We start from the raw sequence: 57,671 nt of genomic DNA on the forward strand, positions 1-57,671 counted from the left end.
AGATCGACAATCTCATATTCTACATCGGCATCGCCGCGTTTTTGTGCGAAATCATACATCCAATTCGTTACAGCTTCTGCATTGCGCCCTTCGCGGACACTTCCTAAGACAATCCCTATTTTCAACATCGTGTTCCCTCCTGGTGTTTTTCACTGAATCTATTATCTTTAATTCAGTATTTGTTTATGCAACGATGTAATAATAGCACCTCACAAATCGGCTTGCAATGTTTATGCTCATTTTATATTACTTGGTTACAAATAGTAATTTATTCTAGAAAAAATGCTGATGCGCTACTGTCTCACATCAGCTTTTTCCTCCGTTTAGCTCAAGAACATAATATACAACACGAAGATCACAAACAGTCCGTACATAATCGGGTGGATCTCCTTTGCTCTCCCTTTTACCAGCATGGTGATTGGGTAAAAGATAAACCCGATGGCAATTCCTGTGGCAATACTGTACGTCAGCGGCATCGCAAGGATCGTCAAAAATGCCGGGACCGCAATTTCAAATTGATCCCACTCGATGTTTTTCAAAGCGGAACACATCATGACGCCGACAATAATCAATGCCGGGGCTGTTACTTGCGCTGTCACCACAGATAATAATGGAGAGAAAAACAGTGCCAGCAGGAAGAACCCTGCCGCTACAACAGCCGTGAAACCGCTTCGGCCGCCAACACCGACACCAGCGGTAGATTCGATATAAGAGGTGGTAGTTGAAGTACCTGCAACCGCACCGACCACTGTAGCAGTGGAATCTGCAAACAAAGCTTTTCCTGCGCGCGGCAATTTATTGTTTTTCACCAGCCCTGCCTGTGTAGCAACAGCGACCAGGGTTCCAGCCGTGTCAAAGAAATCAACAAATAAAAAGGTCAAAATCACAACAAGCATTTCAATCGTAAAAATTTCCCCAAAATGCGCGAACGCCTGACCGAAAGTCGGTGCTAGGCTCGGAACCTCTCCGACAATGCCGCCGATCCCTGCTGGAGGTTCAATCAGGCCAACCAGCATACCGGCAACCGCAGTAATGATCATTCCGTAAAAAATTCCCGCCTTAAGACCCATAGTCAGCAGTACAACAGAAACCACCAATCCAAATAAGGCGAGCAAGACTGTTGGGGAGGTCATATCACCAAGCGCCAGCAGTGTATCTGGATTTCCTACCACGATACCTGCACTCTGCAGTCCAATAAAGGCGATATAAAGGCCAATCCCCGCACCAACTGCCAGTTTCAGATTACCCGGGATCGCATTAATAATTAATTCCCGAAGGCCGGTTAAGGTTAAAATAATAAATATAATTCCAGATACCAGCACGCCTGCCAATGCAGTTTCCCAGGGAATGCCATAGCCTAGGACCACGGTATAGGCGAAAAAGGCGTTAAGCCCCATTCCAGGTGCGAGAACAATTGGATATTTGGCAATTACCCCCATGAATAAGGAACCAACCGCTGCAGCAAGAGCAGTTGCTGTAAATACCGCCCCCTGGTCGATTCGCGTTACCCCTTCCGGCAGCTCCTCAACCGAGACAAGCGCAAGGGTTGCCGGGTTCACAAACAGGATATACGCCATCGCGAGGAATGTTGTCAACCCTGCTAAAAATTCGGTTCTGTAGTTTGTTCCCAGTTCTTCAAAGTTAAAATATTTCTTCATACCGCTTCCCCTTATCTTTTGGTTTTTTAAATAAATGCAAAAAACGCCCTGGCCGGAACCAGAGCGCTACCTTTACGAGACAAGAAAAAGCAAAAACGAAGAAACGGGCATCTATACGGACTTGTTCCCCGTTTTATCTGCTAATTCAGCCTGCGTAGTCAGACCATTTACGGCGGTCTGGTAGAAACTCTGGGCCATATTCCCGAAATTATACGCAAAAATATGAAGTTCTAAGTTTATCATACTATGATTGGTGAAAAAGTTCAACAAAAACGAACGATAAAAAGTTATTTTTATTTATTGTCCGTTTTTAATAGATATTAAGATCAATATTTATTAAACAGGAGCCTTGCAGTAACCTTAGCTTACAATTGCAGGGAGTGGCTGGACCCCTGCCTATTTTGGGATATTCTTATAGGCCAACTTCATAATAATATCCTTATGCTGCGGATATTTGTGTAAAAGATTGTCCTGTGTAAACAATTCAAAGTCCTTAAAGTCAAAACCTGGAGAAACCATACACCCAACTAAAGAGCATGTATCTTTCTCTGTAACTGACGAGCCAAAGATTGAATTTTTACGAACTAAAGCTTGAGGAACTTCTCCTTTTTCCAGATTACTCCCTAATTTCATTTCATGATATTGCCCATCTTCATTGATGACATGAATGGTTAAAGGACTTCCGCCGTGATAATACCATAATTCATCAGATTTTAAGCGATGAAAGTGGGATACATCATTAGACGTTAACAGGAAGTAAATACTCGAATAAAGTTTTCGCTGGCCGTCAAAATTCACATTTAATTCTCTGTCAGAAATCCGTTCTTCAGATTCAAATGTTTCTTTGTAATATCCCCCTTCTGGATGCGGAATTAGCCCAAGTTTTGATACCCAGTATTGTAATTCATTTATTTTCATGGTGAAATTCTTCCGCCCTTCCGTGGATAAAGTTAAGTCATTACTCCCACTCGATCGTAGCTGGCGGTTTGCTGGTGATATCATACACCACGCGGTTCACATGGGGCACATCGTTAACGATCTTTGTCGAGATTGTTTCCAGAACTTCCCACGGAATCCACGCCCAGTCAGAGGTCATGCCATCGATGGAAGTCACCGCCCGGATGCCGATCGTGTAATCATACGTGCGGGCATCCCCCATGACACCGACACTTTTAAAGTCAGGCAGCACGGTAAAGTATTGCCAAATATCCCGGTCAAGCCCTGCAGCAGCAATTTCTTCACGAAGGATCGCGTCCGATTCCCGAACGATCTCGAGTTTCGCATCCGTTACTTCCCCAAGCACCCGAATCGCCAGCCCCGGTCCCGGAAAAGGCTGCCGCCACACAATGCGCTCAGGCATACCCAGCTGTATTCCCAGTTCGCGGACCTCGTCTTTAAACAAGGTGTTCAGTGGCTCGATCAGATCAAACTGCATATTTTCCGGCAGACCGCCGACATTATGATGCGACTTAATTGTTTGTGCCGTTTCCGTACCGCTCTCAATAATGTCTGTATACAGCGTACCCTGTGCCAGAAAGTCAATCCCTTGCAGCTTGCTTGCTTCATCATCAAATACATAAATGAATTCATTGCCGATGATTTTTCGTTTTTTCTCCGGATCATCTACTCCTTCCAATTTGGAAAGAAAACGGTCCTTGGCATCAACTTTAATAATATTCATCTGAAAATCCTCGGCAAATACGTCCATCACGTCATCTGCTTCATTTTTGCGCAGCAGCCCGTGATCCACGAAGATACAGGTGAGCTGATTTCCGATTGCCTTGTGGATCAGAGCGGCTACGACGGAGGAGTCCACCCCGCCGCTTAAAGCACAAAGTACCTTGCGTTCGCCGACTTGTTCGCGGATCTTTTCCACTTCCAGTTCAATAAAGTTTTCAATCGTCCAGTCACCGGTGCAGTTGCACACCTCAAACACAAACTGTTTGAGTAAATGGTTGCCATATTCAGAATGGCGCACCTCTGGATGAAATTGGACACCGTAGAGCTGCTTCGCCGGATTGCTCATTGCGGCAATCGGCGTCGACGGACTGGTGGCATCCACTTGAAAAGAAGGCGGTGTTTCCATCACTTTATCACCATGGCTCATCCATACCGTATGGGTGCTTGGCGCGTCATGGAACAGCACCGGCTGATCATTTACGTCAATCAGCGCCTTCCCATATTCCCGGTTTTTCGCTTTTTCCACTTTGCCGCCATAATGCAGCGCCATCAGCTGCATGCCGTAGCAGATGCCAAGAACCGGGATATCCAAATCAAAAATAGCCTCATCACAGCGGAAGCTATTTGCATCATATACACTGTGCGGACCCCCGGACAGAATAATGCCTGCCGGATTCATTTGTTTAATTTCTTCTGCTGTCAGCTTATGGCTGTGCAGTTCGCTGTACACACCGAATTCGCGGATGCGCCGGGTGATCAGCTGATTATATTGACTGCCAAAATCCAGAACAAGTATCATTTCGTTTGTTTCCATGCTTCCACCTCTATTTTTGGGTTTGTCACTTGAGTATATCGTCTTGGGCTTAGGGAGATATTCGCGCGATTTGAAGTGTGGGCCGCGCGATTTGGTGTGGAGCTTGCGCGACTTCAGCGTGTGTTCGCACGATTTAATGTGGTTCTCGCTCGATTCTGGCCCACACTCGCTCGTTCTTGAGCATGACTCGCCCGACTTTAGATTATAGTCGCCCGATTCTGATGTGAACTCGCCCGATTTCGTTCTGCGCTCGCCCGATTCCAGCACAGCACCCCTCACTCACCCACATTCAACAAAAAAACCCGGACCCTTCCCTTCCCCAGCCGCATTCAAAAATCCATACAACTGAAAAAGGGCAGAATCCAGGCTAAACAATTACCGACCTGTAAACTTCTGCCCTTCATAGTCAGGGCATTTACGGTGCCCCGGTAGAGACTTTCGAACCTTATTATCGAGGATATACGAATGGCAAACCTATATTCTTCAAAATGAATAACCTTATTCTACTAACCTTAGCAAGGCTGGTCAACCCATTACCCGTTTAATTAAATCTTTCCATAATTGAGTTAGCTCGCTTGCTTGCTCGCTGTTCAATTCATCCCTGTAAAGAATGTGCTCAAAATGATTGGTCAGCCGTCCCATATTATCTGTGGCAAAGCGATCATCAATCCGCTTGGCATATTCCCTTAGTGTCTGATCGGGATCTTTTTTCAGTCCTTGATGTGCCAAGATTCGCATTAGGTGATGATAGGCATCCTGGTAAGTTTTGGCATCCGGCTTCGAGTTAAACCGTTTGGCCAGCAGATAAGCCTGCCAGCGAAACCTCGTTTTATACCCAACAAATCCAAGTAGCAGCACGACAGCCGTGATAATACTAATGTGAGTCCAATTCAACTCCAGATTAAAGCCGCCGGTCTGATTGTCTGCTGGAGCAGACGCCACTTCTTCTTCCGGTTCCTCTGTATCGGCTTCTGGCGGTTCTGGCGCTCGTTCCTCGGCTTCCAGAAGGTCGTCCTCATTCCAGTCCGAACTTTCTTCTATATCGGTATGAAAATCGGACAGGTTGGAAAATCCTTGAGTCGGCTCAAACGGGACCCAGCCTGTTTGCGGGAAATACACTTCCACCCAGGAGTGGGCATTGGCATTGGTTACCTGGTACACATCCGGTTCATCCCCTGTGCCGGTCACCATCACCTCTCCGCTGGTAAAGCCCTTGACCCATCTGGCTGGAATATCAAGCGTGCGCAGCATCACAACCATAGAAGAAGAGAAATTATCACAATAGCCCACTTTGGAATCAAACAAAAACTGGTCGACATAGTCCTCGTCCTCTTGAGGCACAGGGACATCGGTCGTCTGATAGGTGAACCCATTGCTCTGGCTGAAATAGTTTTCGATCGACTTTGCCATGTCATAACGGTTGTCATCCAACTCGGTTATTTCCTCGGCAAGTTCGCCGACCCGCTCCGGCAGTTCGTCAGGCAGCTGAGTAAACCGCTCCATGATCTCCTCGGGATCCTCGCCATTTTCCTCCCGCAAACTGTTTCGCTCATAGGATGGATGATCATAGCTGATAGAATAATTCGTCAGAACAGCTGGTTCGCCTTCTTGCTGAGTCTGAATCGCTTCCGCGTAATCATCCAGCAACAAATCCCCGCCGGCGCTGACTTGATCTACCCCATACGGATAAATCAACTTTTCAATCTCGGTATTTCCCTGAAAGGTGAGTGATGCCTCTAGTTCTTCTGTTTCTACCTGATCCGTGAACGTCTGCAGTGCAATCTCCCCGCCGTCTTGCAGTTCATAGTCCGGTTCTTCTGACATTTCCCAGCCTTTGCCGGTATACACATCTTTCGTTTCAATCCGCCAGTAATGCTCCTTTTCCACAGTGGCCTGGAACACCGGGGTATTATCCTGTACAAAGGAACCTCCGAGCTGGGAGTCATCTTCCCCGTAGCCCACTTTTTGCACGGTCCCTCCTCCTGCCGAGCCGCCGGCATTCTCCGCAGCACTTTGAATAAATGGCACAGGGTCCGGCCATTGCGGGTCAAATTTTGGCGCCGCAAATCCGAACAGGGAGGCTAACAGGACAATGGCCACCACCGGCAGCAGCCAGACACGCATCTGCCGCAGCCAGGAGAAATGGATCGATTCCTTGTCCAGTTCCTTCATTAAATTGGCAATCCCCAGAGCAAGAAAGGAGATAACAAACGTTCTTACTATCGCTACATCCCCGTCATAAACCGTGAATGTATCAAGAATAGCCAAATAGAAGAACGTAAGCAAAACGAATACAAAAATCTGCTTCATCATCACAAACCAGTAATGCAGCAGATAACTCATCAGCCAGATTAAAATTAAAAACAAGACACTGCGAAACATCGGTGTCAGATAATACCACTGCATGGAAAAAAGTGCATCCGCATTAAGTGCCATCTCCATAAGCAGTTCATCGAACCATGTGCCGCTCAGGAATCGCTCCGTGAAAAATAAAACGTTAACAAGAATCAGGAGTGCGCTCCCTTTCAATAAGAAACTGGCCCACCAAGGTATCTGCAAAAACGTAATTACAAAGCATAACACTGCAAACAAAATAAATACGGTAATACTGCTCGTATCCGTAATCTGTTCCAATGGATAAAGCCATTCCAAAAATAGAAAAAAACCGGCCATATACAAAATAGCGGAAAAGAACAGCGATGTTTTGTTTTGGTCTTTTTGCATGATATTCATCATATCCCGCCCACCTCCAGCGGATTTTTCATCAGTTGTTTTTCCGTCAGTACAGTGACCCGTACTCCTTCAAACCTTAACTGCTGCATCATCGCATGCTGCTTTTCCGTGATCATGCCCGCGGACTGGATAAAAACGATCGACACCCGCTTCGTTCGCTGCCTGAGCTTCTTGGCCGCCACCACCAGTTTCTCATCCAGATTGGTTGTAACTGCAATAACAATATTGCCGATGCCCAGTTTAAACATTTCTTCCTGCAAGCGGATGGCAAAAGGCTGGCCTCCAGACGGCTGAATCCGTGTCAAATGCTGCCTTACCCACTCCCGTTGCCCAGGACTGTGCTGCATCGGAGAATGAAAGATATCCTCACCGATTGTAACAAGTCCAACTTGTGTAAAGTTGCGGCGAATAGTCTCCATCAACGATATGGTAACTTCAATAGCAGCTTCAAAAGCAAGCCCGTTCATCTCTTTATACGGAACAGCATCCAAAACAAGCAGGATATTGCTGCTTTTCTCCTGCTCAAATTCCTTTGTCATCACTTCATTTTTTCTAGCGGTCTGTTTCCAGTCAATCCAGGTTACCTTGTCACCCGGCATGTATTCACGAATTCCAGTCGCCACATTCGTATTGGTCAAATTCAATGCCGAAGAAGCAACCGAACCCTGTTCATAGCTGCTGGAAACTTCCCCCATGCGCACCGGAAACTCATTAGGATAGGCAATCAGCTGATCATCCAGCTGAAAAACATGCTCTTTTTTGACAAAACCGAAGAAATCCCCTGTTTTTATCCGAACATACCGCAACTGGTGCTCCCCGCGGGGAATTTGCTCAATTCGATATGGCAGTTCGATCACACGGCGAAATGCAGGGAACACAACCTTTTTTATCTCCCTAAGGCGATACTGCCGCTCCGGTTCATTCATCCAGCGATATTTGTTCGAGCGGTCTTCCGCCTTTTTCAATGTGTCAGGAAAAATCTCTTCACAGATGCAGTAGTAAAGCGGAAAAGGAACACGGCGGCGGACCCGGATGGTTGCAGTCACACCATCTCCGGCGCGGACGACATGATGCGAGAGGAGCCGGGAGACCTCCCATTTGTGGATCGGGTAAAGCATAAGTCCGAAATGATAAAGAAAAATAGGCAGAAAACCGAAAAAGAGGAACCAGCTTGTAAAACCGCCCTGGAACATGGCAAATGAAAACAGTACGGCAAACAAGAAGAAAACCAGAGCAAAATTACCAACAGCACGCAGTTTTTCTTTCATCGGTTAAAATCCTTCCGAATCGGAATATGCGTGTTTTTCACAATCGACGCAACTACCTGTTCACTCTCCAAGCCGTCATATCTTGCCTCCGAGGTTAAAATAATACGGTGGGAAAGCACATAGGGAGCCAGGAATTTCACATCATCAGGCAGCACGTAGTCCCGCCCGCAAACATAGGCATATGCTTTTGCCGCCTGCATCAGAGCAATCGATCCCCTTGGACTGACACCAAGATAAATAGAAGAATTGGCGCGCGTATTGCTTACCAGATTGATAATGTAGTGCTGGACATTTTTATCAATATAGACTTTTTTCACTTCATCTTGTACATTACTCAACTCATCCCGGCTCATCACCGCAGCAATTGTATCAATCGGGTGGTTACGTGATGTCCGATCCAGCATTTCCAGCTCATCGGTAAATGATGGATAACCCATCTTCAGTTTAATAATAAAGCGGTCGAGCTGTGCTTCCGGCAGCGGGTAGGTCCCCTCATATTCGATCGGGTTTTGGGTTGCCATTACAAAGAAAGGTTTGCTGAGCGGGAGGGTTTTCCCATCAACGGTGACGCTCTTTTCTTCCATTCCTTCCAATAACGAGGATTGCGTCTTCGGTGAAGTCCGGTTAATTTCATCCGCCAGAATAATATTGCCAAGAATCGGGCCTGGACGAAACTCAAATTCCAGCTCTTTCGGGTTGTAAATCGAGATGCCAGTCACATCCGACGGCAACAAATCCGGTGTGAACTGGATCCGGCGAAAATCGCAATCCAGTGATTTGGCCAAAGTACGCACAAGCATGGTTTTGCCGACACCAGGAACGTCTTCCAAGAGCACATGCCCCTGCGCCAATAAAGCCACCAGACTGAGGGTTGCCACCTCTTCTTTGCCGATCATCACTTTATTTATATTCGATAAAACCTTTTCAATTTTTTCGTTATAAACGGTAACACCCTGCATTTTTTCGGCTCCTCTCCCGTGCCACATTTCTCGAGTATCTATCTAACTTTAATCATACTAAAAAAGGCTCATGAAGTAAAAGCGAATGATTGAATTTTTTGGAACTAGTTATGAGGAGGAATGAACTTTCAATAATTCGTTTTAAATATATGTACTTGTCTACTTGGTTGCGCAGGCCAAAATCTTCAGAGGAAAGCTGGGCTTATAGTTTTGTCAGGTGGGATAATACCAGTTATGTCACAAGTGGAGCTGAGGAACTGGACAAAAATCAGATTGGCGAGGAAATTGGCTCTGTTAAAACGTATTCAACGGATGATACAGGATACGATATGCTGGACCCGTATGAGGAGAATTTTTCCAATGAATTTCCTGTCGGGACTACCTACTATAAAATTAATGGGGTTGATACGAATGAAGCAATTGCCGTTGAAATTGGAGATGGAAGCTTTATCAAAGCAGTGAATTCGGAAATATGGATGGAAAATAATTCGTGAGTGCAAAATACTTGCCCCTATCAATAACATTCGATATAATTATAATGGCAAAAAGACAATCCTTAGCCGCAATTAAGAATTGTTGTTATTTTGCCGTCGGCGGGAGCGTGTGCTTCCGCCTTCTTTTATATGTATAAGCAAATAAAAACCCCCTTGAGCGAAAACTCAAGAGGGTCTTTTCAAATTCATTATGCTTTTACCCAATATGCTGCTTCATTACTGGAAGGGGATGGTGGGAGCGGCTCCCCTTGCTCCATGTCGATTGTCGTATTATCGTTACTTGCTGATCCACCATTCACCAGGCTGTCCACCTTGAATTTTCCATTTTCTGGTGCGTTTTCACCTGTTTTAAATTTGGTGTTTGCCATCGTTAATTCCTCCTTAGCCGCAATTAAGAATTGTTGTTATTGTTGTTACTTTGACGGGCACGTTCATTTCCGCCTTTTTGACCGATGTCCTGATAGAATTCTTTGTCATGACTGCGGGAAGTTGCCTTGCCGCCTTTTTGGCCAATGTCTTCATAGAAATCCTGGTCATGGGTGTCAGCTGTCGTTTCGCCGCCTTTTTGCCCGATGTCCTCGTAGAATTCTTTATCATGCGTGTCAGCGGTAGTTTCCCCGCCCTTTTGGCCAATGTCCTGATAGAATTCTTTGTCTTGATTTCGAGAAGTCGCTTTTCCGCCTTTTTGGCCGATCTCCTCATAGAATTCCTGATCGTGATTGCGTGCGGTTTTGTTACCGCCTTTTTGACCCGCTTCCTCCAGAGACATGTTGCGATTGTTGTTATTGTTCTTTGCCATTTGTGACATCTCCTTTCGAAAGAATTTGGTCTTATCCTTTACATAGTTTCTGTTTCCAAATGTTTCTTTTACTAAACCATTTTTTCCTTAAGAATTGTTATTGTTTTGCTGCTGGCGTTTTTTTCCGCCTTTTTGACCAATTTCTTCATAGAATTCCTGATCGTGGTTTCGGGATGTGGCTTTTCCACCCTTTTGCCCGATCTCTTCGTAGAATTCCTGATCATGATTTTTGGAAGTTGTTTGTCCGCCCTTTTGACCGATGTCCTCATAAAACTCCTGGTCATGGTTGCGTGCGGTTTGATTTCCGCCTTTTTGGCCTGCTTCTTCCACCGTCATCTTGTTGTTATTCCTGTTATTGTTCTTAGCCATTCAAACCATCTCCCTTCGTTTTATTTGGCGTTTATCATCGCCTATATTTATGAGATTCCACGGTCTATTTTGTTCTAAACGTGATAGTTATGATTTAATTGGTTTGAAAAGTTATGTAATATTAATTTGCGGATCCTGATTTTAAAGGGCTAAATATTACTGACAATGTATTTTCTCATGCCGAATCTGTGTTTATTTTTCCGGATGAATAAAAAAAGCCTGATCGCTCAGGCTTTACTTACAATAGTAAAAATTACTTTTCCTTGCCGTTCATCCGTTCAAATACTTTATTTACTAACTTTTCTTTCTCCGCTTTCTCCTTATCTTCCCGGTCAAAATCAAGCCGGTCCTGTTCAGACAGGTGAAAGTATTCCTCTTTCTTCTTCCGCTTGTCTTTTGTTAATGCCATACCCTCAAGCCTCCCTTTCCTATATTTAAAGCCTGGCATTGATCTCGGGATCTGCGTAATTTTTCCGTTTGACCCAGACAAAACCGTCTCCTTTTGTGATCACCGCGACATCAATCGGCGGCCCGACGGATTCCGTCTCCCGGCTGACTCGCCGCTTGAAGGAAGTAAGGTTAATCAGCGCTTCTGCCATTTCGGCGAGCTCCTCTTTCGGCAGGGAACGCACGATGCCGAGCAGCGGAGTGATGTAATTTTGCTGCTGGTATTCTTCCACTGCATCCTTGATGTATTCACTTATCTCATTACCCATATTTTCCAGCTGGCTAACCTGTTTCGGAGTAAATTCAATATCTGTTTTCTTCTCTATTTGCTCATGGTAGCTGGTTAACACTTTATCGATAATCCCGAAGATGGCATCCTCTATATTCGGTTCCATCCCGCCGATGAATGAATCTACCATCTCCCGTTGTGCAAATGGTGTAATGCTAGCCGTGCCATCCTTCTTGTCTGTTGTATAGCTGATTTTTCGTTCTTTGATTTTTTTATATTTCAGCCGGCCGAGCACAAATCCCTCCAGCCTGTAGTTGAGTAAATGCGGAAAAATTTCCTTCTCACCATAGCCGGCAATCACGAGGCCTGTTGAACCTAAGCTGAAATAATCTTTTCTAGTCACCTCAAATGCCAATTTGTACAGTTTTTCCTCTAGATCCTCATCAATTTCATAAGTAATGAATTCCTCAATAATGCTGTGCACTTCTTCCCCGAAATTAGCTTTGAATGTTTCATAATCCAATTCAAGAAACGTTTCCTCTTTCTCCTGATAGGAGGTGAACGCGCGATCAATACAGCCTGTCAGCCATTCGGTTACCTTTTCATTGGTAATATCTCTGCCCGAAGTTTCTTCAGAGCTAATGTTTTCCTCTGCCTCCCTTACAACACGTTTGAGCACATCGGAAAACATACGGTAAATAATAATATGTTCCAGATCTTCACGGCGAAATCGTTCATCCTTCCGCAAAAAGTCTAAGAGATCATCCATATAATAACTCAAATCAGCAAACTTCCGGTCACCTAAATATTCCCGGTATGATTTAATAATCACATCCCATGGCACTTCCATAAAGGAAGCTGCACCATGCACCATAATGCCGACCGGATGCTTTTCGGAAATTGAAAATAATTTATTTGCTGAATTATATACCTTCTGCACCCCCTCCCTGCCGCTGGTAATCGCACTGTCTGCGGCCATCGCCATGCCGAGTTTATTCATTATAGCTACTTCTGCCGTCATGTTATTCCCGCCTTTCTTTCTTACTATATTAGTTTCACGGGATGGGTGGGTTGAAACGTGGGGTGGGAATGAGGTGATTTGCGGGTGGCTGTGATTTCTCTATATCAGTGCATACTCATTCGATTATGGGTGGGAACCGTTTTCGTGGACATTTCGAGTACTCCCCCAGCCAACACCTTCAACCAAAAAAATACACTGCGCATTAAACGCAGTGCATTTTCCTTCCATCCAACTATTTAAGATGGATTATATTCCAGCGGTCCTCCAGGTCCCAATGGTATGCCGAGTAACATCCAGATAACCAGCATAATGCTCCAGGAGATCAGGAAGAAGATGGAATATGGCAGCATCGTGGAAACGAGGGTACCAATTCCCATTTTCTTATCATATTTTTGGGCAAAAGCGATGATAATCGCAAAGTAGGTCATCAACGGCGAAATAATGTTGGTTGATGAATCGGCTACACGATAAGCCATTTGCGTCAATTCCGGCGAATAGCCCAGCTGCATCATAATCGGAATAAATACTGGTGCCATCATGGCCCATTTTGCTGAAGCACTTCCGATAAAGATATTGATGAATGCAGTGATCAGAATGAAGAGCAGGATCAACGGGATACCTGTCAAATTAACACTCTGGAGGAAGTCCGCACCGTAAACGCCGAGTACGATTCCCATATTTGTTTCATTGAAATAAGCAACAAATTGACCTGCAGTGAATGATAGCACAATAAACATACCCATGGCAGCCATCGTGTCTGACATCTGTCCTGCCACATCTTTGTCATCGCGTATGTTTTTCGTGACAATCCCGTAGATAAGCCCAGGAATGAAGAACAGAATCGCAATAATCGGTACCAGCGAACTCATGAACGGCGACTGAATGATCTGATCCATGTAATTTCCTTCTGTACCACGCATTGGTGCATTTGGCGGCAGAACCAAGAGTGCGGTCAACACCAAACCAATACCCAATCCGACACCTGAGAAGATTAAACCTTTTTTCTCTACAGCAGTCAGCCCTTCTAAATCTTCCTCTGTGCCATCCCCTTTATATGTGCCAAGGCGAGGCTCAACTATTTTTTCTGTAACCCAAGTGCCAATAAAGGTAAGGAGGAACACAGATACAGCAATAAACCACCAGTTCATCGCAATGTTCATTGTCTCTGCATAGGCAGGGTCAATGATAGCTGCCGCAGCAATGGTCAGCTCACCAAGCAGCACATCTGTCCCGGAAAGCAAGAGGTTCGCACTAAAGCCCCCGGACACACCGGCAAAAGCCGCCGCCAAACCAGCAAGCGGATGTCTGCCTACTGCTGCAAAAATTAATGCCCCAAGCGGCGGAAGCACAACATATCCCGCGTCCGATGCTACACTGGACATAATCGCTGCAAATACCAGCCCCATCGTAATGAAGCGATTCGGTATTGACAAAACGAACCCGCGCAAGAGAGCGCTAATTAAGCCTGTCCGCTCTGCAACCCCGATCCCGAGCATCGTGACAAGCACCACGCCGAGCGGAGCGAATCCGATAAAGTTATCGGTCATGCTGGAAAAGATATACTGAATCCCTTCCGCATTCAACAAGTTGTTGATTTGCACCATTTCTCCTTCTTCTCCCGGATGCTCTACACTAATGCCCAATGGCTGCAGAGCAGCAGAAAGAAGCAAGACCAGTCCCGCTAATATTGCGAATAATGTAACAGGATGTGGTAATTTGTTACCAACTTTCTCAACAAAATCCAAAAAGCGCTGAAACACACCTTTTCTTTTTTCAGCCATGACTTGCACCTTCCTTCTGAAATTAATACGGTAAAATTCTGAAAATATAAGTGTCGTGGCGTAAAGACCATTATAAACATACTAGGTTGATAATTAAATACCTAAAAAACAAGTAAAAATACTAAAATATTTTTTAAAATTGTTTTATATTGGCAGTTACTGTCACATGAGCCTCCGGGGATACCACCCTAACAACGGCGATCCATGTTCAGCATGGGGTTCTGCTTGATATCGACCCACAGTTTGCTTTGTTCCAGCTGCCAGGCAATTTTCAGCAGTATTTGCTCGTTTCCTTTTCCGGCCATCATCTGTACCCCCAGCGGCAGACGTTCCTCTGATAAGTGAACCGGAACAGACATCGCCGGCTGGCCGGTTAGATTTGCCAGCTGGGTGAATGGCGTGTATGTAAGGCTGGGCAGGAACATATCATAAATTAATTGTTGCCGATCTCCCGGACCTGCTTCCTTCATCCGCTCACGCCATTTTCTTTGCTCGGTTTCCGAATAGGTCAGTTCACCGATTCTTGGAGCGGTAAATGCGGTTGCCGGACTAATATATAAATCATAAGTTTGGTGAAGCTCTGCCATCTTTGCTGCTGCCGTATCCCATGCCTTGAGACTAGTGGAAAACTCCGCCGCAGAGACTGTCTGTCCAGCTTCATGAAGCATCCATGTCTCCAGCTCCACATCTTCACTAGTAATCTCACGCCCAAACCCTGCCTCCAGTTGCCTGACAAGGGAGGAGATTTCTCCGCTGTTCATCAGATAATAATTGCGCATCAGCTCCAAGCCATCCACGGGGGTTGTCAGTGGTTCAACGATATGCCCGGCTTTTTCCAGCCAATGCAGTGTTTTATCGACAGCGGTTTTGGCTGTTTCCGAAACGGGGGTGCCTACTGGCGAATCCATTGAATAGGCAATGCGTAATGGCTTGTTAAACGGCTTTTCTATCTCCTCTTTATAACTTCCCGGAAATAACGGGGTCTGGAAAGCGGCTTCCGGTTGGATAATCTGCAGAAGATCAAGCATAGCGGCACTGTCGCGAACAGTCCGGCTCAGGACAAAATCAATGGAAGCTCCCTGCCACTGACGGCCAGTCCCAGGACCAACCGGTGTACGGCCGCGGGTTGGCTTCAGTCCGAATATACCGGTAAACGAGGCAGGAATGCGAATGGAACCTCCGCCATCACTAGCGCCAGCAAGCGGCACAACCCCTGCTGCCACTGCTGCCGCTGAGCCGCCGCTCGAGCCGCCTGGAGAATAGGCATTGTTCCACGGATTGCCTGTCTGCCCGGAGATCTCCGGCTCAGTAATATTTTTCAAGCCGAATTCCGGGGTGTTGGTATGCCCAAGTATCGAAAAGCCGGCTTCACGAAATTTTTTCACAAAATGGGAGTCCTGCCTGGCTATTGTGCCAGACAGCAGGCGTGAGCCAGAGGTCATCGGTTCTCCTTTAAGACTTTGCGAAATATTTTTAAGCAAAACCGGCACCCCGCCAAACGGGTGAGCAGCTGGATCCAAGCTGGCTGCTTCTTCCAGTGCTCTCTCCCTCCGGCTTGATGTAACAGCATTTAACGAGGGATTCACGTTTTCCAGTTGCCGAAAGCTCAACTCTACAAGCTCCCTTGGTGATATTTCCTTCATTTTCATTAATTCAGCTAAATCGGTTGCGTCTAATTTTACATATGTGCGAAGATCCACATTTTCACCTCTATACTCATTTCTCCCCAGTTTATCACGGGGGATGGGGCATACCAACTATGGAGTCTTGCCCGGCCGCTGTTTATCATGCTGCTTCACCTCGGCGCTTTTCCACGGCGGGTCTCCATATTTATGCAGTTTTTGGTTGATTTTATAGACCGTATACGGCACAAGGAACGCGAATAACGTACAAAACAGAATCATCTTTTCCGGTAATCGGCCTATAATGTTATCAAGCAAATTTCTCTGCCTCCTTTTTAGGTTGTCAGCATGGCAGTTAGCCTAAGCCAGGTTTGCTAAAGTCTGCTTTTAGCGACCAGAGACGCGAACCTTCTTCACCTTCGTACGGTACGTTAGTCTTTCACTTTATCAGCAGCTCCTATTGTACGAACAATCGAATTTGCTGTGATATCAACCGTAGTTTGATTAGAAAAAATGTTGGAGCCATAATCCCAGTTGTCCTTTATCTCTGTCCAGATTCCATAATGTTTCTGCTTGATTTTTTCTCCGAATCCGAAAAAATCCACTTGCAATTCTTCTTGTCCCTTTGTCAGTGCCTGATTCGCAAGTTCCTCCAAGCTTTTGTTAATATGCTGCTCGATTTCCCTTAAATAACTTTCATCCATTAGGGTCCTGCTGCCAAACATTTCGGAAATCCTGCCTTCTGTTTCAATGTTTACAGTTATCTCGATATTGTCCCTGTCACTTGGGTCTACCTTGATTTCGCTGCTCATGTTCTCCAGCTCATAAATCATTAACTGTCCATCGATCTCGAATTTAATGGTCCCCATGCTGTTTTTCCCTGTTATTAAATTTAGCCCTTTTGTTTCCGTACCTGTAAGTGCCCCCACCATCTTATTATTATGTCCCTGTATGACAGCAGCTCCCTTGGAATTAAGCTTGCTTCCTTCTGCTTGAACGTGTGGAAGCACATAGCTGTTTTTCTCGAGCAGATATTCATGAATTGACCCCATCCGGACAGGCTCAAGCAGTTCAATTGTCTTGTTATTATTCTCCATCAGCGAATAGATGTACCTGGCAGGAAGGGTAGCACCGGACGGTTCGATTTCCATGATCTTTTTAGCTTCACCTTCTGAAATGAGAACCCGGATTTCCCTCCGCATTTCCTGGTCCCTTACATATAAATCCATAATGCTGGCAAACAGCCCGGGCTCGCGTGCCACTTCTGCAGCCACCACTAATATCTTTAAATGTTCATGATACGGGGCGCGGCCTGCCAGTGCGGCCATCTCCCGGGTTATCTCCAAAATGCTTTCCCCAGTTGCGGTCACATTGGCGTATGGTTTCTGGCTGCCGCCTCCCCCGGAGGAACTTCCACCCGAAGAGGCAAAGCTTCTTAGAATAACAAATTGATTCGTCAGGTCCAGCGTATAATGATCAGTTGGCTGATCTTCAGCCAGATCAACCGCAGCTCCAATTACAAAACCGCGATCCTCGATGTCTATCTCATCCCAGCACCCCGCAAGCAAAAAACTCATGACACAGCAAACAAATAATCCTATTCGTTTTTTCACGGTTTCCCTCCTCTAATCTTGAGCATGACAGATAGCAGGATCAGCAGAAATACCGTAAGTCCCACCCCCGTGTAACTGATAATTTCACCAAACCGTGATACTTCCAACAAATTCTGGGGATACATGCTCACAAGGTAAGTCAGTGGGGTCACGATTAAGAGAATCTTGATTTTTGGTGTGTTTTTAAATAACGTGTGCAGCGCCAGTACCGCCACATCCAAAACCATGACGGTCGTGTTGAAAATCGCCATAATCCAGATGACAAAAAAGATGGATTCAAACCGCTCAAAAAAACCGACCGGCAAATCCACTGTTTTTGCCAGTTCAACCGTTGGATAAAGCAAATTCGCGGTTGCCGCGTTGCCAAACACGCCAACAATCATCACAAATAACAAAACATATAGAAGCATCGGCAGACTCATGCCGATTGCTGCAGCCCTCGGCGCTTTTTCCGGATCTTTCACTAAGCCAACATAAAACCATAAAATGCCAAATCCTATATAGGAGGTGACGCTGGAACCAGCGCCCCTCAACAGATCGGTAAAACCTGTTTGAAATATCGGCTGCAAATTTCCGAAATCAAACCATCCAAAGTTAAATAGCAGCACACCAACCGTAATCAGCAGGATGATCGGCAAAAACATGGTATTCAAACGAAACAGCCCTTCCCGGGAACCGGAGACGGCATAGACAACGACAAGCAAAAAAGTAAGTGAGATGACTTCCAGCGGTGTCCGGTCAAATAAATACTGTTTCGCCACATCGGCAATTTGCCGCACTTCAAAGGCAGTGTATTGCAGGCTGATCAAAGCAAGCAGAAAAGTCATTACGACAGCAACCGGTTTGCTTACTAAATGAGAAGCATAGTCCATAAAGCTCTGTTGCGGAAAACGGGAAGCCAATTTGGCAATTGCCCAGGCGAGGGCAATTGCTGTCATTCCACTGACAGCTAAGGAGATCCACCCATCTGATCCAATCGTGATGGATGCCAGGTCACTTGGCAGAGAAAGCACGCCCGCCCCAATCACAACCGATGGCATGGCAACCATGATTTCTCTGGAGCTGATTCTTTCATCACTATATTCAAAATCTCTCATGCATCGGTGTCTCCTTTTCCAGTCCTAGTACGATCATTTGTCTGCAAATATTTTGGACGCGTTGTCAAGAGCGGGACCGGCAGCCTGAGTACCAGATCGGTCCAGTCCCGGAAAAAGCTTGGGGCAAATGGTGCAGAATAAGGGACACCCACACTTTTTAAATTTACGATATGGATATTGACCATAATGTAGGCAAGAATGATGCCGTAAAGCCCTAAAAAGGCTGCGGCAATCATAAAGCCAAATAACAGAATCCGAAATGAGATGGCGACACTGTATTCCGGAATCGCGAAGGAAGCTATCGCATTCAGTGCCACAACAATTACCATAATCGGACTGACAATCCCAGCCGTTACGGCAGCTTCCCCGATGACCAGACCGCCGACAATCCCGATCGTCTGCCCGATGTTTCTCGGCAGCCGTGCCCCCGCCTCCCGCAAAAGCTCCATGGTAAGCGACATGAGTAATGCCTCAATAAAGGCAGGGAATGGCACACCCTGTCTGGATGCACCAATCGAGAAAGCCAAGTCAGATGGAATCATCCCCGGATGATACGAAGCGAGTGCAATGTACAGGCCAGGCAAAAAAATAGCGATAAAAGCCGCACCATACCGTAATGTCCGAAGTAATGTGCCAATGGTCCAGCGTTCATAATAATCATCCGGCGATTGCAGGGTGCTTCCCAGCGTCACCGGTGCTAAAAGTACAAATGGCGTCCCGTCCAGAATGATCGCGGCCTTTCCCTGAAGAAGGGCTGCCGCCACTTTATCCGGCCGTTCCGTATTGCTTATCTGCGGAAAAGGGGACAAAAAGCTGTCCTCAATCCATTGCTCGATATAGCCGGATTCCGGAGCAAAGTCCATATCAATCGATTGCAGCCTGCGATGGAGTTCTTTTACAATATCCGGGTGAATAACCCCGTCTACATAACTGAGCACGAGTTTTTTCTTTGACCGTCTTCCAACATAATAGGTTTTAAATCTCAGGTTTGGATCGCGGATCTGTCGGCGGACGAGCGTCATATTTGTGCGCAGGCTTTCTACAAATCCTTCTTTCGGACCACGCAATGCTGATTCAGTCGTAGGCTTCTCAATCGCTCTGGTTTCCCATCCCCTTGTGCCCATTATCAATACTTGGCGGGCACCATCGATATAGACTACCGTGCTTCCGGATAGCAGCGCATTTGCCGCATCGTCAAGCGTTTTTCCCTTTTGCACATCTGCAACCGTAATGGTTTCCTCGAAGATTTCCTCCAGAATTTTTCGGGAATCATCAGCATCTGTCTGGTACTCCTGCAGTTTGTTCAGGATATTTTTATGTACAAACGCTTTGTCAATCATTCCTTCAATGTAGACGACTGCGCTTCTGGTGTTTCCAATTGGTACTTCGCGGACAACCAGATCATTCGGCTCTTCCAGCATTTTTCTGAGATTTGCCAGATTCTTATCCAGATTTTTCTCTATATCAACGGTGAAATTTTCCTGGCCGCTGTCTTTGGATTTTTGTTTATTTTTCTTTTTAAAAATGGCACCCAATCTCATACTGATTCCCCTTGTAATCGAAAGACGTTGCCCTTTGTTTTCCCATTCTGGGGTTTATTATACGGTGGGAGGGCTGAGGTTCTTTCTCTCCTCGCTTCGGGCGGAAGTTTTCTCTCTCGACCGGAAGTTTCCATTCTCGGCCGGAAGTTTCCGCTCTTGACCGGAAGTTCTCGCTCTCGACCGGAAGTTCTCGCTCTCGACCGGAAGTTTCCGTTCTCGACCGGAAGTTCCTGCTCTCGGCCGGAAGTTTCCGCTCTCGACCGGAAGTTCCTCCTCTCGACCGGAAGTTCCTCCTCTCGACCGCGAAAGTTCCCGTTCTCGACCGGAAGTTTCCATTCTCAACCAGAAGTTTACAGTATAAATACATCCTTCCCAGCCAAACTAAACAAAAATAGTCAAATAGCGCACAGGAGGGAATTCTAATGGAAGGCCAGAATAAGCAGCAGCTGACCGCTGCAGAGCTTTCCCAAATATGGGGGAGCTACATGAATGCCAGTGCTAATATTGCCGTGTTTACTTATTTCACGGAAAAGGTGGAAGATGAAGAAATTAGGCCGGCTATAGAGGATGCCCTGAATTTATCGAAAAACCATATCACCAAACTTGAAGATTTTCTCACTGGAAATGAGCATCCAATTCCTCAAGGGTTCGGCGAAGAAGATGTAAATCCGGCCGCTCCAAGGCTATACACGGATGGCTATATGCTGCAGCATGCCACCCAGCTCGGGACACTTGGTTTAAACGCAGCAGCCACATCGATTTCTATGGCTACCAGAGAAGATGTCTATTCCTTTTTCTCCCAGCAGCTGCGTGATTATAATGCACTTCATCATAAAGGCATTTCCATTGCCAAAGCAAAAGGAACCTATGTCAGCCCGCCAATAATTCCGGTACCACAGGAAGTCGATTTCGTAAAAAAACAAAGCTTCCTCACCGGTTGGCTGGGTGAGCGCCGTCCATTGCTCACCTTGGAAATTGCCAATTTATTTTCCAATATAGAGCGGAATTCGGTGGGAAATGCGACATTGACAGGGTTCAGCCAGGTCGTGCAATCTGATGAAGTTCGCAAATATTTACTGCGCGGAATTGGTATTGCTAAGAAACATGTGAATGTACTCAGTGAGATTCTCGAGGGCAATGATGTCCCTGTGCCGATGGGGTCGGATGCCATGGTAACAAACTCCACTGACATCGCTCCCTTTTCCGATAAATTGATACTGTATCACACCACCGGGATGGTCACGGCCGGGATCGTATTTTATGGCATGAGTATCACAACCAATCTCAGACGGGATATTGCCAGCAAATATGTCCGGCTAAGCGGGGAAATTCTTTTGTACTCCGAGGATGGAGCCAATATTATGATCAACAATGGCTGGCTGGAAGAACCGCCACGCATGGTGGACAGGGACGAACTGGCAAAAACCAATAAACGAAAGGGGTGATGGAAATGGAAGAACAAGTAAAACTTTCCGTATCGGATATTTCCACACTTTGGACTGCTTATCAGAGTGATACCTTAGCTGTGTGCGGGATCAAACACTTTCTGCAGCACGTGGAGGATGAGGAGATTCAGGCAATTCTCCAGGAAACCTTGCAGTTATTGAAGAAGAATGTGGATGATTTAACCGGTTATTTTTTGAAGGAAGGACACGCGCTTCCTGGTGGATTTACCGATCAGGACGTCCATCTGGGAGCACCGCGCCTTTTTTCCGACCGGCTTTATCTGGAATACATTTTTAATATGACCGTTGCAAGTCTCGCCACCTACAGTGCAGCCCTGGCTGTTGTTGAAAGAAGATATGTTGTTGACTATTTCTCCAGTGCCCTGGCTTCGACCAAAAAACTTCATTTGAAGGCAAAGGAACTTTCTATAGAAAAAGGGGTATACGTGCGGATGCCGCAAATACCAAGACAGAAGCAAGTTGATTATGTTAAAAAGCAGAAGTTCTTAGCAGGATGGTTCACGGACCGTCGCCCGATGATAGGAACAGAAATAACCAACCTGGTTTTCAACGCGAGACGCAATGCCGTTGGCCACGCGGTCATTACCGGCTTCAGCCAGGTGGCAAAGACCAAAGAGGTCAGGCAATACTTTGAAAGAGGAAGGGATATTGCCAGGAAACATCTGGATATATTTTCCGATATTTTAAAAGAGGACAATTTGCCTGATGGATCGAGGCTGATGACCTCCGAGGTAACAGAGTCCAACATTGCCCCCTTTTCGGACAAGATGATGCTGGGAATGATTACCACACTGATCGCAACTGGCATGGGGCAATACGGCGCATCGATGTCCTTAAGTCCGAGGCGCGACCTGGGAGCCCATTATGCTCGCTTGTCCGCCGAAATCGCCACCTATGCTGATGACGGCGCGAATATAATGATTGCTCATGGATGGATGGAACAGCCGCCGATCGCCGCCGATCGAAAAAGGCTGGCCAAATAGGTGGCATATGGATAAGTCAATTGCCAAAAAAAGCAAAAAGCTGGAAGTGGTACTGTGGAGTATTGCGCTGCCCGGTTTTGGGCAATTATTAAACCGTAAATATTTAAAAGGGTTCCTGCTGGTCGGCCTGGAATTTCTGATCAACGTCCTGGGGAATTTTAATAACATAATCGTGCTAAGCTTTCTGGGCCACACACGGGAAGCGATTGAACAGACCAATTATCTGTGGCTGATGTTTTACCCTTGTTTGTATTTCTTCTCCATCTGGGATGCCTATCGGGATGCAGGTGGAGGGGAAAAACCCTTTGCCTACTTGCCTCTTGTTTTCTCAGCCTATTTTGTCACCGTAGGCTTAATTTTTTCTCCGGTATTTACAATTTTTGGAATAACGCCTGGCCCGATGTGGCTGCCTATTATGTTCTTGCCTGTTGGGTTGGGAATTGGGGCGATCATTAGAGGAATCCTGCTTAATGTATATGCAGAAGGAAGTACCTAAAAAACACACTTGAATCAAAGATTCAAGCGTGTTTTTGTGTTCGGCAGCAGCTTGCTGTCATGAAATACTGTGAAAAGCCCGATCCGGTACGTATGGTGCAAGGTCTGCTTCTGGCGCGATCCCTTTAGCAAGGGAAGCGGCCAGCTTGCCGACATACGGTCCCATTGTTAACCCGGAAGCACCGAGTCCTGTGGCAACAACCAGTCCCTCCACTTCATCAGTTGGTCCCAATAATGGCAGACCATCGGGGCTCATCGGCCGGAAACCAATCCGCATCTCTTTTAATGTGCCATCCGCCAAGCCGGGGGCTACATTTAGTGCTTCTCTGGTGACTTCAGCCAAACCTCCTGCCGTTGTGCGATAGTCAAATCCGGACCCGGTTTCCCGTGTTGCGCCCGCCACTACACGTGCATCATCGAAAGCCAGCATATAATGGCTGCTGGCAGGAAGGATCACCGGCCAGCTGGAGGTGTCCTCCTCCGGCAAATGAATATGGGCAATTTGTCCGCGCTGCGGTTCGACAGCCAGATCAATGCCCAGTGGTTTGAGCAAAGAGCGCGTCCATGCCCCGGCAGCCGCCAGCACCATACCAGTGACTTCCTCGCCGTTTATTTTCACTCCTTTTACTCCTGTGCTTGTAGAAATGAGTTCTGCCTTTCCCTTGGTGTATCTGGCACCGTGCTTTTGTGCGGCCAGCAGCAATGCCTGCTGCAGCAGCCTGCCATCTACTCTTGCTGCACCTGAAACAAACACAGATTCCAGGTCTTCCTTCAACAAAGGAAACTTGTCTTTCGTAGCTTCTGCAGTCAGCCTTTGAATTTCTCCCATTTCCGGTGCGTCCGCCTGCTTTGCCCTTGCTTCCTTTTCCACTTCATCGAGCCACTCATGATCTGTATGTACCGCCATCGCGCCGACTTGTTTATAACCAGTATTCTGCTCGCCGTCTTCCTTCAGCTGGGTGATAAGTTCTGTGTAAAATCGAGCACCTCTTAATGCAAGAGAATACCAAGCTTGATCCTTTCTACTGGTTATCCACGGGCATACGATCTCCGCCCCAGCAGCTGTAGCCTTGCCCTCGAACTCCCCGTCCACAACAACTACCTTTTGCCCGTCTTTGGCAAGCTGATAAGCAGCACTTGCTCCGACAATGCCGCTTCCCACTACAATTACTGTCATATTTTCCCGCCTCCCCGATTTTGCGAGCATATAAGCTCCCTGCCGTTTACTCAGCGTCCGTTTTATTAATCAAAAATCCAAGATCGTTTTCTATAATTCTAATATGATGTGCCTCATGAATGGCTAATAATTGAATCGCTTGAATAAGATTAGGATTGTGTGCTACTGGATCCAGAAAAATAATATGTCCGGCAAGGTCCTCATCAATATCTTCTACTATTTTTGCTACTTTTGAAGACTCTTTGGTCAGAATCTGGTTTAATTCGTTAAAATCCATTGTACTATGTATTTTTTTCGGTGGATCCAAAATAGCCTTCATCCCTTTCCCATGTTCTTCCTTGTAATCTTTATAAATATCATTTATCTCCGAATCAAATGGTTTGTTTCTCCTCATGCGGGCAAATACCTTTGTACAAGGAATCGTAATGACTGCTGCCACTCGCAGCATTTTTGTAATCAAATATAAGTGGTACATCGTTTCCCCGATTGACCATTTATTTTCTTGCGGTCTTTTCCATATTTGGGCCATTGATAAAGATTGGAGGGCCGGAAAAATCGCTTCTCTTTGTCGTTCGAGTGTAATGAAATGGTTCTGCATGCTTTGAGATTTCATCGTGCCCCTCCAATTATATTATATGTTTGACCTACCTGCTTTTGACCAGCAGTTTGACCGCCTCATTGATTAATTCCTCGCTATTTTCCCCGCTGTCCTCTTCATTACGGATACGCTGTTCAAGATTTTGGCTGACAATCACTGCAGATGTTCGCTCAAGGGCGCTTTTTGCTGCAGACAGCTGGCTGACAACATCTTTGCACTCTTTTTCCTCTTCCATCATTTTTAACACGCCTTTCACCTGGCCCTCGATCCGCTTCATACGATGGATGATTTTCTCGTCATATTTCAACGTTTTGCCTCCTATGGGAATATTATGATTACTATATACCCCAGCGTGTATGATGTCAATTCAGAGGGATCCTCGCCCATATTCATCGATCCGTTCGATCATGAACTTTTCTCATGTATTAACATACGCTAATGGTTGAAATGGGGGAGGATCATGGGCGTTATTCGAACGGACAAATGGATAACAGAAGAACAGCAGCCAAGCAGCCTGGCAAAAAAACTGGAATCCTGTTTTGATGGTGAGTCGGCCAAGGATATTTTTGTTTTTCTCCAGAAGCATGGAATGGCTCGTCTTCCATTCTCCGATGGGGAAAAACTGGTGGAGAAATTGCAGGAGATCAAGGCGTGGCATCTTGTACAAAGGGAAAAACGGGAACTCAGACAAGTCTGGAGCGGGCCGGAGGTTCCAATATTTATTCTTCCGGCAGATACAGGCAACCGAAGAATGATGCGGGAATTCCACGGCAAATCCGGTGTGGCTTTCCCTGACAAATTATTTTTGTTTCTGTCAGAAAATAACACAGCGGGGGAAATAAGGGCGCTCTTTACCCATGAATATAACCATGTCTGCCGGCTCTCCCGGATGCAGCAAGAAGATTCCGGGTTCAGTCTTCTGGACCGGGCCGTGCTGGAAGGAATGGCAGAGCATGCCGTTCGGGAACGTTTTGGTGATAAATTCACAGCGAAATGGACATCTTATTACACGGAAAAACAACTGGAACGGTTTTGGCTCAAACTCATGCTGCCCAATCGGGACCTATCTCCAGTTGAGCGAGGGTACGAGAAGATTTTGTATGGTTTAGGTATGCTTCCGGATATGGCCGGCTATGCTGTCGGTTATTTTCTGGTGGGTAATTATATGGAAAAGAATCAGGTCGCTGCTGCAGACCTGTTGACCGTGAAAACGGAGGAGATTGCCAATTCGTTTTTGCAGGAGGAATAACATTGATGTTGCCCAAAATTCATGAATTGGGGTAATGTCCCAGTCAAGAAGATCCTTTTCCGCATAGCGTAATATAAACAGCTAAAGAAATAAGAGTATAAAGCTTTACTGAAACAGGATACAGTAAATGATTTGTTTTAGCTGTTGTGTGTTTATCCTGTTAATTATGATCGGCTTCTGATCATGAGAGTGATAACAAGGAGCCGAAATCAAGATTAGGAGGGTTCTTATGTCGTTTGGATTTGGCGGATACGGTGGCTATGGCGGCTACGGCGGTGGCTGTGGCTACGGCGGCGGTTATGGTCAAGGTGGCGGCTTTGCGCTCATCGTCGTATTATTTATTCTGCTTATCATCGTAGGTGCTGCTTGGTTCTAAAATCTCATGCCACGTAAAAAGGGAATCATCCAGCGGAAGTGTTAATTTACCGCTGGGTAAAAGATTGAGCAGTTGGGGGCCCTCTGCTGCTCACATTCAGGCTGCCTGTAGTGGCAGCCTGTTTATTTTTGGTTGGATATTTGGGTGAAAGCAACAGCTAATCTTTATCTAGCTGTCTTTCTAATCCAACTCCTTTTCCAGCTCTTCCAACTCTTCTTTATCCAGCTTTGTCACTTCTATAATCAATGCATCGGACAAACCTTTTTTCAGCATTTCCAAAGCATTATTGCGTCTTTCCTCTACCTTCCTCAATCCCTCTTTCTTCCCAGCTATTAGGCAAGTGCAAAATTTCCTCCGCCTCTTCCATCTGCTTGATCTCTTCCATCAATTGCTTCTCCTCTTGTTTGTTCAGTTTTAAATATTGCTTAAAAACCCTTAATTAACCGGGCTCTGTCCGGATCTAATTCCATTCTTGTCATCATCCGGAGGAATTCCACCCGCACCTGGACGCGTTCCTCATCCGTATAATTCATCTTGCTTAGCAATGCAGCGGCGACGGGGTTGTCTGATTTTATATATTCCCACCAGTTCTTTTTTCGTAACTCGAGTGTGTAAAAGTTGAAGTCCAGCACACGAAGAAATGGAAATTCCATCGTGTAATGGCTTTGCTCGTGGCGCTTTTCATCATAGCTAAATATAATAGCTTTGCGGTTCGACATGAATGATAATCAGCGTATCCTCACCCTTGAGGTTCGCTTCGACAATGATGTCTGCGCGCCGACTCTCCCCTTCCAGCAAATCAGTGATGACTTCTTCCGACAATGGTTTAATCGCCAACCGAAAAGCCTATGTGCCCGTGTGCTTCCGGGAAAAACAATTTCAGAAACTCCTCAAAAAATGCGTGAATTAATTCCTTGGCAAGCTGATCGTGGTGAGTGTACGGTCTCATCCTCTCCCGTACGAGGGTTAATGTGGCATGGTTCCACATCCTTTGTTTGGCGTGAGGACTGGTCTGAGGTGTTTGTCTGAGATTAGTATAACAAATTTTTTAATCGAACAAGTGTTCTTTTATGTTTTTCAAATAAATTTATAGAACCGCTCCTCAACCACGCACCAAAAAGCATGCCAGCCAGGTATGACATGCTTTTTCCCTCAATCTATTAAAACGCACCGGATCCTCCACCGCCACCGCCGACTCCTGCACCCGCTCCTGGGGTCCCTCCCCCGCTGGATGCTGCGGCGACTGACGCTGTGGAGTTTGCCTTGTCAAACTGCTGGTTCAAGGCAAATGCTAAAACCACAAACATGACCAGATCAGAATTGGCAAATCCGGGTTGTTCAGCTAACTCATCGTTCTTCTTGCTTAATTGACTATCATTGATTCCAAAGCCGTAAATGAACGCACGTTTTCGCTCATCATCCATCCATTCATTCCACTCTTTTTCATGCTTATCTGGGTATAGCCTATGAAAATTCAGCCACTCTTTGTAAATCCGCGCACCCTTAACCGTTCTTGGCTGATAAAAGGCAGCAAACAGGATAAGAATCAGGAAAAACAGAATCGCCAACGTCATGCTGATAAACAGTTCATGGATCCCAAACAAAATCGCAAACGGAATTAGAAGGACACTGGTTAAAGCAATGACCGTCCGCTGTTTTGCTTTCTTTTCTGTGAGATTATTACTTTTGATTTCTTCACTAATTGCCTGTTTCCACGCCTGGAAATCTTCCTGATAGGCCTGATGGTTTGATTTATCATCCGTAAAAGCCGTCAAATCATCAAGACGAAAAACCCCATCTGTTCCTATCGTATCAAAGAGCCATTGCACCAGGAACTCTTCATGTTTATGTTCCGTATTTCGATCCACTGCAACAAACGTATCTTCATTTTCCCGCCTGACATATCCCTTTCGCACAAGGTCGAGCAATGCGGCGGTCATTGTCTCCGCACCCGCCATGCCCGGTTTCATATAGGAAATGGTTGCCGGCATACTCATTTCCTCTTTCGGTACAAAGTGTGCTTCAGCAAAACGGCGTTCCACTTCCAATTGTACTGCTCGCTTTTTCCTCCAGGCCCAGAAAAAGACTCCCAGCAAATAGATCACAAAAATACCAACAACATATGGAGCCATATTACCCAGTGTCTCTTTCCGGCTGGCAAAAGCAGCCTGTTTTTCTTCCAGCTCCGTTTTGGCATCGAGGATCTCCCCGCCTATTGGCTGATCCCCGGCTAAATCAGCACCGGGAAACAAATTGGCATCATAGGCGACGCGAATATCGCCATTCTGTCCGCTCTCCACGGTCCCCATGGCAAAATGCGCCACACCTTCATCTTCAACTGCCGCTGTTCCAGCTGCGGCATCATAGCCAAACGCAATGACATTCTCTGCTGGTTCAGGAGGGTGAATAAATATGTCCAACTGCTGATAATCCGACTCATTGCCCTTATCGAAGAACGGCCAATAAAACTGTGCCACATCCGGATAAACTTCCAGCCCTCCTGTGATCAGGTAGGACAGGTTCACCGTGATGGTTTCATCTTCCCCGCCGCGATAAATCCTGTATTCATTATCGTCCTGCTCCACTTCCAAAGCAGTTCCGTCCTCTGAGGCGCTGACATCGGTAATCGCCGTTTCTTCTTTGGGAATCAGCGTTCGCGTGATGCCATTAAATTCGCCTTCGAAGCTGTATGTATGCTGTTCTCTCACTTGCACATCGCCATTTTCCTGCAAATACGCATCAATCCGTGTTTGTTCTATCGTATAATCCACGGCAAGCGCTGACAGTGGGAACAAAAACATTCCCGCAAGGATAATAATCAAAACACTTATCTTTTTCATTACGGCCACCTCTTTCTGCTATGTAATACGAACGAGTGGCGTAAAAAGTTTCAAAAAATCAAAAGAAAGCATGCCAGCCAATCAGGCCGACATGCTTATCTGTTTTACCGGGAACGTCTCTTCCTGGAACTTGGTTTGTCTTTCTCCCTGACATTGTTCAACCAAGCCTTGTCTTCATCGATCATTTTCTTCGCGGCATAAATGAGCAAGAACTGTACGACAATAATCGGTATGCCCATAATACCCGAGACCACTTCAAGCGGAGCAAGCCCGCCGACTCTCAGTAAGAGCAGCGCAAACACGGTGATGATTCCCGCGACGATCAGACGAAGATGTCTCGACGGCTCCGACCTGGCCATGTTTTTCGTACCTGCGTAGGACGCAATCGTATACGTTGTCGAATCGAGTGTCGTAATCATGAAAATCAGCGCGATCACCACAAAAGAAACCAATGCGACAATAGCAAACGGCAGGGAATTGAGTATTGCCGGTATTGCTGCCATTGCATCATTTTGGACAATCTCCAGTACTGGCACCTCGCCTGTCAAATACCTGTGGACACCCAGCCCGCCTAAAACGGCGGTCGCACCCCAGGATATCAGCATTGGTGCCAATAAATAGGTCAGGATCATTTCCCGGATCGTTCTGCCATAGGAAATTTTTGCCGCAAATACACTATGCAGCATCGCCCAAGTCGCATTATAGGCAAACCAGAACACGGTATTACTTTGGATATGGTTCGATTCGCCCAAGTTTATCGCATCTGTGTATAGAGACATATCCACATAGTTCATTACCAGAAAGCCAACAGTGTCTGTAAAATAATTCAGGATAAACACACCAGGCCCGGCGATCATGATAAAGATGGCAAACGCCCCGGCGAGATACATGTTCAGTGTACTCAGCTTCTTAATCCCCCGCTCAATTCCCAGCCAAGCACTGAGGGAGAAAAAGATTACCCAGACAATCGTGACAATCAGCGTTAAGGTAAAGGTAATTTCGATATTAAATATCTCAGCTATGTTATAGGTAACAATTGGCGTACCCAGTCCAAGCGTAACCGCGGCACCGGAGAGAATACTAACAAGGAAAATAATATCCAATACTTTTCCCCCGGCACCATCCGTAAACTTGTCCCCAAAAATCACACGGCACGCCTCGGAAATCCGCATAAACGGCTTTCTACGCACATGCAGAATATAACCCATCGCCGGTGCTGCCAGGACGAAAATAGCAAAGGTCTGGAAACTCCAGAGAAACATACTGTAGGCATTCCCGTACATTAATGCCATTGCAGATTCGGCTTCCACACCAAAAGGCGGATCCACCGCAACATTTGCCCATTCGGTCATTCCTGTCCGCATGATCGTCGACCCAAGCCCCATGGCAATGAGGATCGAGGAATATTCAAACAAGTTAAATCTCGGTTTTTCCAACGGGTCCCCTAAAACGACATTTCCGTATTTGGAAAATGACAGAAAAAGACCCGCGACAACCATGGCAATTGCATACCACAGATAGCCCCAGTTAAATACCCGTACAATCTGGTTAAAAATACTGTTTAATACTGCTAACGCCTCATCTGGATATAACGCAAATGGAATACAAATTGCGAACATGATAAGTAGAGATGGAACAAAAATACTTTTTTCTATTAGTCCTTTTTTATTGGAATCTTTCTTCCCCATTAAACAACATACCTCCATTTTTCTCCATTTCCTGATTTTGTTCCATTTCACTTAGAAGCTTGTTTACTTCCTAAGATACCCTATACATTTACCACGTATGTATAAAACTAAACTTGATGCAAAGGGAATTTTCGACAGAAAACGTGCCATGCGGGTTGCAGATGGCATGTTTTTTAGGGGATGCGGATATACAGGTAAAATGGCGAGGGCTACTGGACATTTCTTCCTCTTATTCCCTGTGTCTTGTCCAATAGAAGTCGCCTATCGGACATTTGTCCCGCTGTTTCCATGAGTTTCGTCTAATAGAAACAGCTATTAGACATTTCCACCCCTCCCCCGCATTAAGTCCAACAGAACCAAGAATCAGCCAAGCCAAAAGGTATACATAACCTGCTTAAAGTCTTATAATATTAAAGTTGTTATTTAAGGAGATTGAGTTAAAATGTTAAAAGCATATTCTTGGCTGACTTTCTGTGTCATTGTATGGGGAAGCAATTTTGTTTTTGGAAAAATCCTGGTTCAGGATTTTTCACCAACCCTTTTAACATCTCTAAGGCTTTTCTTTATCGTGTTATTATTAACGGCTTTATCCTATTATAAAGGGCGTATGAAAAAGCTGGAAAAAACAGATTGGCTTGCGGTTTTCTCTTTAGGGATTATTGGTGTTTTTATTAATCAATGGTCTTTTTTTGTTGGGCTGCAAACAGCGGATCCAACAACCTCTGCTCTGGTTCTAGCCACCGCTCCAATCCTTACCGGGTTTTTAGCTGCCATCTTCCTGAAAGAAAAATTAACCATCCGAATGCTGGCAGGATCTGTGCTTGCAATCCTAGGGATCTTTTTAGTTGTAACGAAGGGCAGTTTATCCTCTGTATATATTGACAAAGGGCTGTGGTGGATCGTTCTGACGATGGTCACATTCGCCATCATGATCATTATCACAAGATCACTTTCCCAGCGGATGGACCCATTTATGATTACTCTCTACTCGAATATTGTAGGATTTATTGTTTCCGTTCCGTTTGTCCTCCTGCTGGACAACCCTTTAAAAGTCGGTAACACTTTTTCCGATTGGGCGCTGCTTATTGGGACGGCCGTTACCGTTCACGGTATCGCTGCACTTATTTGGAATAATTACATTCGTTATGTTGATGCTTCAAAAGCGTCTATCTTATCAAATCTGGAACCTTTCGTGGCGATGATCATGGGCCTCGTTTTACTTTACAAGCCAATCACCGGGGTAGAGATAGCGGGGTCGCTATTTATCGTGGGAGGCGTCATTTTTTCCACCTATCAGCGGAAAACACATCCTCTAAAGCGACGTTTGTAAGGTATAAACCTGACTCTCTGTTTGAGCTAAAATCGTTTGTGATATATTGCATATCATGTTATTTCCTGTATACTATACTCATACAAAACGAACGAAAGGCGGAGAGCCGATGCCAATACCAGCAGACAATAAGAAACCTGTTCGCCAATCTGCCAAGGAAAACGCGCTCAATCAAATACAGCAGTGGATTATTGATGGCACGTTGCTGCCAGGTGAAAAACTGAATGATTCCAAACTGGCCGAGGCCTTGGGAGTCAGCAGAACTCCGGTGCGCGAATCGCTGCAGTTTCTGGAAGTACAGGGATTTGTCGAGATGTATCCGGGTAAAGCAACACAGGTTACAGAAATAGAGCGGGAAGCGATTAAAGACCTTCTCCCGCCACTGGCAGCGCTGCAGTCTTTATCCGCCGAACTGGCTACCCGACATGTGACACAGGAACAACTCAGCCAGCTGGAAAATATCAACGAACGCTTTGCAAAAGCGATCTATTCTCATAACGGCTATGCAGCGCTTAAAGTCGATGAAGAATTTCACCAGCTGATTGTTGATATAACGAAAAACACGTACATTCAGGGTATTGCAGAATCATTGCAGGCCCATGTTCGCAGGCACTTTTTCCATAATTCTATCACCTTAACCGAACAATCCATTGAAGAACATAAGGCCATTATCACCGCCATGAAAAACGGCAACAAAGATAAAGCGGCGGCCATCATGAAGGAAAACTGGCTCAGAACATTACAGGATTTTGATTAAAAGAAAACCGGCTCCCTCGTGTAAAAGAGGAAGCCGGTTTTTTTCAGAAGATAAGAAGTATAAAATAGGAATGTTATTATTATCACTTTCAACAACGGCCACGTCCGGCGCCAGCGCCCAGCAACTAGCAAACTTCACACTCCTTCACTACGATAAGTCAACATCGGCTCGTTAGGTAAAGGAAGGCCGGCTAAGTTCGGCCTTTGCGGCCAACTCACGTCTACCCCTTTTGCAGGGGCATGTTTCCTTTATCTCATTGCGGAGAGGGGAAGTTCGATTAAAACCGCCGCTATGCGCGGCAACATCGAACCACCTGGCATGGCCAGGCGCAGTTTGTACGTTGCTACGAAGCACAGGACGTGCGAGTACAGGCGTTGCCACAGGATGTGGCGTTCTTAGCTTGTAAGGCCGCTTGCGCCTTTGTTCTTTAACTATGAAGCATGAACGGTAGCTGTCTTCTGAAAGCGACTAATAACACCGGTGATGGCAATAACGATGATAGCCGGCAGCACCCATCCAAGCCCCTGGCTGTATAGAGGCAAGGTTTGTTCATAGAAACCTATAATTGGCTGCATCCAGGCGAAATAATCGATTCCCAGTGATTCACAAAGCGCCTTAAGCCCATCAAAAATACTGATCAAAAACGTCACAGCAATGGTCGAGGCATAAACGAGCTGAGCGTGGTTGAACAATGGAGACAAAAATGTCAACAGCATCAGGACAATTGCCAGTGGATACAAGAACATCAGGACCGGCACAGAGTAGGTGATGATGTTTGCCAATCCGAAGTTCGCAATGACAAAGGTCAACGTTGCAAAGAAGATAACCAGCGTCTTATAGCTAATTTTCGGAAACAGTGTATGAAAATATTCCGCATTGGCTGTTGTCAGTCCGATCGCAGTCGTTAAACATGCCAATATAATCGCGATAGCAAGCAGTACAGATCCAAACAAGCCGAAGTAATGGGAAGCAGCACTGCTTAAGACCGGACCGCCGGTTTCAAAGATTCCGAAAACTTGTGTGCTTGTTGCCCCCAAATAGGCAATCCCGGCATAGATTACTCCAAGCAGCAATATAGCAATACTTCCTGATTTGATGGTTGTTTTGAGAATTTCATTTTTCGATGTGACACCCATTGCCCGGATCGCATTAATTACGATAATTCCAAATACCAGCGATGCAAGTGCGTCCATTGTATTATACCCTTCAAGGAAACCAGTTACAAAAGCCCCGCTTTGATAAGCTTCCTGAGGTGCTTCGATCGCTCCCAGCGGATTGATGATTGCCGTTATAAGAAGAACCGCAAGTACAATTACCAGTCCTGGCGCCAAAAATTTCCCAACATTATCAACAAGCTTGGCCGGTTTTAATGAAAATAAAAGTACTACTGCGAAAAACACTAATGTGAAAATAAATAATCCGATTTGTTGCGAAGACTCACTTACAAAAGGTGATACACCAATTTCAAACGCAACCGTTCCCGTACGGGGCGATGCGAAAAATGGCCCGATCGTCAGATAAAGCAGTGACGTGAAAAATACGGCGTATACCGGATGTATCCGGCTAGAAAGCTCCTGCAGATTACGGCTTCCCGAAAAACTCATAGCGATGATTCCTAAGAGCGGCAGCCCTACTCCTGTGATTAAAAATCCAAAAACCGCTGGCAATAAATTTGTTCCGGCATTTTGACCCAGTTGTGCCGGAAAAATCAGATTTCCAGCTCCAAAAAATAGTGCAAACAGCATGACACCAACTGCTGTATATTGCGAAAAAGACAGTTTTCCTTTCATGATGTGCCCTCCCTATGATAGTTATGACTTTATACCCATATGCAATATATCAATAAAATCTATCATACGCTCTTTCATTCCAAAATGCAATATATTACGTAATATTTTTTGACGATTTACGTAAATTAAAATTTAATACCGAGAGAATCTGACAAAAAGCTCAGCAGTGGTGCTGCCGGGACCCTTTTGTCCAATAGGAATGTTTAATGATGCAAAGTTGAAACATATCAGTGAGTATATCTTTTAAACAGATGATAAAGACAATGATTATAATTCGCCACCCGTGACAAACTAACCATACCTTTTACCGCAAATTAATGAATCCATGAGAGAAGTACCAGGAACAAACACTTGAAATAAAAGAACGATACAGAGCATTCAATAAATACAGTTCGTGCAGAAAATTTTACCTTTACCCTTGTTAATGTTATAAGAAAGAAGGGTATACAAAAGCAGCGGTGGAGAAATAGCACAAATCAAGAAGAGGTGCAAAGAGGCTAACCTCGACAAATGCTCGGGGAAGCCTTTTAAAATGCAACAGACATAAGGTTGGAGTATGTCAATGCCCGAAATAATTGACATGATGTCTGGGAATGTTACACTGTAAGAGTTTTGACCAAAAATTACTAGGGAGGTCTTATTATTAAATCCAAGACGATTACATCTGTTTTTTGGGTATCACTTGTCATCGTATCTGTATTTATCATTTGGGGAGCTTTTTTCCCTGCGAATGTAGAATATGTATTAGGCGTGATTGATGGGTTTATTTCAAATACATTTGGCTGGTTTTACTTGCTGGTTACGACAGGATTTGTTGTGCTTGCACTGTTTTTGATCTTCGGGCCATATGCAAAAATTAAACTTGGAAAGCCTGATGATAAGCCTGAGTATAGTTATTTTACCTGGTTTGCGTTTCTGTTCACCGCCGGCATGGGGGTCGGTCTCGTATTCTACGGGGTGACGGAACCTATCACCCATTATTATTCCCCTCCTTCTGCTGACCCTGAAACGGTAGCAGCTGCGGAAGAGTCCATGCAGTACACTTTATTCCACTGGGGATTCCATCCATGGGCAACATACGCGGTGCTTGCACTGGCATTGGCTTATTTCAAATTCCGCCACCGTGCTCCAGCTTTGATCAGTTCTGCTTTTGCACCGCTGATTGGCGATCGCACGAAAGGCCCTTTGGGGATCGCTATTGATACACTCGCCGTTTTTGCAACGGTATTTGGTATCGCAACATCGTTAGGACTTGGTGCAACACAGATTACAGCAGGCTTGAACTATACCTTTGAAGGAATCCCAAATACATTAACGACCAATCTGATTGTCATTTTCGTTATCACCGTATTATTTATGCTTTCTGCTTCTACAGGCATTAACCGGGGTATTCGTTATTTAAGCTGGACAAATATTGTTCTTGCCGTCGCATTGATGCTTTTTGTATTTATTCTCGGCAACTCTGTACGGATGGTCGAGGCATTTACAACAACGGTAGGTAATTATCTGCAAAACCTTCCAAGCATGACACTGGGCATGAATACCTTTACCGGTGACAGAAGTTTCCTTAATGATTGGACACTCTTTTATTGGGCCTGGTGGATCGGCTGGTCGCCTTTTGTTGGAACCTTTATTGCTCGGGTTTCACGAGGGAGGACGATTCGTGAATTTGTCTTAGGGGTAACTTTAGTCCCGGTCATATTCAGTGCCTTCTGGTTCTCTGTTTTCGGTATTGCCGGATTTGAAATGGATCAAGCCCAAGGCGGCATTATCCACCAGCTAATGAACGAGGCGGGCAATGAGGTCGCGTTATTTGCATTTCTTGAGTCACAACCAATGGCAGCCGTAGTTATGGGTATCGCAGTGCTCTTGATTGCATCCTTCTTCATTACTTCTGCCGATTCCGGTACATTTGTGCTTGGCATGCTGACAACTGGAGGCAAATTAAATCCAGGAACGGGCGTTAAGATTGTCTGGGGCGTTATCCTTGCCGGTACTGCAGCAGTACTATTATGGTCTGGCGGGCTGTCGGCACTCCAAATGGCCATGCTGATTGCAGCATTCCCGTTCGCAATATTAATGGTCTTTATGTGCATCTCGCTCCTCAAAGCGCTGAAAAGCGAACATGGCATATTGATGATGGAAAGAAAACAGCGCGAACATGACCCGCAGTTCCGAGAAGCGCAGAAGAAAGAACTCAGAAGAATGCGCGAAGGATTTGAAGAAACACTTCCTGATCCTGAGGATGAAAAAAATAATTAATGAAGAAAGCTGTCCAGAAAGGGGGTCTCCTCCAAACTCTGGACAGCTTTTTTGTATCGTACTTTAGCGAAATATCCAATAGACCGCTATTATCAGGCAAAAATCAGGAGAAAAGTGTGTATCATTCTCCCTCTTCCTCTGGCGCTTTTTGAAATAAAGCTTCCGGAATCATTTCAAACCCTTCAATCACCGTGTTTTCTTCCACTTCCATCATTAAGAAACGTTTCCCATTGAAATGGACTTGACGGACATGTCTTAAGTCTTGTGGGCTGATGGAGATATTCGCTATTTTCGTCTCAATTTTGATCGATTTTGATGTGTATTTTGGTACAATGCTGGTTGCTTTAAACTCGTAACGTTCGTCGTCAACCACCGTTTTAAAAGCGGACTCAACCTTTTCGGTGCTGACATCTTCTATTCCACTGCTTGTTAAAACATTTTCTACATCTTTGTAGTCTAATTTTGGTATGTCTTCCTCTTCATTCTCTTCTACGACACGATGAATCTCTTCATATACATTGGAAAGTGTGGACGTATTGATTTTTTGATCACCAGCTACGTTTTTCACTATTTCCTCAAAAACTATTTTATCCTGTGCAGCAGTCATGATCTCTTCCGCATTTAAAACTTCCTCTATAAAATGATAATCCAGCTCATTCTTCTTCCCTGCCGAGTAAAGAACATGGTTGACATCCGCAGCATTATCCGTAATAGAAGGAAATAAAAAGCCTGATATAGGAGCTTTCAAATTGATAATTGGATCAACCACAATATTATACTTAAACTCCTTTTCCACATAATCAAACAGTAATTCTTTTTTCGGGTCCTGCGTTTTATTCATGCTGCATAAAATAAAGGGATGGGAATAAACGGTATCCCGTTCACTTTCTTCCGCCTCGTCACTCACGCCTTTCATCGGTTTCATATATTCTCCCTTAATAAACGTTATAACAATATCCATTTCGTATTGTTTATCTTTCAGCATTTTTTCTACGAGCTTGAGCATATGCCCTTTCCATTCTTCCGTATCATTGCTTAAAAGGCCTTGATGAAGAATGAGCTGACTGTTGTTTTCCGCATCACGCTGGAACTTTAATTCAAATAACTTTTCATCCAATTGACCGGTAAGTACTTTTTTAAAGTTGTCCATAAACAACTCCTGCTGCTCCGTCTCCAGCATTTCAAATGGCGAACTCTGGTGGTGGTAAATATCACTTGATTCTTTCATGATATACACAGTAAAAATTTCATGTATTTTTAATAAATCGTTATCGACTTTAAATTGTTTGCGGATATCTGCTATGTCTTTTTTGTCCAAAGTTGCTCCACTCCTATGTTGATTATCTGTGTGTTTGTACACGCATTCTATCATTTTATCATAGAAGCGAACTGTTTTTCCGTTCTCCGTTGAAGTTTTCCCTTTGAAGTATGCAACAAAAAAATTATAAATAAAGTGGTTGATTTTTTCTCTACTTCTTCCACTTTATATAGTAAGCGTAAAAAAGAGGTGAAAAATAACCTTGTTCTAATGAGAACATGCTAGATTTCCCTGGTGAAACATGGATAGTATATACGCGAAACGGGGGATTTGGCCAATCCGGAAAGTGCGTGGTTGGAAGAGGTATGCGAGAAAAACCGTAAATCTCCCCAATTGACAGCCTCATAAAACGCTGATAAGATATAAATATAATACGAATTCGTAATGAATGAATTAAGCACTTGTTGATAGCTGGAGGTGAAAAATAAACATGAAAAAAAATCATCTTAAAGCATTTACCGTACTAAATAGAGCGACCCAATCTGTACAAAAAGCCGTCAGAAAAGATGTGGCCCGCTATGGGTTAAATCTAAATGAGTTTGCTGTTTTGGAATTGCTTTATCATAAAGGCGACCAGCCGATCCAATCTCTTGGAAAGAAAATCCTGGTTGCAAGCTCAAGTATTACGTATGTTGTCGATAAGCTTGAAAAAAAAGGGTATATTCACCGGAGACCTTGTGAAGATGATCGCCGTGTCATGTATGCAGCCATTACCGAATCAGGCAAAGAGTTTATGGAAGAGGCATTTCCGGAGCATGAAAAGAAAATCGAATCCATTTTTAATGAATGGTCTGATGAAGAAATGGAAGTGGCGATCGATTTGCTTAAACGACTCGGTTATCACCTGGAAAAAATGTAAAAGTGCTTGATTATTATTTTTTTGCTTTATAGTTCAAATTCGAGATATATAAAACAATAATATGCAAATTAAAAATTAACGTGGTTGATGGAAATTGTGACCTAGACTGCCGCTGCGGAAATACCCTGAGACTCCTGCGGGATGGTAAGCATAGGTGAGACCCCTCAAGCAGAGACAGCGCGAGGAGGCTCACCAGCGCTCAGCAGGTGCGAAGGGGATTTCCGCAACGGCGATTATAAAAACCCACTGATTTACGTCGTCGTTTATAAATTTTGTAATGAAAAAGCCAATAACAATAAGGAGTGATCTCATGGTAACTCTATATACAACACCAAGCTGCACATCCTGCAGGAAGGCAAAAAAATGGCTGCAGGAACAAGAAATACCGTTTACGGAGCGTAATTTGTTCAATGAGCCATTATCGGCGGACGAAATTAAGGGCATCTTACGTTTAACGGAAGATGGCACCGATGAGATTATTTCGAGGCGCTCGAAAGTCTTCCAAAATATAGACGTTAATATAGACCAATTACCAATAAGGAATCTTTTCCGATTGATCGAGGAGAATCCCGGCATCCTCAGAAGGCCCATCATCATGGACGAAAAGCGGCTGCAAGTAGGCTATAACGAAGACGAGATCCGCATGTTTCTGCCAAGAACCATTCGAAAGTTTCAAATGCAGGAATATCAGAAGCAAACATCATAAAGGAGCAAATCGAAATGAAAAAAACAGCAGGCATCCACCACATTACCGCAATTGTCGGTCACCCGCAGGAAAATGTGGACTTCTACGCAGGTGTCTTAGGACTAAGGATGGTGAAAAAGACCATTAACTTTGATGATCCGGGTACGTATCATCTTTACTTTGGCAATAATGGCGGGAAACCAGGTACCATTATCACCTTCTTCCCATGGGCCGGTGCATTCCAAGGTAAAATTGGCGGCGGCCAGGTCGGTGTCACCACCTACGTCATCCCGGTTGGTTCCATACCATTTTGGAAAAATAGATTAGAAAAACACAATATCGAATTTCGTAAGTCCGAACGATTTGGAGAAACGTATCTGGAATTTGCGGATACTCACGGACTGCAATTGGAACTTGTAGAAAGAGAAGATGGCGAACAAAACAATTGGACATCGGGGGATGTAACGCCAGAGACAGCGATTAAAGGTTTTGGCGGCGCAATCCTTCTGTCAACCAACCCTGAGAAGACGCAAAAAACCCTGCAGGAAGTGATGGGTCTTGAGAAAGTTGGAGAAGAAGATGATCTTGTTCGATTCCAATCCTACGGGGAAATTGGTAATATCATCGATGTGAAACAAACACCACTCGGGCGCGGGGAAATGGGCGTAGGAACCGTTCATCATATTGCATGGCGGGCAAAAGATGATGACGACCAACTGGATTGGCAGCAATATGTAGGAAACAAAGGTTATGGGGTTACTCCTGTTCAAGATAGAAATTATTTTAATGCAATTTATTTCAGAGAGCATGGAGAAATACTATTTGAAATTGCCACAGATCCACCAGGATTCGCCCATGATGAACCTTATGAAACAATGGGTCAGGAATTAAAACTGCCATCCCAATATGAACAGTACCGTGAACAGCTGAATCAACGGTTAATTCCAATCAAAGTAAAAAATACCGATAAATAAGGGGAATATTCATGCTTTCTTTTGATCCTGCAAATAATACAGAACGGGAAAACTATAAGTTGCTGATCGGCAGTATTGTTCCAAGGCCAATTGCGTTTGTTACAAGTGTCAGTGATGATGGAACAGTAAACGGAGCACCATTCAGCTATTTCAATGCTGTTTCGTCCAACCCGCCGATGCTATCTGTATCTGTCGGCCGCAGAAACGGGGATAGGAAAGATACAGCCCGAAACATTTTGGGAAATAAAGAATTTGTTGTTCACATCGTGGATGAACAAAATGTCGACAATATAAACATCACGGCAGCCTCCTTGCCGCCCGAGGTGAGTGAAATTGGTAAAGCGGATTTATCACTTGTGGAAAGTGAAACAGTGTCCGTACCGGGAATTAAAGAAGCTAAAGTCCGATTTGAATGCACCCTGGAGCATTCCCTGGAACTGGGAGAAAGCACAGACCTCTTAATCGGAAAGGTCGTTCGTTTTCATATAAATGAAGAAATATATGAAAACGGGCGGATCAACCATCAAACACTAGCAGCGGTCAGCCGATTAGCCGGCTCTGATTACTCGAAGATCGGTGATGTATTTTCTATCGAACGGCCAAAATAAATTATTCAATATTGGAGGATTTTATCATGGAAAATTTAAAAGGTGTACACCACATAACAGCCATTACAAGCAGCGCAGAGAAGATTTATGAGTTTTTCACGTATGTGTTAGGTGTGCGTTTAGTGAAAAAAACGGTAAATCAAGACGATATCCAGACCTATCATTTATTTTTCGCAGATGACGCGGGAAACCCAGGTACAGATATGACATTTTTTGATTTCCCAGGTATTCCAAAAGGTGTGCATGGCACGAATGAGATTGCCAAAACGTCTTTCCGTGTGCCGGATGACAAAGCTCTGGACTATTGGGTTAAACGTTTTGATCGCCTCGAAGTAAAACATAAAGGCATCCAAGAACAATTTGGCAAGAAGACCCTTTCCTTTGTTGATTTTGACGACCAGCAATATCAATTGATTTCGGATGAAAATAATACAGGTGTTGCTGCCGGGACCCCGTGGCAAAAAGGACCGATCCCTTTGGAATACGCGATTACCGGACTGGGACCAGTTTTTGTACGCGTTCAGAACGTTGATTTCTTTAAGGAAGTGCTGGAAAAAGTCTTCTTATTTAAAGAAATTGCCAAGGAAGATGCTTACCACTTGTTTGAAACAGGTGAAGGCGGAAATGGCGCACAAGTGATTGTTGAGTATAATGCCGTCCTCCCTCAAGCACGACAAGGATATGGAACGGTTCACCATGCGGCGTTCCGCACCACTGACAAAGCAGGGATCGAGGATTGGATCGAACGACTTCAAGCATTCCGCCTGCCGAACTCCGGATATGTGGAGCGCTTCTATTTCGGGTCATTGTATACGAATGTTGCCCCACAAATATTGTTTGAAATTGCCACCGATGGGCCTGGATTTACGGGCGATGAACCATATGAAACACTTGGAGAAAAATTAGCTCTGCCGCCAGCTTTTGAAGGCAAGCGCGAGCAAATTGAAAAGATGGTTCGGCCGATTGATACGGTGAGAAGTACGAAAGAGTTTAAGAAGGAATATGAGGATTAATCAATAATAAAAAAAGGAGAATGAATCATGAAGCATATTTTTCAAAAAGGAAATGATCCGGCAAAACCGACATTACTATTATTGCATGGGACTGGAGGTACGGAGCAGGACCTCCTCCCTCTTGCAGAAAAAATCGACCCGGATGCGAATGTTTTAAGTGTAAGAGGAAATGTCTCGGAAAACGGCATGCCGCGCTTTTTCAGGAGATTAGCTGAAGGTGTATTTGATGAGGAAGATTTGATTTTCCGCACAACAGAGCTGAACGAGTTTCTTGATGAAGCAGCTGAAAAGTATGATTTCGACCGCAACAATATTGTTGCTGTAGGGTATTCGAACGGGGCAAATATTGCAGCAAGTCTGCTGTTCCATTATCAGGATGCTTTAAAAGCTGCAATCCTCCACCATCCAATGGTCCCGAGAAGAGGAATTGATTTACCGGATTTGTCGGCTAAAGATGTATTTATCGGCGCAGGCACCAATGATCCGATTTGCTCGGCTGAAGAATCGGAGGAATTGAAGTCATTGCTTGAGGGTGCAGGGGCTGAATTTGAATTACATTGGGAAAATAGAGGACATCAGTTGACTTATAATGAAGTGGAAGCAGCTGGTGAATGGTATAAGGGGATATAAGATTTGTTAGCTCGCTGTTGACTGGGAGACCGGTTGATGGCGGGTTTTAATTTCTTCAGAAACCATATATTAGTATATTGACTGAGATTAAACTCGCAATAATTACGTTCTAAAAATAGGTTTTCAACACTTTCATTGAAACTGCGTTTGCGCATTGATATCCCTCTAATTCATTGATTAGCAGTATTATTGACTATTATAGATTCTAACCTAATGAAATACAGAAGGTTATATTCAAAGAAATATTCTTAAATAGTTTCATGGGTAAAACAATTCATTTACGGCGTTTTACTCCAAGCTTTACTCTCGTTTTTTAATCCATTTCTTATCCTTGCTGCCCCATGTGTTGAAAAACTCGTCTTCATCTAATAAACTTTCATATATCGGATACAAGAATGTATGAATATGATCCATTACCACCTCAAATGTTACATGACCTAAGCCCGTACGGTTCAAGAAAGCCTCCCATTGAGATATTCGAATTTGATCTTGAACAAAAGCATTTGTAAACAAGGCATGGCTCCGTTCAATAATGGTTCTTCTCCACCACCCTTTCTCCTTTTTATAAAGTCCTTTCCCCGATCGTAGAGTCAGTATGCATTTTCTCTGGTACCTTAAGAATGAAACTACCTGCCAAGAAGATGTTTATTAATGTAGCTTTGAAAGGAAATGGTATATGCGTCTCAAATAAAGAGTTGATCAAATGGCTGATCTAGAGAGCATAGCCAATAAATTCGGGGATATCCTGGGTGCAGAGGTCACCACGGAGAAAGGTATGGGGGCTGTAGAGAAGGAAAGAGATTTAGGTGTGACTGTTCAAGAGCGCACATTCAAAAGCGAATGAAGCATGGAAATTCATTTTGAAGCCTTAGAAAATGATGGCACTGCCCTCAACCATGCGGAAATTGTCCTTCTCCCCGAGGAGATCCCTGATTTCACAAGATCACTGGGCAAGAACGATCTGTCCATAACTGCCCTGCATAATCATTGGTTGTTTGCCGAGCCAAGTATTAAATATCTGCATGTCCAATCAGTGGAGAAGCCAGAAGAATTTGCCCGAAAATTAGCTGATTCCATTCAAGCGCTTAAAGTTTAAGGCAAAAGGAGGCTACCCCTGGCCAAACAACAGGGATAGCTTCTATTTGCATCTGACTCATAAATTGAGTGAGAATAAATTTTATTACATTTCCTTCCTTGAAAGAACCCATCACGAGAAAAAGGAGGTTTACTATAGTGCCAAAGATCCGTAATGACAAGAAGTATTATGATATTCAAATAGGTAAGTTCGAAGTTTTCTTTATGAAAAAGTATAAGTTTCTCTCCATCGCCAATGACATTGGATTGGGCATATGGTTTACAGTAGGGAGCATATTATTTTTATGGCATTCCACTCAGACAGCGGGAACCATTCTCTTCATCTTGGGTAGTGTGCAACTGTTAGGGCGTCCTATTTTAAAATTGATGCACGCATTCTTCGTGAGAAAAAACTCACAAAGGAGCCAGAGTGCTTTTCACTGAAATCGCTCAATGATAACCCCCCCCATATCCTTCACGATATGGGGCCATGCACCATTATTGGTTACTTCTTCTCCGAATATGCTGCTTCCCTGCTGGATGGTGTTTTCTTTGATAGAAGTAGAATTGACGACAGCCAGGTAGCCATAGTAGGCTTCCTCCTGTTCGGATAATATCTGCATCATCCAGCCAATTTGCTCCATGCCAAACTTCTTAGCTTCTCTGTATTTTCCGCCTGGCGAATGGCTGCAGTTGCCGCGCAACGAAATTGGTCAGCATGTTATCCGCATCCAGGTGATTTCACAAGTGGCAACAGCTTTTACATTTTCAACCTCATGCAGCTTGCCGCAATTTTTCTGACTATAAATAACCAGTCGTATCGTTTTGAACCTATATCAATAATATTTATATAACCTGCCTTGTTGGGGGAGGGGTCCCGCCGATTAAAAAGTTAAGAAGTGTGATGCTTTTGTACGTATTTTACTAGTACTCGTTAGTTTTTGCATCAGATATCTTTTTGAAAGTGAAAAATGACAATTAAGGAATGTTGACTGGAAATTAACTAAAAGTGTTTTTGACGAGAAGATTTGATTTTCTGCATTAAATATTAGTTTTGTTATTTTATTGCTTTTTTCTGTGTTTTACCTCAAACCTGAGCCCGTTACTTCTTACAGTTATGTGCTTTTTTTGCCAGTATTGGTCTTTTTGTTTTATGTAGGCTAAAACATCCTCTTTTTTTAAACCTTGCATTTTCGCTTCCCAAATCAGCTTCACCCATTCTTCATCAAACGCATACTTATTTTCCATTTCCCCTCCACCCTTCAATAATAGAAATTAATCATTTATATTTTCGAAGTAATTCTCTTATATAATCAAATTATCATGAGCAAATTGCACCGTATAGTAACTAAAGTTATAATTTTTCATTTTTATAGATACTTTTTAAAGGAAAAACATACATCAATGTCAAATATGTATAATGATGAATCAAATTGTTTTTTTGGAGGAAAGTGAATTGAAAAACAAGTTAGAAACATACATACCAGTAAGATTTATTAATATTTTTAACAGAGTTCTACATAACAAAATTACATGTATCCAGGCTCCCGCCGGATATGGAAAAACAACTCTCGTCAAGCATTGGAGTCAACTATCCAAAAGAACCTTTAGGTGGTTTGAAATAACGGACTCCTTCAATAATCCTAAAAATTTACTTTCTTATTTAACTAAAATTCCAAACGATTCAACAAAAGAAGATACAGTAATTATTATAGATAACGTGCATCTTCTGAGAAAACCGGAAGCATTGACAGAATTGAAAAAGTGGCTCATACAGGCTCCTTCATGTAAGACTTTTATATTATTATCACGTATGGATTTATCTGCAATAAAAAATGACTCCGATTTACAACAGGAAACATTTGTGATTGATACGGAGTATTTAAGGTTCACCAAGGAAGAAGTTGAATTCTGGTTATTTCAGCAATATATGGATCCACTTAATTTAACCGAAAATCAAAAAAGAAGCTTATATGAAGTAACGGAAGGTTGTCCTGTTTTACTTCAGCTTTCCTATCATCATCACCTTAGTCATGACGGTCCGTTACTTGATAATCGCGGGAGAGTTACTCCTATTCTGGAGTCTTATGTGCGTCATGAATGGCTGGAACAACTTACAGAAGATACTTTACGGCTATTACGACCGTTAGGTGTACCTCCTTTTTTATCCTTTGATTTTGCAAGAGAGCTATTACAAAAGGAAATGGATCCTCTATTCAATATTCTCGAAAAGCATTTATTAATAAATAAATTTCTAAATAAAAATCAGTGGTTTCACAGGTTCCACCCACTCCTGAGGGCGGTTATAAATGAGAGATTTACCTTTATTGACCACAAGAAGACAATGGATGGGGCAGTTTTATTTTTAGAAAAAGAGGGATTATATAAAGAAGCAGCTGAAATAGCTATCCAAGGACAAAATTCAAAAATGGCTATCAAATACATAAAGAAGATTGCACCAGATATTCTTTTATTACAGGATTATCAAACTATACAGGACTGGTTTGAACGCATTGACTCCAAGGAAATTTATAAAGACAAAGAAATCCTTTCGCTTTATCATTGGGTAATGTCTTTGTCAAAACTAACTAATGCTAAAGAACAAAGCGAATGCCATATGATTATAAATGTGAAAAAAGATCAATGGACGCCATTTATTCAACTCAACCATAGTAATATGCCTTTTATTCAAAGCCGTCTCAGTTTTGAAGGTAATATGAATAAAATAATAAGTAAATATCAAGTCTCTACTTCTCAAGACGACTCTTTGGCTTGCAATCATTTTCGTCAATTAGAGCTTGCAGAGGTATTATATGAACAAAACTATATAAGCGATTCAAGGCGGAATTTAGAAAAAATTTGGCTTGCAATAGAATCTAACCGTTTTCCTGGTATTTCAATTCCCGCACTATGGCTGGAGCTGCTTTGCCATCAATCGGAACATAACATTCAGCAAGTTCATTTTCTTGCAGAGGAGATTTACTATCGCTCCCTCCAGACATCAATTCCGGTTTGGCAACGAATTGGAAAAGCATCAAAAACATACGTTCAACTCCAAGAAGGCTATCACGACGAGGCTGAAGAGTGGGTACATGAACAAAAAAGATTATTGAACAGGTATTGGAATGAATGGACATCTTTTGAATATTTTATGCTCACTCGAGCTTTACTTGCCTTCCAAGACGAAGAAGAAGCTAGCTATTTACTGAATCGCATGATAACGTCGAAATCCTTAGGTAAAGATCACGGTACTCATCTAAAAAGAAGAATCCTTCAAACTATTACAGCAATCAAACTAGAGCAAGAATCAGATGCACGATTTTATCTAAAAGATGCGTTAGAAATCGGGTATAATTACGGTTTTACAAGGTCATTTATCGATGAAGATCCTACATTATTTCTGGCTTTTTCGGATGTTCAAAAAGACATTCCAGAACATCTATTGCAATATAGCAATAAATTATTACAATTAGTAAATAAAGAGGAGTTAAAAGAAATAAAAGTAAATCCTAAAATGAAAGAAGCATTAACTCTTCGTGAAATTGAAATCTTAAAGCACATTCAAAATGGTTTATCTAATCACTCTATAGGAGAGCGATTAAAAATAAAAGAAGGTACTGTAAAAAGCCATCTTAATAGGATATTCAAAAAATTAAACGTTAAAAATAGAGTAGAAGCTATCACAATCGCTAAAAAACAACTGCTGCTTTAGTCTTCGTGACTTACCTTTTTAATTAGCACACCTTTGACGTTGTTACATGGCTAACAGTATAACCGTTTTTGTGCGCACGTCAATCGATCTTACATAACTTTATTTGAAATATTTTCACTCACCCTTGCCACATTCATCACATACGCATCCCTTTTTTATTTTTTATCATAAGGATACGATCGGAAATAAGATGGAATACGTGCAAACTAGGACAAAAAGGAAAGACGGTGAAAACATTGGAATTGTTAGGTATCAGCGGTTTGTGCCTTATTGTTGGCATCTCAGAAAATACCGCAGCAAATTGGATCAAGGATTTTAATGTTTATATCCCGACATCAGACCAGCAGGATGATACATATTATCATCCTGAAGCGATTGAAGTACTGAAATTCATCAAGCAATGTAAAGACCAAAACTATGAAAAGCCACAGATTATGGAAATGTTGAAAAATAGAAGTTTTCCGATCACAGTCGATAGTTCCATAAAAGATGTACAAACAACATTGGAAAATGGAAATTACAAAGAAAATATTTTATCCGTGATGCAGACCATCGGCATGACTGTATCTAATGTAGCTAATCAAGAAAAATGGTTAAAAAACATCCAGGAAAAGCAGGACAGACAAAACAAGCGAATCGAACATGCGGAAAAACAAGCAAAAGAAATAGCCGATTTAAAGCGAGAGATTCAAACATTAAAACAGGAAATTACAAAATAAAAGAAAATGTAGGAAAAGTTTGCTGGTTTATTCAAACAAGCAAAGCGTTAAATCTGATATAAAGCAAACTGAAGGAGGAATCGCCATGTTTCAGCCGGATACGAAAAGAGCTAAACAAGGGGATGTCATCGAATTTATGAGGGAAGAAAAACTTCTAAAAGGAAAGGTATTGCGATCTCAATTAAGAAATAGCAGTGTTGTCGACATCTCCGTCTTCCAGGATTTGAAAGAACTGGAGGTCAACCACCCGAACACTGTTGTCGCACATGATAAATACAGGGTCTTACCATACCATCTTAGATGTAATTACTAAAACACGTATACCTCCCTTAATCTCCTTAGAAAACCGGGCAAAAAGCTGCCCGGTTTTTTCATTCCTATCGAGTAAATATTGTCATAAAGATGCTCACTATTTTTCCCATCCGAGTATTGTTCATATACCAGAGTTTGACAACGCCGTTAGAGCGACTGAAATGGCTGAGGAAAAAATTTTTTTGTTGGTTTCTTTGTTATTCAGTAAACAATCCATTTCATATGTCACCTTTTTTAAGCTACGCCAATCGTCGTCTGGCTGTCTCTTGTTTAAACTATACAATTGTAAAAACTCTATGTATGCCGACCCATTGATTCCATACTTTCCTGTAACTGGGTAAATGAATGATTCAAAGTCGTAATTATTTACGTAAGATAAATAGAATAAGCTGTTTAGCATTGGGGTATTATTTAGTTAACGAAGTGGAGGGTTAGCCCCTCCACTTTGCTTTAGGAATGAGGTTCGTATTCCATTCTAGCGTCAGGTTCTGGAATAAGCCTATTAGCTTAATATGGCAAGGAAGTTAGTTCGAAACTTAGACTTCTTCTAACTGTGAAAAGCACAATCATGCTTTCAACTAATTTCAGCAATATCATAAGCTATTTCACGATCCACTGTCATTTGGATAGAGATTAGGTCACACAGAAGATAAAACCACCAGAAATATCCATCTACATGTAGCAAACGAATTAAAAAAAGAGGCTTCTCAGAAGTTTGGACAACTTATGAGAAGCCTGCAATAATGTAGTAGATATTAGCCAAATGTTAGCATTTTGTTCTCATCTTAAACAAGAACTTTTATATATCAAGGTTTTGGCAGGGCAGCTTACATCATGCCGCCCATACCACCCATGCCACCCATATCAGGTGCACCGCCGCCTTCGTTTTCTTCAGGCTTGTCTGCGACTACAGCCTCAGTAGTCAAGAACATTGCTGCTACAGAACCTGCGTTTTGCAGGGCGGAGCGGGTTACTTTGGTTGGGTCTACGATACCGGCTTCAACCATGTTGACCCATTCGCCGGTTGCTGCGTTGTAGCCGACACCGATTGCTTCGCCTTTTAGACGCTCAACGATGATGGAACCTTCCAGCCCAGCATTGTGTGCGATCTGACGGACAGGCTCTTCCAGTGCACGCAGCACGATGCTTGCACCAGTTGCTTCATCGCCTTCCAGTGCTAATTCCTGCACGTTTTTGTAGACATTCACAAGTGCAGTACCACCACCGGATACGATGCCTTCTTCCACTGCTGCACGTGTGGAGTTTAGTGCATCTTCAATGCGGAGTTTGCGCTCTTTCAATTCGGTTTCCGTTGCTGCACCGACTTTGATGACAGCGACACCGCCAGCTAATTTCGCAAGGCGCTCCTGCAATTTTTCTTTATCAAATTCAGAAGTAGTTTCTTCTGCTTGTGCGCGGATTTGCGCTACGCGGGAAGAAATAGCTTCCGGATTTCCGGATCCTTCGACGATCGTTGTATTTTCTTTGGTTACGACAACTTTAGAAGCGCGTCCCAGCTGCTCCATTGTCGCGCTCTTCAGATCCAGTCCAAGATCTTCGGTGATCACTTCTGCACCAGTCAAAATACCGATGTCTTCAAGCATTGCTTTGCGGCGATCGCCGAAACCTGGTGCTTTAACAGCTACGGCGTTGAATGTGCCGCGCAGTTTGTTGACAACCAGTGTAGCCAGTGCTTCGCCTTCTACATCTTCCGCAATCATAAGAAGTGGCTTGCCTTGCTGTACTACTTGCTCGAGTACTGGTAATACTTCCTGGATGTTGCCGATTTTCTTATCCGTAATTAAAATATATGGATCTTCAAGTACTGCTTCCATTTTGTCCTGGTCTGTCACCATGTACGGGGAAGCATAGCCGCGGTCGAATTGCATCCCTTCAACCACTTCCAGCTCGGTGTTGAATCCTCTTGATTCCTCTACTGTAATGACACCATCATTTCCGACACGCTCCATTGCTTCGGAAATCAGGTTGCCGACTTCATTATCACCGGAGGATACAGCTGCTACCTGAGCAATGGACTCTCTAGAGTCAATAGGCTCGGAAATGGTTTGCAGTTCTTTGACAGCTGCTGCAACTGCTTTTTCAATTCCGCGGCGAATTCCTACAGGGTTTGCTCCGGAGGTTACGTTTTTCAAGCCTTCCTGGATCATTGCCTGGGCAAGAACCGTTGCGGTTGTCGTACCGTCACCGGCAACATCATTTGTTTTTGATGCTACTTCGGATACTAGCTGAGCACCCATGTTTTCAAAAGCGTCTTCCAGTTCGATTTCTTTTGCGATGGTCACCCCGTCATTGGTGATCAGCGGGGAGCCGAATTTTTTATCCAATACAACATTGCGACCTTTTGGCCCCAAGGTTACTTTTACTGCATCTGCTAATGTATCGACACCGCGGAGCATTGCCCGGCGCGCGTCTTCATTAAATTTCAGTTCTTTAGCCATGTAAAAAAGCCCTCCTTAAAATTAAATCAGCTTGTGAAGTTTTAAGTATATGGTTATTTAACCGATAACTGCCAGGATGTCGCTTTCCCGAAGAATTAAATACTCTGTGCCTTCATAATTCACTTCGGTGCCGGCGAATTTGGAGAAAACAATCCGGTCGCCTTCTGTTACTTCCAGGGCAACTTTTTCTCCGCTGTCGATTACTTTGCCGGATCCGACTGCCACGACTTTACCTTCTTGAGGTTTTTCTTTGGCAGAGTCTGGAAGTACGATACCGCTTGCAGTTTTTTCTTCCTGCTCAACAAGCTCGATTACAACACGATCTCCTAGTGGTTTAATCATGTAGAAAGCCTCCTTGATTCCATGTCTGGTTTTTGTTGTTAGCACTCTAACCATTCGAGTGCTAAACTCAATTCTTATAATAAATAATTCATTTAAAAAATGCAAGCGTAAGATGGTCTGTTTTTGCGGTTTTTGTGTGACGGGATTCGACAAAGGGGGTTTTGTAAAAAAATTGAGGCAGCGAGGATTCGTTCCATCTTAAAAAAGGAAGGCTGAAATGGATTGTCCATTTCAGCCTTCCTTATACAATCCGTCCTAACTTCCGAGTTTTTTTCATGCAGAATGATGCAATTTCTCAGCAAGCCGCTGGATTTTTGGCAGATTTCCAATATCCATATTCCCGCCGCTTACAATAACACCACAGTGACGCGATGCGATTTGCTTATGATGTGCAAAAAGTGCGCCTAATGCTGCAGCGCCTGCACCTTCCATTAATGTCTTATTCCGCTCAAGCATATAAACAATGGCAGAAGCGATCTCTTCATCTGTAACGGTTATGATATCATCAACCCATTCACGTATCAGCGGCAATGTGTTTTTGCCAGGCTGTTTGACGGCGATGCCTTCAGCGATCGTAGAAACAGATTTCAAGTTCCGCGCATCTTGATTATGATAGCTATCATGTATTGCGGATGCTCCGCTTGCTTGAACACCAATAATTTTTATATTAGGGTTTACGTGCTTAGCGGCAACTGCTGTACCACTAATAAGCCCTCCCCCGCCAATGGGTACCATAATCGTATCAAGAAGTGGCTCCTGATGCAGCATCTCCATGGCAATTGTGCCCTGACCTGCCATGACATCATAATCGTCAAACGGATGAATATAAACAGCTCCCGTCTGCAGCTGTCTTTTCATGGAGGCTTCATAGGCTTCCTGAAACGACTCTCCTATGAGCACAATATCAGCGCCATAGTTCCTTGTTGCATGAACTTTTGCAAGTGGCGTTTTTTCAGGCATGAATATCGTTGCACTCGCACCAAATTTTGCCGCAGCATGGGCAACACCTTGTGCGTGATTTCCTGCTGAAGCAGTTATAACGCCATTTTTTAATTGTTCATCCGTTAACTGCATTAATTTAAAACTGGCGCCTCTAAATTTAAATGCACCCGTTTTTTGTTGGTTTTCCATTTTAAAATAAACATTTTTCTCAAGTAATTCGTTGGTCGTCTTTGATGTTAGTAAAGGTGTACGATGGACAATGGGTGTTAAACTTTCCATTGCCGTATAAACCTTTTCACCTGTTAAACAATCCCCAATGGTTTCACTCTCCTCATTATTTTCCTAAAGCTTTTTCATATGCCTCTATTTTCTTCTCGAGCTTTAAGGTTAAGGCTATTTCATCCAACCCATTTAATAATTTTTCCTTATGAAAAGCTGGGATGTCAAAATGCACCTCATGTTCGTGCCCATCAACGATCCGCTGACCCTCTAGATCTACATCTAATACCAATGCAGACTCCTCAGCCTGGCGCATCCATTGCTTTAACAGTGATTCGTCCAGTTGAATGGGGATAATTCCATTTTTTAAAGCATTATTATAAAAAATATCTGCGAAGCTCGGAGCTATAATAACGCGGAAACCGTAATCCAACAATGCCCAGGGTGCATGCTCCCTGGAAGAGCCGCAGCCAAAGTTCTCCCCTGCTAATAAAATTGTGGCATCTTGGTATGCCGGCTTATTCAATCCAAAATCAGCCCGCTCATTCCCATCATCATCAAATCGCCAATGATAAAAAAGAAATTTGCCGAATCCAGTTCGTTCGATACGTTTTAAAAATTGTTTCGGTATAATCTGGTCGGTATCAACATTCGTTCGGTTTAAAGGGTAAACCAATCCCTTATGCTCCTGAATTGCTTCCATAACACACACCTCCTAGTTAGGTACACCTGCAAATTTGCGAACATCCACAAAATGACCTTCTATTGCAGCTGCAGCTGCCATTTCTGGACTTACTAAATGCGTACGAGCCCCGTTTCCCTGTCTTCCTTCAAAATTCCGGTTCGAGGTCGATGCACATCTTCCCGCCGGTGGGACAATATCATCGTTCATCCCTAAACACATACTGCAGCCGGATTCGCGCCACTCAAAGCCTGCCTGTTTAAAAATCGTATCCAGTCCCTCTTTTTCCGCTTCCAGTTTGACACCGAACGAACCTGGGACAACAATAGCCCTCACTTGTGGGTTTACTTGTTTTCCTTCAACTATTGCAGCTGCTTTTTTTAGATCACCAATGCGCGAATTGGTACATGAACCAATAAATACATGATCGATTGCGATGGATGTCATCGGCTGATTTTCTTTCAGCCCCATATACTCTAAGGCTCGCTTGACATCTTCCCTATGGTCAACATCGTCCAGGCTTGGAGTTGCTCCACTAACGGGCACACACATGCCCGGATTTGTTCCCCATGAGACCTGTGGCTCAATCTCTGCCGCATTGATGGTTACGGTCTTATCGTAGACAGCACCTTCGTCTGTTGCCAGATTAAGCCAGGAGTCAGCTAACTCCGTAAATGCCGCGCCCTCAGGCACATATTCTTTTCCTTCTAAATAATCAATTGTTTTCTGATCAGGGCTGATTAATCCGGCCCTTGCTCCAGCTTCAATGGACATATTGCATACCGTCATGCGACCTTCCATCGATAAATTCCGAATTGCATCACCTGTATATTCCATGACATAGCCTGTTCCGAATCGCACTCCAAATTTAGCAATGATTGCCAGAATTAAATCCTTTGCCGTTACTCCTGGGCCCAGATCGCCTTCTACATGCACATTCAATGTTTTAGGCTGTTCCTGCTGCAACGTCTGGGTTGCCAGCACATGCTCCACTTCACTTGTGCCGATCCCAAAAGCTAACGCGCCAAATGCACCATGTGTGGAGGTGTGACTATCGCCGCAGACAATTGTTTTTCCCGGTTGGGTTAATCCAAGCTGCGGGCCGATCACATGAACAATGCCCTGATCCGGATGCGCCATGTCTGCTAATGGGATATCGTGATCTTTACAATTTTGCCTTAATGTTTCCATTTGCTTATTGGCAATTTGGTCTTTAACCACATCCCGATCTTTGGTGGGAACATTGTGATCCATTGTGGCATAGGTTAAATCCGGCCTGCGCACTTTTCTATTGTTCAGACTCAAGGATTCAAAAGCCTGAGGAGAGGTTACCTCATGCACTAAATGCAGATCAATATACATTAAATCCGGTTTTCCTGCCTCTTGATGCACGACATGTTTATTCCAAATTTTACTGACAATAGTTTCAGGTCTTGCCATTTGCTAAACCTCCTCTGCTTATTAGGCATACATATTACTAATGCTATTGCAAACACTTTTCGTCGTCAGGTTTTCCAGTACCATTTCTGTCATTTTTTTTGTACCAACTTGCTTGCCATCCTTCATCTGCAAATCAGGGGTATGATATCCCTGTTCCAGACATTCGCTGACAGCTTCTTCAACCTCTGCCGCTTCCTGTTCCATTCCGAATGAGTGCCGGAGCATGAGTGCGCTTGAGAGAATCATTCCTAATGGATTCGCTACCTCCTTACCAGCAATGTCAGGCGCTGAACCATGAACAGGTTCATATAGTCCGAGGCCATCGGAACGTATACTGGCAGATGGCAGCATTCCCAGTGAGCCTGTTAAGACGGATGCTTCATCACTTAAAATATCACCAAATAAATTTTCCGTAACGATGGTATCAAAGCGATCCGGCTGTGTGATCAATTTCATTGCTGCAGCATCAACGAGCAGATGCTCTACCGTTACATCCGGGTAATCCTTGCTTTTCTCCTCCACAATTTCCCGCCACATGCGGCTGGATTCCAGGACATTCGCTTTATCAACAGATGTTAAATGATTGTTTCTTAGACGCGCGCTTTGAAAAGCTTTATCAATAATCCGTTCCATTTCGCTCCGCTTGTAATAAAGGGTATCAACAACCGCTTCCCCCTCTTCACGCCTTTCACTTGGCTTGCCGAAATAAAGCCCACCTGTCAGCTCCCGAATGATTAAGATATCACTGCCGCTAATCACACCTTTTTTTAATGGAGAAGCATCGAGTAATGGAGCAAAGCCTTTCACAGGACGAAGGTTAGCAAATAATCCCAACGTCTTTCGAATTCCCAGCAATCCTTTTTCAGGTCTCAGATGCGCTGGAAAAGCGTCCCATTTTTCTCCCCCAACTGCTCCCAGTAAAATCGCATCCGCCTCTTGACAGGCCTTCATCGTGTTTTCCGGCAGTGGCACCCCATAATGGTCAATCGCGTCTCCACCGATCTTATGCTGATGAAATGTAAAGGTATGGCCAAATTCACTGGCAATCGTGTTTAATACAACTTCCGCAGCTTCCATAATTTCTTTTCCAACACCATCGCCCGGAAGCAGAATAATTTGTTTATTCATAATAAGGTCTCCCTCCTCTTATTTATGAAAGGAAACCGGCTATTTTACCGATTTCCATCAATCCGACCTCTGCCCTCTACTTAACTGCTTCTTTTGTCTGCGCCTGATTCTGCCCTACAATATAACGGTTCACACCATTTAAAAATGCAGCTGCAGAAGCTTCTATTACGTCTTGGGCAGCACCTCTGCCATTAACTTTTTTTCCATTGACCTCAAGCTGTACATGCGATTCGGCGAGTGCGTCTTTTCCACCGCCAACGGAGTTCAGCTGGTAATCTACCAATCGCAATTCCTCTGCAATTAAGGCATCCAGGGTTTTATACAATGCCTCTACACTCCCCTTACCTGTACAAGCTGTTTCAATCGCATTTCCTTCTGGCGTTTTCAATCTTACTGTAGCTGTCGGGATATTCGCTGTTCCATATTGAACCTGGAACATCTCGAGCTGGTATTTATTCACAGATGCTATGTCTGTTTGGATTTCCATTAACATGGTAAATATGTCATCATCAGTTACCTCTTTTTTATGGTCGGTTAATTGTTTAAATTTAACGAATGCCTCTTTTACTTTTTCATCAGGCAGATCAACACCAAGTTCTTTGACCTTATCCTTAAAAGCATGACGCCCGGAATGTTTTCCAAGGAATAGGGTATTCGCGTTTACTCCAACCATCTCCGGTGTGATAATTTCATAGGTTTCTTTATTTTTCAGTACGCCATCCTGATGGATACCAGCCTCGTGCGCAAATGCGTTACGCCCGATTACTGCTTTATTTGCCTGCACATACATACCAGTTAATTTTGCTACAAGATCACTTGTGCGTTTGGTTTCATTCAGTTTAAGATTGGTATGATAGGGATAGTAATCTGAACGTATCTTCAGGGCTACACCTACCTCTTCCAGACTAGCGTTTCCTGCTCTTTCTCCAATGCCGTTTATCGTTCCCTCTACCTGTGTGGCGCCGTTTTCCACTGCTGCAATGGAATTTGCGACAGCCATTCCCAGGTCATTATGACAGTGGCAGGAAAGGTCGACACGATCAATATTCGGAACTGTCTCTTTTATAAACCGAAACATTTCCCCGTACTCTTTCGGGGTGGTGTAGCCAACCGTGTCCGGCATGTTAATCACCGTGGCTCCGGCATCAATGACACGCTCAATAATTTGTGCTAAGAAATTCCAATCCGATCTCGATGCATCTTCCGGGGAAAATTGCACCTGCGGGAATTTCTGTTTCGCATAAGCAACCATGTTTACTGCAGTATTCATGACTTCTTCCGGCGTTTGCTTCAGTTTATACGTCATATGGATGGGAGATGTTGCCAAGAATAAATGCACCCGTGGCTCATCAGCACCCTTAAGTGCCTCCCAAGCAATGTCGACATCCTCTTTAACAGTTCTTGCCAGCCCCGTTACAG

General features: G+C 44.0%; 57 protein-coding genes, 2 pseudogenes and 2 riboswitches (2 of these 61 cut by a window edge). Of the genes and pseudogenes, 21 read left to right on the top strand and 38 right to left on the bottom strand.

Features of this window, described 5'->3' with window-relative positions:
• From CEG13_RS14120 to CEG13_RS14150, 7 genes are all read right to left on the bottom strand, one after another.
• Positions 1-128 carry the 5' end (the start) of an NADPH-dependent FMN reductase gene (locus CEG13_RS14120; protein ID WP_100012541.1) on the bottom strand. Its footprint begins 454 nt before the window's first position, so the window shows 128 of its 582 coding nt (coding positions 1-128); the start codon lies at positions 126-128; its stop codon lies off the left edge, out of view.
• Positions 129-323: 195 nt separating this feature from the next.
• Positions 324-1,658 (bottom strand): NCS2 family permease, encoded by a 1,335-nt coding sequence (locus CEG13_RS14125; protein WP_100012542.1) that lies wholly within the window; start codon positions 1,656-1,658, stop codon positions 324-326.
• 135 nt (positions 1,659-1,793) lie between these two features.
• Positions 1,794-1,894, bottom strand: a riboswitch (purine riboswitch).
• 160 nt (positions 1,895-2,054) lie between these two features.
• Positions 2,055-2,576 (bottom strand): cupin domain-containing protein, encoded by a 522-nt coding sequence (locus CEG13_RS14130; RefSeq protein ID WP_100012543.1) that lies wholly within the window; start codon positions 2,574-2,576, stop codon positions 2,055-2,057.
• A gap of 40 nt (positions 2,577-2,616) precedes the next feature.
• A complete protein-coding gene (gene guaA / locus CEG13_RS14135) occupies positions 2,617-4,152 on the bottom strand; it encodes a glutamine-hydrolyzing GMP synthase (protein WP_100012544.1) in 1,536 nt (511 codons plus the stop codon).
• A gap of 383 nt (positions 4,153-4,535) precedes the next feature.
• Positions 4,536-4,637: riboswitch (purine riboswitch) on the bottom strand.
• A gap of 40 nt (positions 4,638-4,677) precedes the next feature.
• Entirely contained in the window at positions 4,678-6,888 is a 2,211-nt protein-coding gene (locus CEG13_RS14140; protein WP_100012545.1) for a transglutaminase TgpA family protein, read from the bottom strand.
• Positions 6,885-8,153: a DUF58 domain-containing protein gene (locus CEG13_RS14145; RefSeq protein WP_100012546.1), complete on the bottom strand. Its 1,269-nt coding sequence runs from the start codon at positions 8,151-8,153 to the stop codon at positions 6,885-6,887. The genes CEG13_RS14140 and CEG13_RS14145 overlap by 4 nt, the downstream gene beginning before the upstream one ends.
• Entirely contained in the window at positions 8,150-9,112 is a 963-nt protein-coding gene (locus CEG13_RS14150) for an AAA family ATPase (RefSeq protein WP_100012547.1), read from the bottom strand. The genes CEG13_RS14145 and CEG13_RS14150 overlap by 4 nt, the downstream gene beginning before the upstream one ends.
• A 110-nt stretch (positions 9,113-9,222) precedes the next feature.
• Here CEG13_RS14150 and CEG13_RS14155 point away from each other — a divergent pair, with 110 nt between their 5' ends.
• On the top strand, positions 9,223-9,606 hold the full coding sequence (locus CEG13_RS14155) for a hypothetical protein (protein ID WP_204758494.1): 384 nt from the start codon (positions 9,223-9,225) through the stop codon (positions 9,604-9,606).
• Between the two features lie 188 nt (positions 9,607-9,794).
• Here the strand turns inward: CEG13_RS14155 and CEG13_RS14160 are convergent, their stop codons facing one another.
• The 11 genes and pseudogenes from CEG13_RS14160 to CEG13_RS14205 all read right to left on the bottom strand — a co-directional run bounded on the left by CEG13_RS14160 (position 9,795) and on the right by CEG13_RS14205 (position 20,125).
• Positions 9,795-9,974, bottom strand: coding sequence for a YjzC family protein (locus tag CEG13_RS14160; RefSeq protein WP_100012549.1), 180 nt, complete (start codon positions 9,972-9,974; stop codon positions 9,795-9,797).
• A gap of 23 nt (positions 9,975-9,997) precedes the next feature.
• Complete coding sequence (locus tag CEG13_RS14165) at positions 9,998-10,405, bottom strand: KGG domain-containing protein (protein ID WP_100012550.1); 408 nt, start codon at positions 10,403-10,405, stop codon at positions 9,998-10,000.
• A gap of 99 nt (positions 10,406-10,504) precedes the next feature.
• A pseudogene (locus CEG13_RS14170) lies at positions 10,505-10,774 on the bottom strand (KGG domain-containing protein); the annotation flags it as partial.
• 253 nt (positions 10,775-11,027) lie between these two features.
• Positions 11,028-11,183, bottom strand: coding sequence for a hypothetical protein (locus CEG13_RS18820; RefSeq protein ID WP_158234704.1), 156 nt, complete (start codon positions 11,181-11,183; stop codon positions 11,028-11,030).
• A 25-nt stretch (positions 11,184-11,208) separates the two neighbouring features.
• Positions 11,209-12,471 (bottom strand): hypothetical protein, encoded by a 1,263-nt coding sequence (locus tag CEG13_RS14175; RefSeq protein WP_100012552.1) that lies wholly within the window; start codon positions 12,469-12,471, stop codon positions 11,209-11,211.
• A 236-nt stretch (positions 12,472-12,707) separates the two neighbouring features.
• Complete coding sequence (locus CEG13_RS14180; protein ID WP_100012553.1) at positions 12,708-14,252, bottom strand: AbgT family transporter; 1,545 nt, start codon at positions 14,250-14,252, stop codon at positions 12,708-12,710.
• Between the two features lie 188 nt (positions 14,253-14,440).
• Complete coding sequence (locus CEG13_RS14185; protein WP_100012554.1) at positions 14,441-15,952, bottom strand: amidase; 1,512 nt, start codon at positions 15,950-15,952, stop codon at positions 14,441-14,443.
• A 57-nt stretch (positions 15,953-16,009) separates the two neighbouring features.
• Positions 16,010-16,192 carry a hypothetical protein gene (locus tag CEG13_RS14190; RefSeq protein ID WP_100012555.1) on the bottom strand — a complete coding sequence of 61 codons (183 nt, stop codon included), beginning with the start codon at positions 16,190-16,192 and terminating at the stop codon, positions 16,010-16,012.
• Positions 16,193-16,305: 113 nt separating this feature from the next.
• Positions 16,306-17,487 (bottom strand): Ger(x)C family spore germination protein, encoded by a 1,182-nt coding sequence (locus CEG13_RS14195; RefSeq protein ID WP_100012556.1) that lies wholly within the window; start codon positions 17,485-17,487, stop codon positions 16,306-16,308.
• Positions 17,484-18,584 carry a GerAB/ArcD/ProY family transporter gene (locus CEG13_RS14200; protein ID WP_100012557.1) on the bottom strand — a complete coding sequence of 367 codons (1,101 nt, stop codon included), beginning with the start codon at positions 18,582-18,584 and terminating at the stop codon, positions 17,484-17,486. Before CEG13_RS14200 ends, CEG13_RS14195 begins: the two co-directional genes overlap by 4 nt.
• Positions 18,581-20,125, bottom strand: coding sequence for a spore germination protein (locus CEG13_RS14205; protein WP_100012558.1), 1,545 nt, complete (start codon positions 20,123-20,125; stop codon positions 18,581-18,583). Before CEG13_RS14205 ends, CEG13_RS14200 begins: the two co-directional genes overlap by 4 nt.
• Positions 20,126-20,547: 422 nt before the next feature.
• Here CEG13_RS14205 and CEG13_RS14210 point away from each other — a divergent pair, with 422 nt between their 5' ends.
• From CEG13_RS14210 to CEG13_RS14220, 3 genes are read left to right on the top strand one after another with little or no spacing between them, the layout of a single operon-like run.
• Positions 20,548-21,570 carry a DUF3231 family protein gene (locus tag CEG13_RS14210; protein WP_100012559.1) on the top strand — a complete coding sequence of 341 codons (1,023 nt, stop codon included), beginning with the start codon at positions 20,548-20,550 and terminating at the stop codon, positions 21,568-21,570.
• Positions 21,571-21,575: 5 nt separating this feature from the next.
• On the top strand, positions 21,576-22,574 hold the full coding sequence (locus CEG13_RS14215; protein ID WP_158234705.1) for a DUF3231 family protein: 999 nt from the start codon (positions 21,576-21,578) through the stop codon (positions 22,572-22,574).
• 7 nt (positions 22,575-22,581) lie between these two features.
• A complete protein-coding gene (locus CEG13_RS14220; protein ID WP_100012561.1) occupies positions 22,582-23,070 on the top strand; it encodes a hypothetical protein in 489 nt (162 codons plus the stop codon).
• Positions 23,071-23,127: 57 nt separating this feature from the next.
• On the opposite strand, the gene CEG13_RS14225 is transcribed toward CEG13_RS14220, so the two are convergent.
• The 3 genes from CEG13_RS14225 to CEG13_RS14235 are packed head-to-tail and all read right to left on the bottom strand — an operon-like array spanning position 23,128 to position 25,151.
• On the bottom strand, positions 23,128-24,246 hold the full coding sequence (locus CEG13_RS14225) for an NAD(P)/FAD-dependent oxidoreductase (RefSeq protein WP_100012562.1): 1,119 nt from the start codon (positions 24,244-24,246) through the stop codon (positions 23,128-23,130).
• A gap of 46 nt (positions 24,247-24,292) precedes the next feature.
• Positions 24,293-24,859, bottom strand: coding sequence for a DinB family protein (locus CEG13_RS14230; RefSeq protein ID WP_100012563.1), 567 nt, complete (start codon positions 24,857-24,859; stop codon positions 24,293-24,295).
• Positions 24,860-24,890: 31 nt separating this feature from the next.
• The gene (locus CEG13_RS14235) at positions 24,891-25,151 is read right to left on the bottom strand and encodes a metal-sensitive transcriptional regulator (protein WP_100012564.1); all 261 of its coding nucleotides are present in this window, start codon (positions 25,149-25,151) and stop codon (positions 24,891-24,893) included.
• A 153-nt stretch (positions 25,152-25,304) separates the two neighbouring features.
• On the opposite strand from CEG13_RS14235, the gene CEG13_RS14240 reads away from it, so the two are divergent.
• Positions 25,305-26,093 carry a DUF2268 domain-containing putative Zn-dependent protease gene (locus tag CEG13_RS14240; RefSeq protein WP_100012565.1) on the top strand — a complete coding sequence of 263 codons (789 nt, stop codon included), beginning with the start codon at positions 25,305-25,307 and terminating at the stop codon, positions 26,091-26,093.
• Between the two features lie 292 nt (positions 26,094-26,385).
• A pseudogene (locus CEG13_RS19395) lies at positions 26,386-26,469 on the top strand (YjcZ family sporulation protein); the annotation flags it as partial.
• A 180-nt stretch (positions 26,470-26,649) separates the two neighbouring features.
• Here CEG13_RS19395 and CEG13_RS19300 read toward each other — a convergent pair.
• From CEG13_RS19300 to CEG13_RS14260, 5 genes are all read right to left on the bottom strand, one after another.
• The gene (locus CEG13_RS19300; protein WP_338033017.1) at positions 26,650-26,781 is read right to left on the bottom strand and encodes a hypothetical protein; all 132 of its coding nucleotides are present in this window, start codon (positions 26,779-26,781) and stop codon (positions 26,650-26,652) included.
• Positions 26,782-26,894: 113 nt separating this feature from the next.
• Complete coding sequence (locus tag CEG13_RS19305) at positions 26,895-27,188, bottom strand: hypothetical protein (protein ID WP_338033018.1); 294 nt, start codon at positions 27,186-27,188, stop codon at positions 26,895-26,897.
• Positions 27,160-27,291, bottom strand: a complete 132-nt coding sequence (locus CEG13_RS19310; protein ID WP_338033019.1) for a hypothetical protein — start codon at positions 27,289-27,291, stop codon at positions 27,160-27,162. Before CEG13_RS19310 ends, CEG13_RS19305 begins: the two co-directional genes overlap by 29 nt.
• A 338-nt stretch (positions 27,292-27,629) precedes the next feature.
• On the bottom strand, positions 27,630-29,309 hold the full coding sequence (locus CEG13_RS14255; RefSeq protein WP_100012567.1) for a DUF2207 domain-containing protein: 1,680 nt from the start codon (positions 29,307-29,309) through the stop codon (positions 27,630-27,632).
• A 104-nt stretch (positions 29,310-29,413) separates the two neighbouring features.
• Complete coding sequence (locus CEG13_RS14260; protein ID WP_100012568.1) at positions 29,414-30,997, bottom strand: BCCT family transporter; 1,584 nt, start codon at positions 30,995-30,997, stop codon at positions 29,414-29,416.
• 442 nt (positions 30,998-31,439) lie between these two features.
• Between CEG13_RS14260 and CEG13_RS14265 the strand changes: the two genes are divergently transcribed.
• The gene (locus CEG13_RS14265) at positions 31,440-32,327 is read left to right on the top strand and encodes a DMT family transporter (protein ID WP_100012569.1); all 888 of its coding nucleotides are present in this window, start codon (positions 31,440-31,442) and stop codon (positions 32,325-32,327) included.
• A gap of 109 nt (positions 32,328-32,436) precedes the next feature.
• Positions 32,437-33,084: a GntR family transcriptional regulator gene (locus CEG13_RS14270; protein ID WP_100012570.1), complete on the top strand. Its 648-nt coding sequence runs from the start codon at positions 32,437-32,439 to the stop codon at positions 33,082-33,084.
• Between the two features lie 431 nt (positions 33,085-33,515).
• Here CEG13_RS14270 and brnQ read toward each other — a convergent pair whose 3' ends face one another.
• Complete coding sequence (brnQ, locus tag CEG13_RS14275) at positions 33,516-34,874, bottom strand: branched-chain amino acid transport system II carrier protein (RefSeq protein ID WP_100012571.1); 1,359 nt, start codon at positions 34,872-34,874, stop codon at positions 33,516-33,518.
• Positions 34,875-35,513: 639 nt separating this feature from the next.
• Here brnQ and CEG13_RS14280 point away from each other — a divergent pair.
• A complete protein-coding gene (locus CEG13_RS14280) occupies positions 35,514-37,136 on the top strand; it encodes a BCCT family transporter (RefSeq protein WP_100012572.1) in 1,623 nt (540 codons plus the stop codon).
• 121 nt (positions 37,137-37,257) lie between these two features.
• Here the strand turns inward: CEG13_RS14280 and CEG13_RS14285 are convergent, their stop codons facing one another.
• Positions 37,258-38,454, bottom strand: coding sequence for a DUF4317 domain-containing protein (locus tag CEG13_RS14285; RefSeq protein WP_100012573.1), 1,197 nt, complete (start codon positions 38,452-38,454; stop codon positions 37,258-37,260).
• 430 nt (positions 38,455-38,884) lie between these two features.
• Here CEG13_RS14285 and CEG13_RS14290 point away from each other — a divergent pair, with 430 nt between their 5' ends.
• From CEG13_RS14290 to CEG13_RS14315, 6 genes are all read left to right on the top strand, one after another.
• Positions 38,885-39,313, top strand: coding sequence for a MarR family winged helix-turn-helix transcriptional regulator (locus CEG13_RS14290; RefSeq protein WP_100012574.1), 429 nt, complete (start codon positions 38,885-38,887; stop codon positions 39,311-39,313).
• Positions 39,314-39,623: 310 nt separating this feature from the next.
• Positions 39,624-40,019 carry a transcriptional regulator SpxA gene (gene spxA / locus CEG13_RS14295; protein ID WP_100012575.1) on the top strand — a complete coding sequence of 132 codons (396 nt, stop codon included), beginning with the start codon at positions 39,624-39,626 and terminating at the stop codon, positions 40,017-40,019.
• A 14-nt stretch (positions 40,020-40,033) separates the two neighbouring features.
• A complete protein-coding gene (locus CEG13_RS14300; protein ID WP_100012576.1) occupies positions 40,034-40,972 on the top strand; it encodes a ring-cleaving dioxygenase in 939 nt (312 codons plus the stop codon).
• A gap of 11 nt (positions 40,973-40,983) precedes the next feature.
• Positions 40,984-41,580: a flavin reductase family protein gene (locus CEG13_RS14305; RefSeq protein ID WP_100012577.1), complete on the top strand. Its 597-nt coding sequence runs from the start codon at positions 40,984-40,986 to the stop codon at positions 41,578-41,580.
• A 26-nt stretch (positions 41,581-41,606) separates the two neighbouring features.
• The gene (locus CEG13_RS14310; protein WP_100012578.1) at positions 41,607-42,593 is read left to right on the top strand and encodes a ring-cleaving dioxygenase; all 987 of its coding nucleotides are present in this window, start codon (positions 41,607-41,609) and stop codon (positions 42,591-42,593) included.
• A 27-nt stretch (positions 42,594-42,620) separates the two neighbouring features.
• Entirely contained in the window at positions 42,621-43,223 is a 603-nt protein-coding gene (locus CEG13_RS14315) for an alpha/beta hydrolase (RefSeq protein WP_100012579.1), read from the top strand.
• Positions 43,224-43,523: 300 nt separating this feature from the next.
• Here CEG13_RS14315 and CEG13_RS18825 read toward each other — a convergent pair whose 3' ends face one another.
• Positions 43,524-43,679 carry a hypothetical protein gene (locus CEG13_RS18825; protein WP_158234706.1) on the bottom strand — a complete coding sequence of 52 codons (156 nt, stop codon included), beginning with the start codon at positions 43,677-43,679 and terminating at the stop codon, positions 43,524-43,526.
• Between the two features lie 247 nt (positions 43,680-43,926).
• On the opposite strand from CEG13_RS18825, the gene CEG13_RS18830 reads away from it, so the two are divergent.
• The 3 genes from CEG13_RS18830 (at position 43,927) to CEG13_RS14325 (ending at position 44,741) form a co-directional block, all read left to right on the top strand.
• Positions 43,927-44,067 carry a hypothetical protein gene (locus CEG13_RS18830; RefSeq protein ID WP_158234707.1) on the top strand — a complete coding sequence of 47 codons (141 nt, stop codon included), beginning with the start codon at positions 43,927-43,929 and terminating at the stop codon, positions 44,065-44,067.
• A gap of 3 nt (positions 44,068-44,070) precedes the next feature.
• Positions 44,071-44,319: a DUF1259 domain-containing protein gene (locus CEG13_RS14320; RefSeq protein ID WP_100012580.1), complete on the top strand. Its 249-nt coding sequence runs from the start codon at positions 44,071-44,073 to the stop codon at positions 44,317-44,319.
• Positions 44,320-44,522: 203 nt separating this feature from the next.
• The gene (locus CEG13_RS14325; RefSeq protein WP_100012614.1) at positions 44,523-44,741 is read left to right on the top strand and encodes a YrhK family protein; all 219 of its coding nucleotides are present in this window, start codon (positions 44,523-44,525) and stop codon (positions 44,739-44,741) included.
• On the opposite strand, the gene CEG13_RS14330 is transcribed toward CEG13_RS14325, so the two are convergent.
• Together CEG13_RS14330 and sinI are read right to left on the bottom strand one after the other, a co-directional pair.
• On the bottom strand, positions 44,735-44,941 hold the full coding sequence (locus CEG13_RS14330) for a hypothetical protein (RefSeq protein ID WP_100012581.1): 207 nt from the start codon (positions 44,939-44,941) through the stop codon (positions 44,735-44,737). The two genes, CEG13_RS14325 and CEG13_RS14330, sit on opposite strands and share 7 nt — an antisense overlap.
• A gap of 418 nt (positions 44,942-45,359) precedes the next feature.
• Entirely contained in the window at positions 45,360-45,545 is a 186-nt protein-coding gene (gene sinI / locus CEG13_RS14335; protein ID WP_100012582.1) for a DNA-binding anti-repressor SinI, read from the bottom strand.
• Positions 45,546-45,753: 208 nt separating this feature from the next.
• Here sinI and CEG13_RS14340 point away from each other — a divergent pair, with 208 nt between their 5' ends.
• The 3 genes from CEG13_RS14340 to CEG13_RS14350 all read left to right on the top strand — a co-directional run bounded on the left by CEG13_RS14340 (position 45,754) and on the right by CEG13_RS14350 (position 49,041).
• On the top strand, positions 45,754-48,009 hold the full coding sequence (locus tag CEG13_RS14340; RefSeq protein WP_158234708.1) for a helix-turn-helix transcriptional regulator: 2,256 nt from the start codon (positions 45,754-45,756) through the stop codon (positions 48,007-48,009).
• A gap of 227 nt (positions 48,010-48,236) precedes the next feature.
• On the top strand, positions 48,237-48,728 hold the full coding sequence (locus CEG13_RS14345) for a MerR family transcriptional regulator (protein WP_158234709.1): 492 nt from the start codon (positions 48,237-48,239) through the stop codon (positions 48,726-48,728).
• 85 nt (positions 48,729-48,813) lie between these two features.
• Positions 48,814-49,041, top strand: a complete 228-nt coding sequence (locus CEG13_RS14350; RefSeq protein ID WP_100012585.1) for a DUF2187 family protein — start codon at positions 48,814-48,816, stop codon at positions 49,039-49,041.
• An 826-nt stretch (positions 49,042-49,867) separates the two neighbouring features.
• Here CEG13_RS14350 and groL read toward each other — a convergent pair.
• The 7 genes from groL to CEG13_RS14385 all read right to left on the bottom strand — a co-directional run.
• Complete coding sequence (gene groL / locus CEG13_RS14355; protein WP_100012586.1) at positions 49,868-51,499, bottom strand: chaperonin GroEL; 1,632 nt, start codon at positions 51,497-51,499, stop codon at positions 49,868-49,870.
• A gap of 57 nt (positions 51,500-51,556) precedes the next feature.
• On the bottom strand, positions 51,557-51,841 hold the full coding sequence (groES, locus tag CEG13_RS14360; protein WP_100012587.1) for a co-chaperone GroES: 285 nt from the start codon (positions 51,839-51,841) through the stop codon (positions 51,557-51,559).
• A 273-nt stretch (positions 51,842-52,114) separates the two neighbouring features.
• The gene (ilvA, locus tag CEG13_RS14365; RefSeq protein WP_100012588.1) at positions 52,115-53,062 is read right to left on the bottom strand and encodes a threonine ammonia-lyase; all 948 of its coding nucleotides are present in this window, start codon (positions 53,060-53,062) and stop codon (positions 52,115-52,117) included.
• A gap of 55 nt (positions 53,063-53,117) precedes the next feature.
• Positions 53,118-53,705, bottom strand: coding sequence for a 3-isopropylmalate dehydratase small subunit (gene leuD / locus CEG13_RS14370; RefSeq protein ID WP_100012589.1), 588 nt, complete (start codon positions 53,703-53,705; stop codon positions 53,118-53,120).
• A 12-nt stretch (positions 53,706-53,717) separates the two neighbouring features.
• Positions 53,718-55,124 carry a 3-isopropylmalate dehydratase large subunit gene (gene leuC, locus CEG13_RS14375; protein WP_100012590.1) on the bottom strand — a complete coding sequence of 469 codons (1,407 nt, stop codon included), beginning with the start codon at positions 55,122-55,124 and terminating at the stop codon, positions 53,718-53,720.
• A gap of 21 nt (positions 55,125-55,145) precedes the next feature.
• Positions 55,146-56,252 (bottom strand): 3-isopropylmalate dehydrogenase, encoded by a 1,107-nt coding sequence (gene leuB / locus CEG13_RS14380; protein WP_100012591.1) that lies wholly within the window; start codon positions 56,250-56,252, stop codon positions 55,146-55,148.
• A gap of 76 nt (positions 56,253-56,328) precedes the next feature.
• Positions 56,329-57,671 carry the 3' portion of a 2-isopropylmalate synthase gene (locus CEG13_RS14385; protein ID WP_100012592.1) on the bottom strand. The gene runs 202 nt beyond the window's last position, so 1,343 of the gene's 1,545 nt are visible here — the last part of the coding sequence; its start codon lies beyond the right edge, outside the window; the stop codon is at positions 56,329-56,331.

Origin of the sequence: Lentibacillus sediminis (assembly GCF_002763455.1) — a bacterium.
GTDB lineage: Bacteria > Bacillota > Bacilli > Bacillales > Amphibacillaceae > Lentibacillus_D > Lentibacillus_D sediminis_A.

Bases quoted from the DNA above. Each gene is read 5' to 3' on its own strand.
- CEG13_RS14125 (WP_100012542.1), bottom strand. From the start codon at position 1,658: ATGAAGAAATATTTTAACTTTGAAGAACTGGGAACAAACTACAGAACC.
- CEG13_RS14130 (WP_100012543.1), bottom strand. From the start codon at position 2,576: ATGAAAATAAATGAATTACAATACTGGGTATCAAAACTTGGGCTAATT.
- guaA (WP_100012544.1), bottom strand. From the start codon at position 4,152: ATGGAAACAAACGAAATGATACTTGTTCTGGATTTTGGCAGTCAATAT.
- CEG13_RS14140 (WP_100012545.1), bottom strand. From the start codon at position 6,888: ATGATGAATATCATGCAAAAAGACCAAAACAAAACATCGCTGTTCTTT.
- CEG13_RS14145 (WP_100012546.1), bottom strand. From the start codon at position 8,153: ATGAAAGAAAAACTGCGTGCTGTTGGTAATTTTGCTCTGGTTTTCTTC.
- CEG13_RS14150 (WP_100012547.1), bottom strand. From the start codon at position 9,112: ATGCAGGGTGTTACCGTTTATAACGAAAAAATTGAAAAGGTTTTATCG.
- CEG13_RS14155 (WP_204758494.1), top strand. From the start codon at position 9,223: ATGAGGAGGAATGAACTTTCAATAATTCGTTTTAAATATATGTACTTG.
- CEG13_RS14160 (WP_100012549.1), bottom strand. From the start codon at position 9,974: ATGGCAAACACCAAATTTAAAACAGGTGAAAACGCACCAGAAAATGGA.
- CEG13_RS14165 (WP_100012550.1), bottom strand. From the start codon at position 10,405: ATGGCAAAGAACAATAACAACAATCGCAACATGTCTCTGGAGGAAGCG.
- CEG13_RS18820 (WP_158234704.1), bottom strand. From the start codon at position 11,183: ATGGCATTAACAAAAGACAAGCGGAAGAAGAAAGAGGAATACTTTCAC.
- CEG13_RS14175 (WP_100012552.1), bottom strand. From the start codon at position 12,471: ATGACGGCAGAAGTAGCTATAATGAATAAACTCGGCATGGCGATGGCC.
- CEG13_RS14180 (WP_100012553.1), bottom strand. From the start codon at position 14,252: ATGGCTGAAAAAAGAAAAGGTGTGTTTCAGCGCTTTTTGGATTTTGTT.
- CEG13_RS14200 (WP_100012557.1), bottom strand. From the start codon at position 18,584: ATGAGAGATTTTGAATATAGTGATGAAAGAATCAGCTCCAGAGAAATC.
- CEG13_RS14205 (WP_100012558.1), bottom strand. From the start codon at position 20,125: ATGAGATTGGGTGCCATTTTTAAAAAGAAAAATAAACAAAAATCCAAA.
- CEG13_RS14210 (WP_100012559.1), top strand. From the start codon at position 20,548: ATGGAAGGCCAGAATAAGCAGCAGCTGACCGCTGCAGAGCTTTCCCAA.
- CEG13_RS14215 (WP_158234705.1), top strand. From the start codon at position 21,576: ATGGAAGAACAAGTAAAACTTTCCGTATCGGATATTTCCACACTTTGG.
- CEG13_RS14220 (WP_100012561.1), top strand. From the start codon at position 22,582: ATGGATAAGTCAATTGCCAAAAAAAGCAAAAAGCTGGAAGTGGTACTG.
- CEG13_RS14225 (WP_100012562.1), bottom strand. From the start codon at position 24,246: ATGACAGTAATTGTAGTGGGAAGCGGCATTGTCGGAGCAAGTGCTGCT.
- CEG13_RS14230 (WP_100012563.1), bottom strand. From the start codon at position 24,859: ATGAAATCTCAAAGCATGCAGAACCATTTCATTACACTCGAACGACAA.
- CEG13_RS14240 (WP_100012565.1), top strand. From the start codon at position 25,305: ATGGGCGTTATTCGAACGGACAAATGGATAACAGAAGAACAGCAGCCA.
- CEG13_RS19305 (WP_338033018.1), bottom strand. From the start codon at position 27,188: ATGTCGAACCGCAAAGCTATTATATTTAGCTATGATGAAAAGCGCCAC.
- CEG13_RS14255 (WP_100012567.1), bottom strand. From the start codon at position 29,309: ATGAAAAAGATAAGTGTTTTGATTATTATCCTTGCGGGAATGTTTTTG.
- CEG13_RS14260 (WP_100012568.1), bottom strand. From the start codon at position 30,997: ATGGGGAAGAAAGATTCCAATAAAAAAGGACTAATAGAAAAAAGTATT.
- CEG13_RS14265 (WP_100012569.1), top strand. From the start codon at position 31,440: ATGTTAAAAGCATATTCTTGGCTGACTTTCTGTGTCATTGTATGGGGA.
- CEG13_RS14270 (WP_100012570.1), top strand. From the start codon at position 32,437: ATGCCAATACCAGCAGACAATAAGAAACCTGTTCGCCAATCTGCCAAG.
- brnQ (WP_100012571.1), bottom strand. From the start codon at position 34,874: ATGAAAGGAAAACTGTCTTTTTCGCAATATACAGCAGTTGGTGTCATG.
- CEG13_RS14290 (WP_100012574.1), top strand. From the start codon at position 38,885: ATGAAAAAAAATCATCTTAAAGCATTTACCGTACTAAATAGAGCGACC.
- spxA (WP_100012575.1), top strand. From the start codon at position 39,624: ATGGTAACTCTATATACAACACCAAGCTGCACATCCTGCAGGAAGGCA.
- CEG13_RS14300 (WP_100012576.1), top strand. From the start codon at position 40,034: ATGAAAAAAACAGCAGGCATCCACCACATTACCGCAATTGTCGGTCAC.
- CEG13_RS14305 (WP_100012577.1), top strand. From the start codon at position 40,984: ATGCTTTCTTTTGATCCTGCAAATAATACAGAACGGGAAAACTATAAG.
- CEG13_RS14310 (WP_100012578.1), top strand. From the start codon at position 41,607: ATGGAAAATTTAAAAGGTGTACACCACATAACAGCCATTACAAGCAGC.
- CEG13_RS14315 (WP_100012579.1), top strand. From the start codon at position 42,621: ATGAAGCATATTTTTCAAAAAGGAAATGATCCGGCAAAACCGACATTA.
- CEG13_RS18830 (WP_158234707.1), top strand. From the start codon at position 43,927: ATGGCTGATCTAGAGAGCATAGCCAATAAATTCGGGGATATCCTGGGT.
- CEG13_RS14320 (WP_100012580.1), top strand. From the start codon at position 44,071: ATGGAAATTCATTTTGAAGCCTTAGAAAATGATGGCACTGCCCTCAAC.
- CEG13_RS14325 (WP_100012614.1), top strand. From the start codon at position 44,523: ATGAAAAAGTATAAGTTTCTCTCCATCGCCAATGACATTGGATTGGGC.
- CEG13_RS14330 (WP_100012581.1), bottom strand. From the start codon at position 44,941: ATGGAGCAAATTGGCTGGATGATGCAGATATTATCCGAACAGGAGGAA.
- sinI (WP_100012582.1), bottom strand. From the start codon at position 45,545: ATGGAAAATAAGTATGCGTTTGATGAAGAATGGGTGAAGCTGATTTGG.
- CEG13_RS14350 (WP_100012585.1), top strand. From the start codon at position 48,814: ATGTTTCAGCCGGATACGAAAAGAGCTAAACAAGGGGATGTCATCGAA.
- groL (WP_100012586.1), bottom strand. From the start codon at position 51,499: ATGGCTAAAGAACTGAAATTTAATGAAGACGCGCGCCGGGCAATGCTC.
- groES (WP_100012587.1), bottom strand. From the start codon at position 51,841: ATGATTAAACCACTAGGAGATCGTGTTGTAATCGAGCTTGTTGAGCAG.
- ilvA (WP_100012588.1), bottom strand. From the start codon at position 53,062: ATGGAAAGTTTAACACCCATTGTCCATCGTACACCTTTACTAACATCA.
- leuD (WP_100012589.1), bottom strand. From the start codon at position 53,705: ATGGAAGCAATTCAGGAGCATAAGGGATTGGTTTACCCTTTAAACCGA.
- leuC (WP_100012590.1), bottom strand. From the start codon at position 55,124: ATGGCAAGACCTGAAACTATTGTCAGTAAAATTTGGAATAAACATGTC.
- leuB (WP_100012591.1), bottom strand. From the start codon at position 56,252: ATGAATAAACAAATTATTCTGCTTCCGGGCGATGGTGTTGGAAAAGAA.